Genomic DNA, 57,363 nt, shown 5'->3' with positions numbered 1-57,363 from the left:
AGGGTCAGGTCATGTATATCAACGTCAGTGACTTCAGGAATCGCGAAAGATTTCTTGCGTAGACGTTTGACAGCAGTAGAAAACGAAGAATTAGGAATTCCATTTGCTTGACAAAACTGAGAATCGGATAGCCCGCTCTTTCTGCAGTCCATAATGAGTCTGTACCATTCCTCATCTGTTCTGCGAGGTTGTGGTTTCTTTGGATTCGACATAACAGCTCCTTCCAAGTCGTAGTGAAATGTTCATCATTCGACTTTAAACATAGTAAAATGTACGTTATTCGAATCCATTATGAACCTAATTAATTGCGGTAGCGATCCACCTAATTTTTTCGCGCTTACGAATTATCCTTGTTTTCATATGGGGATTTTGCAGAGTTAAGAACTTTTGCAACAGATTTTTCAAAACAAGTTAGTACATATATAGAAAAATACGAAGTTTTTGGTGATGGCCAAACATATGTATATTATGTTATAAACGAGAATTGTTATACAGACGATCTTTATTATATTTATGACATTCCATTTTCTTCGCCAATTGATGCCTACAAAGATGAGGATGAATTTTTAATAGAAGATGCAGCATCGTGGCAGGAATTTAGTTAATATATAATTAAAAAGGATTTCATTTACGAAATTCTTCTTTGTCCCCTTACGATTTTGTGTTGTATTATAAACTATGGTACTGAATTAAGGAAATAGATATTGAGGACGATTTATGGACGTTTTTGACAGATACGCACCATTTGTTCAGGACTTTATCTATAGGAATAACTGGGAATCGCTCCGCGCAATTCAGGTAGCTGCGGGCGATGCCATTTTTAATACGCAGGATAATCTTCTTCTGTGCGCTTCTACTGCTTCGGGTAAGACGGAGGCAGCTTTTTTCCCAATACTGACTTTATTTAATGAAGATCCGCCAGCATCTGTTGGGGCGCTTTATATAGGACCCTTGAAGGCTCTGATCAATGACCAGTTTTCAAGGCTTAATGATCTGTGCGCAGAAGCTGATATTCCTGTATGGCACTGGCACGGTGATGTCAATCAGTCACACAAGAATAAACTGTTAAAAAAGCCTTCGGGTATCCTTCAGATAACTCCTGAATCTCTTGAAGCTCTTCTGCTTCATAAACACGGAGATATCGCAAGGCTTTTTGGCGACCTTAGATTTATTGTTGTTGATGAAGTCCACTCTCTTATGAGGGGGGACCGCGGAGGTCAGACTCTGTGCCTTATGGAGAGGCTGTCCCGCATGGCTGGGGTTAATCCAAGGCGTATTGGTCTATCTGCAACTATAGGAGACCTTGAAGAAACCGGAAGATTCTTATCTTCTGGAACAGGTAGAGGCTGCATAATTCCTAAGATTGAGGATAAGGGCCAGGTATGGCGCCTTTCTATGGAGCATTTCTATATTCAGGGGCCTCAGGCTGGGGAAGCTGCGACGAAGTCAAAGAGAGCTCAGCAGATGGAAGCTGAGGGCGAGATTATTGATGCAGATGTGGTAAGCGCAGTAAAGCCGCAAGAAGCTCTACCTGAAATCAAAACTCTTCCATATATTTCACCGGCTACGGATGAAGCGCCCAAGGCTGCTGATCCCGGTATGGGTTATATCTTTGAACACACAAGAGGTAAGAAGTGCCTCGTCTTCTGTAATTCAAGAGAAGAGGCTGAGGCTGTTACCACAACCTTAAGGCAGTACTGCGAAGCCAAACACGAGCCTGAAAGGTTCCTGATCCACCATGGTAATCTGTCTGTATCTTACAGGCAGACCGCGGAAGAAGCCATGAAGGATGAAGAATCCTATCTTACAACTGTTACTACTTCTACTCTTGAACTTGGAATTGATATTGGAAGACTTGAGCGTGCATTCCAGATGGATGCTCCTTTTACTGTATCATCTTTTCTCCAGAGAATGGGACGAACAGGAAGGCGTGATGATCCGCCGGAGATGTGGTTTGTAATGCGTGAGGACGAGCCTGAGGCTAGGGCCATGCTCCCTGAGACTATTCCTTGGAAGCTGCTTCAGGGTATCGCTCTGGTTCAGGTCTATATAGAGGAAAGGTGGGTCGAGCCTCCTGTCCTTGACAGGCTCCCATACTCACTACTCTACCACCAGACCATGTCTACATTGGCTTCCGGAGGTGAGATGACTCCGGGAGAACTGGCAGGAAGAGTCTTGTCACTGTCTTATTTTCACAGGGTATCTACAGATGATTACAGGGTGCTATTGCGACACCTAATCGAGATAGATCATATCCAGCAGACAGAAAGAGGGGGACTTATCGTAGGCCTAAAGGGCGAGCGGATCACGAACTCTTACAAGTTCTATGCGGTCTTCCAGGAGAATGTCGAGTATACAGTAAGGTGCGAATCCCAGGAACTTGGCACACTCTGCGCCCCGCCTCCTATTGGGCAAAAGATCGCTATCGCAGGTCGTACCTGGGTTGTAGAAGATATAGATCATAAGCGCCACACCGTTTATTGCCAGATGGTTAAGGGTCAGGTTCCGGCATATTTTGGCGAATGCCCCGGTGATATCAACACGCATATATTAGAGCGTATGAAAAAGGTACTACTTGAAGATAAGGTCTATCCATATCTTATGCAAAATGCAAAGGCGAGGCTTTCACTTGGAAGGAAAAGTGCCAGAGCTGCAGGTATAACAGATAATCCGCTGATATCACTTGGTGGTAACATGTGGGCTCTATTCCCATGGCTTGGAAGCTATTCATTCCTTGCGCTGGAAAGGTTCCTTAAAATCAAGTGTGCTCCGTATCTAGCACTTAAGGGCCTTGATTCTTCGCGCCCGTATTTTATTCAGTTTACTATGAAGGCTGACAGGAATACTTTCTTTGAAGTTGTCTGCGATATGGCTGATGAACCGCTTGATGCCATGGAGCTTCTATATCCCAAAGAAGTTCCCGTGTTTGAAAAATATGACGATATCCTTCCGGAAGAACTTGTACGAAAAGGCTTTGCATATGCAGTTTTAAATAAAGATGAGATGCTAGAGAGGGTCAGATCCTGGAGAATATTTATCCAGGAGAAAGTAGGAAGTAAGACAAATAATAAGATTACAGATAACACTCCCGGACATTAATCATCCGATAATAATTCTTTTACAGAAGGATCGATGTTCACATCATTGTCAGGCACCCTTTTGTTTGAAGTGGGGTGCCTGATTAATAATTATCTTATTTTACTACGATATTAAGGATCTTGCCCTTAACATAGATTACCTTTACAACGTTCTTGCCATCGATGAACTTGTTAACAGAATCGATCGCCTTAGCCTTTTCAAGTGCACTCTCCTGAGTGTCATCATCTGTAAGCCCTACAACGCCTCTGACCTTACCATTAACCTGAACACCGATCTCGATAACGTCTTCTTTGCAAAGAGCTTCTTCATAAGTAGGCCATGCTTCGTAAGCGATTGTTTCGTTATGTCCAAGGAGGCTCCAGAGCTCTTCACCTGCATGAGGACATACGCATGAGAACATCTTTACAAATCCTTCGGCATATTCCTTAGGACATGTTCCCTTGGTTGCTTCGTTCATGAAGATCATCATCTGAGCGATAGCTGTATTAAATCCAAGTGTCTCAAAGTCGTGTGTGATCTTACGAACAGACTGGTGATAAAGTCTTGTAAGTCTGTCTGCATCGTTTTCAGAGATGTTATCAGGATTGGAGAAATAGTTCCAAACCTTGTTAACAAATCTTCTTGCACCTTCTACACCCTGATCAGACCAAGGCTTGGAAGCTTCAAGTGCACCCATGAACATCTCGTAAAGACGAAGTGTATCAGCGCCATACTTCTCAACGATATCACTTGGGTTAACTACGAATTCTGGGAATCTCTTACCCATCTTGATACCGTTAGATCCAAGGATCATACCCTGGTGAACAAGCTTTTTGAAAGGCTCGCTAACTGGAGAAAGACCTTTCTTGTAAAGGTACTTGTTCCAGATTCTTGAATACATAAGGTGTCCTACAGCATGCTCAGGTCCGCCTACATAAAGGTCTACAGGCATCCAGTGCTTAAGAAGTTCCTGGTTTGCAAACTCGTCTTTGTTATCAGGATCGATATATCTGAAATAGTACCAGGAAGATCCTGCAGAACCTGGCATTGTTGAGGTCTCTCTTGTTCCTTTTATGCCGTTATGATCATAATTCTTCCAGTCTGTCGCATTATCAAGAGGTGCTTTACCATTTTTGCCCTTATAATCTTCTAGTTCAGGAAGCTCAAGAGGAAGTTCATCATCATCAAGTACGTGGATTGAGCCGTCCTCAAGATATACGATAGGCATTGGCTCACCCCAGTAGCGCTGACGAGCGAAGATCCATTCACGGAATCTGTAATTAACAGTTCTTCTTGCAACGCCCATCTTCACAAGCTTATCTGTGATAGCTTCCTTGGCTTCTTCTACTGTAAGGCCGTTGAACTCTTCTGAATTCATGAGCTTGCAGCCCTTGCCAAGATAGTCGCCCTTTTCGAAAGCGTGCTCTGATACGTCACCGCCGTCGATAACCTGGATTCTTGGTATGTTATGAACCTCAGAATACTCAAAGTCTCTCTGGTCGTGGCTTGGTACTGCCATTACAGCACCTGTTCCGTATCCGCCAAGTACGAAATCGCCGATGAATACAGGGACTTCTTTGCCATTAACAGGGTTTATTGCATGGATTCCCTTAAGCTCACAGCCTGACTTAGTCTTGTTGAGCTCAGTTCTGTCCATCTCTGTCTTCTTAAGTGTCTCGGCTATATAAGCTTCAACTTCTTCTTTGTTCTCAATTCTAGGCATGAGCTCCTTGACTGTCTCTCCGTCGGGAGCAAGTACCATGAACGTAATACCGTAGATTGTCTCGATACATGTAGTATAGATGGAGAATTCTCCGCCTCCTACGATCTTGAAATCAACCTCAACACCTTCAGATCTGCCGATCCAGTTCTTCTGGATCTCCTTGGTAGACTGTGGCCAGTCAATCTCATCAAGACCAGAAAGGAGCTCTTCTGCAAATGCCTGCTGGTCGATAACCCACTGCTTCATGTTCTTACGAACTACAGGATATCCGCCACGCTCTGACTTACCATCAATAACTTCGTCGTTAGAAAGAACTGTTCCGAGCTCTTCGCACCAGTTAACAGGCATGTCTACATACTTGGCATATCCGTCAAGATAGAGCTGCTTGAAGATCCACTGTGTCCAGTGATAGAAAGAAGGATCAGATGTCTTAACCATCTTGGACCAGTCATAGTCGAATCCCAGCTCTTTGAGCTGACCGGTGAAGGTCTCGATATTTTTCTCAGTAAATCCGTTTGGATGATTGCCTGTTGATACAGCGTACTGCTCAGCCGGAAGTCCGAAGGAATCGTATCCCATTGGGTGAAGGACGTTGTAGCCCTGCATTCTCTTCATACGTGATACGATATCTGTTGCTGTATATCCTTCAGGATGTCCTGCGTGAAGACCTACGCCTGACGGATACGGGAACATATCGAGTACGTAGTATTTGGGCTTAGAGAAGTCCCATACATCTGTTTTGAAAGTTTCATGCTCTTCCCAATATTTCTGCCACTTGGGTTCTATGGCTTTCGGATTGTATTCCATTGCGATCTCCATTCCGGCACCGGTGCTCTTTTTTAATAAATATAAAAGCGCCCTGCTCTATACTAATCTAATAAAAAGCCTCGGAAGATGGTGTATGTTCCAAGGCATCAAAAACTGTCGTAATTGTAGCAAATTAAAGCTTTACTGTCAAAAATAAATGAACCCTTGGGACGTAGGTAAGGGACCTTTTTTGATCTCTTAATTACGCCCCAAGGGATCTTTTTGCAAAATGGTCCCGTACCTACGTTCCAGGGATCATTGTTCGAAGCTGTATACGTTATCAGCAACGGCCATTGTTGAATCTCTGTGAGATACGATTATCACTGTCTTATCCTTGGATGCTTCCTTGAGAGACTTGAGGATTATGCCTTCATTAAGGCTATCGAGGTTACTGGTGGGCTCATCAAGGAGAATAATGTCAGCATCTGCAAGGAAGGCTCTGGCTATACCTATCCTCTGTCGCTCTCCGCCTGATAAGGTGTCTCCAAGTTCTCCTACCTGGGTTTCATACTTATCAGGGAGGCTCATGATAAAGTCATGAAGTGAGGCTTTTTGGGCAGCATCCTGTATTTCTTCCAAAGTGGCATTGATCCTGCCAATACCTATATTGGCAGCGATTGTATCGTGGAAGATATAGGTATCTTGTGTTACATAAGATTCGAGATGTCTAAGGCTCTTTGTCTGTACATCTTTAATGTCTTTAGATCTTTCCTTATCTTCAGCTTTTGGCATTAGCGAATTGATTCGCTGCAATAATGTCATGCGGTTTTGCTTTTCAACTTTTTCAGCTTCAAGAGCTGCCTTTTTTCTGGCTTCTTCTTTTTGCTTTGCAAGAGCTTTGGATTTTTCAAGGAAGGCATTTTCATGCTCTTTCTTGACCCTTATCTGCTCTTCCTTGGCAGCCTGCATAGCTTTTAGCATCTCAATCGCAGTCATTGGCTTTGGAGGCTTTGGCTCTGCGGGTGATTCATTATCTGCAGGATTTCCTTCAGTTATAGCGCCTTTGTTTGTGCTGCTTTTCTGCGATTTATCAGCTGTGTCTGATCCTTTTAAGCCGGTATTATCTGCATTTGGCAATCTATCTTTGGAATCAGTGCCTGAACCTTTATTAACATCCTTCTGATCTTCATTTCCGGCAGTAGGATCAGTTTCACTTGCTATGATCCTTACGCTTCCAGCTGAGACATCCCAGAACCTCATTAGGAGTTTTAGAAGTGTTGACTTGCCGCAGCCGGAAGGGCCGTGGATTCCCAATATCTGGCCTCTTGGGAAGCCTATGCTTAAGTCTTTTAATACAGGCTCTTTGCCATAGGTAAAAGATATATTATTGGTATATATACTCTCAACCTTGGGATATAGGTATTTGCCATCCGTATTTTCCAAAACAACAGGAGTTTCTTTTAACAGATCAAGGACTCTTGCAGCACTTGCCATAGTCTGCACCAGGTTGTTGGACAGATTGGAAAGAGCGATCACAGGTCCAAAGGAACTCATGATGGCTACTACTGCTATTATTATATGTCCCGGATTTTCAAAGGTTGCAGATCCTGCATATATAACAGCAAGGAGCATGATCCAGGAAGATATCTGGATAGTTATATCTGTTACTGCGGTTTGGTCACCCTGATATTCGGACAGTTTCTTGGATATAGTTGTAAGTTTTGTGGATTTATCTATAATTGCCTTTTGTCTTATTTCGCCGCTTCCATATTGGATCGTCTCATCAAGACCTCTAAGGCTTTCAAGGACGTAGGAATTAAGCTCTCCAAAGTTCTCTCTATATTCCCTGCCTTCATCACTTCCACGTTTTCCGTTTATAACAGGGATCACGACTCCAACAACTATATATGCTATAAGAGCGATGACTCCGGCTATGGGATATATGCTCCATTCGAAGATCACCATTATGATCGTCATGATAAGAGCGATAAATACTGGCGATATAGTATGTGCATAGAACACTTCCAAAAGCTCTATGTCAGATGTGAGTATAGCAATTATATTGCCCTTGTCTCGTCCTTCGAGCTTTGCCGGTGACAGTCTTCTAAGAGCAGAGAAGACTTTGTGCCTTATAAGCGCAAGGAGCTTGAATGCAATAAAGTGGTTACAGTACTGTTCTGCATAGTGGAGTAATCCTCTAAGAACTGCCATTATTACAAGTGATATAGCAGCTGCTCTGGAAAAAGATATGGCGGTAATATTGCCGGATACGCTATCTGCTGCAGCACTTCCTCCTGCAAGGATCATAGCTGCTCGCACCGTCAGGAATACAGCGCATAAAAATCCCAAAACTCCAAGAGTTATCGCAAGGATCATTATAGGCATAAGCGGTTTTACCAAAGAGGCAAGGTCTTTTATCGTGCGCAGATTCTTTTTATTTCTATCATTCTTGCTTTCGGAGATAGGAACCTGTGCAGCTGCGGCATTGCCGGATATCGCTGCAGCCTTGTGAACCGTCATCTTGCCTGTCTTACACTTGCCGCCGTTGTAATTTTCAAGTTTCTGCTGAGCATTAAAAAGCAGTGCATAGCTTCCGAAGTGGTTCATAAGATCCTTATGAGTTCCCTCTTCTTGTATGCATCCATCTTTGAGCATATATATCTTGTCAGCATCTACTACATTTGCAAGCCTGTGAGTTATAAGGATAACTGTATGATCCTTGGCTATATCCTTAATAGCCGTCATGATCATCTCTTCTGACTCGGCATCTATATTGGAAGTTGCTTCATCGAAGATATAGATGTCGGTATCATGCAGAAGGGCTCTTGCTATTGCAAGTCTTTGCTTCTGGCCGCCTGAGAGATTTGATGCGTTTTCAAGGATCTCCATGTCCAGAATATTCTCAGCAGCATTACTATTTAGTGTTAAGAGATTTACTTTCTTAAGCGCTTCTAGCATCAGCTCGTCGGTTATTGTATTGGCTGATTCATTATGAGCAGATTTTTTTTCTGAAGATTCATTACTTGCACATTCTTTATCTTTAGATCTGTTGCACCCTGCGATTGCCAGATTGTCTCTGATAGTACCTTTGAACAGGATTGCTCCGGATGAAACAAGCGTTATATTCTTAAAAAGCTCATTTTCTTTTATTAAAGATATCTCTTTGTCGCCTATCTTGATGGAGCCCTGATAATTCTTTTGCCTGCCCATAAGAAGAGATGCAATGGTGCTCTTGCCGCTTCCTGATACGCCGACTATAGCTGTAAAGCTTCCTTTGGGGATCTTCATGTTTACAGCTTTAAGAACAGCTCCTTTTTCCTTCTGTCTATTAATAAGACCTATATCATCAGGATTATCAGAGGGTGACAGCGCTGTATCTGTGACAGGAACTTTTCCAAAAATTGCAGCTTCTTTATTACCAGTTTCTTTATTACTTGTTTCTTTATTACTATCATCTTTATTACCAATATCTCTATCACTGATATCTTTATCATTAGTATTTTTATCATAGGAAAAAAATACCTTGTCAAAAGTTATGCAATCAGCATCCTCTGGAAAATCCTCTTCCCCTCCCGCCGGCTCTTCAAGATCCAGAAGGTTAAATATCTTGTCACTTGCAGCCATTCCGTTCATAGCTATGTGGAAATATGAACCAAGCCTCCTCATAGGAAGGAAGAATTCTGCTGCAAGTAAGATTATAGTAAGCGCTCCTGAAAGCGTGATACTGTTTTTGGAATATTCTGATAGTGATACGATGATACCTGCTGCTGCGCCGCCATATGCCATGATGTCCATGACGCTTGTGGAGTTGAGCTGCATAGTCAGAACCTTCATTGTGACATTCCTGAAGTGTTCTGATTCGGAATCCATCTTATTGGCTGCATATTGATCGCTCTGGTAGATCTTAAGAGTAGTAAGACCCTGAATGTTATCAAGGAAGCTGTCTCCAAGGCTTGCATACATGCTCCAGTATCTGTTAAGAAGCCTTTTTGCGATCTTCTGGACTACAACTATTGAGATTGGGATAAGAGGAACGAATACAAGGAGTATGACAGCTGCCCGTATACTGATAAAACAAGTAACAATAAAAAGAATGACAGGCGCTATCAGTGCATAGAAAAGCTGCGACAGATACAGTCCAAAATATGTCTCTAACTGATCCACACCCTCTGTCATAAGCTGTGTTACTTCGGCTGATGAAACCTTCTCCTTATAAGAATAACCAAGACTTAGAAGTTTATCATATATCTTCTGTCTCAGAATCTTCTTAACATCTGCACTTGCGTTAAAAGAGCTTTCTGTTTCTTTTTTGTCAAAAATAAATCTTAGAACTATACAAATAATCGCAGGAACTATATATTTAATAAATGAACCTGCACTAACGGATGCTTCTCTTCCGCTAATCAAAGTCATGCCTACAGTCACGACTTTAGAGATTATACTCGATATACAGATAACGATCACTATCTGACTTATAAGACCAAGCACCTTCCATATGATCTGTTCTTTGATATATTTAAGCGCATCTTCCAGAAGTTCCAGCAGTCTTTTCTTGATCATCCCCAACGCTCCCTATATTGATTTTATATTATCAGATTTAGGTTATATCTTATATTTTAACGATATTCCATACCATTATCAATTCGAACATTCTTACTTACTATATCTATTTCATATTTTGTATTGTATATGGTAAAAGAAGTATTCACATCAATTGCTGGATTCAGTTAAATTGTTGTTAATGGTATATAAACCCGCAAAAAGCGTCCATGCCTTCAGACACAGACGCTTTTTGCACACTATACTGTTAACACTGCTACTCAGAGCAGTAAGACTTTGACTAACTTATAATAATTATTATTCGCTACACTTGACTGGAGTTGTAATAATCTATATTCTGTCTGCATCATCTAAGGCTTTGAGAATACAACGCCTATCACGTATGTTTTATAATCTCTTGATCGCATCCATTGCAAGGCTGGATCTTTCGCATTCTTCTGCGGACAGGGTCAGCTGCCAGCAGTAAGGGCTGTCTTTCATACACTTGGCTGCATAGGATAGGCCGTTAGTTCTTTTATCAAGGAAGGGCTTATCAATCTGGTTGGGATCACCAAGAAGTATTATCTTGGTATCCTTACCTGCTCTTGTGATGATACCCTTAGCCTGATTAGGGGTCATATTCTGAGCTTCATCTATGATGAGATAGGTCTTGGCAATGGAGCGGCCTCTGATGAAGTTAAGGGCTTCTGTCTGGATGATGCCTCTATCGAAGATTTCAGCTATCTTGTCAGAAAGTTGTTCTTCGTCTTCGTACCTTTCTGCTTCATCGGAGTCAAGGATCTGTTCAAGGTTATCGATTATAGGCCTCATGAGAGGTGCTATCTTCTCCTGCTCGTCTCCCGGAAGGAAGCCTATATCATCATCAAACTGTGCGTTTGGACGACATACTATGATCCTTCTGTATTCGCCGGTTACATTGTTGAATACCTTCTCAAGGCCTACTGCAAGTGAATAGAAGGTCTTGGCGGTGCCGGCCATACCTTTTATTATTACAAGAGGTGCTTCCTGAGCACTTGCCATAAGGGCTTCCTGCATGAAGTACTGTCCTACGTTTCTTGGGGTTACTCCGTAAGGCTTACACTTTTTGTACTTTAAAGGTACGACTTTGCCATTATGTATTCGTCCAAGAAGTGACTTCCTGTCTGACTGATCCGGCTTTAGTATTACAAATTCATTTTCATGGAAAATAAGTTCGACTCTTTCTCCCTGCTCGTCTGTATCATACAGGCATTCTACAGGTATCCCGTCTTTTTTGAAATTGTCGATCTCTTCTTCAGGTACAAATACTTCATTTCGTCCTGTGTAGAGTTCGTCTTCATCTGTTATCTGCTCTGTTGTGAAGTCTTCTGCCTTGATACCTATGATATGGGCTTTGATCCTAAGCAGAAGATCTTTGGTCACCAGTACTATCTGCTGGCCTTCCTGGTTTTCATCTATAAGGCCCTTACACACCTGGAGGATTCTGTTATCTGCTTTGTCATCAGGAAGGTCTTCCGGAAGCTCTACATTTATGCAGTTCTTTTCAACCCTGACACTTCCTCCTCCTTTTAGTTCAACTCCTTTTAATAGATCCCCGTTCATCCTTAAGTTTTCAAGATAACGTACTGCAGCCCTTGCATTAGCTCCTTTCTCACCATCTGCATTCTTGAGTCTGTCAAGCTCTTCGAGTACTACCAGTGGAAGTACAAGGTTATTGTCCTCGAAGCATTCAAGCGCGTACGGAGCCTGAATCAGAACATTAGTGTCGATTACATATGTCTTCTTCATACGTGCAGATTCCTCCAATCTCCCTATTTAAGAAGAAAATCTATGTCGCGCCCCCTGAAATGCGCAAAGGACATGACACAGGAGAACCCTGTTTCATGTCCTTTTTGGAAATTGCATTCTATTTGATAGACTTGCAAATATTTTCTTCTTCACCATATTTTCATTATATACAATACATTATTCCGATACAAGCTGTTATTTGTACCAAAAAATAATTGTTATACAAGATATAGTGGTTTTGAAAGCTTTATTTTACAGTATCTATAGGTTTGTACATTATTACATTCCAATTTACACCACAAGTTACATATATTCCAAAATTCACCAGTTCTTTAATATGTTCTTATGTACGTAAGTGTTGAAGCGCTTGTTTCGTACTGGTTTCCAACCTGACAATAATAATAACTATCAGCTATCCTGGTTGTTTTTTTGGTATCTGCTCCGTAGTAGTATAAGGCTTCATCTTTGCAGTAGACAGCACCTTTTCCGGTTATGGATATGTCTTCTACCATTGTATCCAGTCGCTTTAAGGATTTATCTTCATCATCTCTAACATACAGATCGTATATACTGGAGTTTCCATCACTTTCCAGCAGATCTACGACAAAATAGTATAAATTATCATCTATATAAGGTGTTGCTTTGAAATACAGGCTTTCATCCTTTGGGACATCGCGCAGTATCAGGCGGTCCCCTTCTTGTGATGAAAGATACATATTTCTGGTCTTCTGACCTGAAACATAGAATAGATACCTTCTTGCATAGATACCGGATATGGAAGCATTGTAAGCTAGAAGTTCATAGTCTGTGATTTCTTTACCGTATTCTATATCACACATATAGACGCAGCTTATACCGTTATCATCAAGGGCCTGGATCATTAGCTTGCCTCTTTGCAGAGCTTCCTGTATCTCTATAACTTTTCCAAAAGGAGATTTGTATATTTCTGAGGATCCGGTGTTATAATACTGAGTCTTGTCTTCTTCCTCATCATCAGGTTCATAGTAGTCAAAAAAAGTTACATATTCGGAATAAATATCTACATTTTCTGTCTCTCCGATGTCTGTTACAACACCGTTATCATAGGAGTACAGATGAAAGGTATAATCGTCAGTATGTTCACCTTTGGTTGCATAAGCGATATGTGTTATGTCATCTGTGATCGTTGTTGATACCAGATCAGTGACATCTTCTGCAAGCTTTTCTGTCTTGATGCCTTCAGGTGTTATATCGCACATATACATATCTGCGCCTTCAGTCAGATAATTTTCGCCTTTTAGATATACCAATTTGTCATCTTTTCCTGTAGGGATCATAGCAACATCATCATCTATAAGTCGGAGTTTTTTGGTAGCAGTATCGTAATGGTATATCTCGTAGGTTGCACCCATATATAAACCTGTTGATAATGTTACATTTTTAAGATTCCCTCGCTGTACTGTGATAAGATGAGAGCTTTCTGTGTTATAGAAGGTGTTGATGACGAGAATATCTTTACCATCCATAAGATATTCGTTACCATTATCTGAATAGATGTATATTTCATCACTTAAGGTGTCGTACAAAATAGAGTTGTCATCACCTGATGTTGTAAAGTATCCTTTTACTTCTTTGGATATAAGTGTAGATCTTTTTTTATTTTCATCAGGATCATTAGTTATATCTTTGGTGGCTATAGAGTACAAAGATCCGCAGATTGTAGTCTTCTTCTGTTCAAGGTCTGTTATGTAATATATCCTTGTAGTATCCGGGTTAAAAATAGACAGATAATAGAATTCGCAGTCTATAACCAGCGCTTCATCCACTGTTGCCAGTTTAAGAGAAGGAGCATTATCCGTTACATCTGTATCTACATAGATAACACCTTTCTCGCAATAGGTTATACCATTTATATATTCAGGTATTGATTCATCTACTGTTTTATCCTTGGATATATAGTATCTGTAACCTATGATCCCTGCTACTAATGCTATTACTAATATCACTGATATAGCAAAGACTACTTTTGTTTTTTTATTACCGGATTCTGTATTACCGGTATCATTGATACCGGAATCTTTGATCTTGGTGACGTTAACCGGCGCCTCTTTTTCATCTACTGCTTCTGATCTACCATAGCTAAAAGGTACATTTTCAAATGTATTGGAATAAGTTGTGTTGTCTTCCTTATGTCTTATGAGTACCGGCTGACCACAGTAAGGGCAGAATTTAATGTTATCCGGTATATCTTTCTGGCAGTTAGTACATTGCATTTTAAACTTAACCTCATGTTGCGAGCAAAGAAAGAGGCTAATGTTTTTTAGGTTTGAAAATGGAACACTTTCAAACTTTATGCCTCACATTCCTTGCAGAATAAATTGTAAGCTTCTTTTATTTGCCTGTATTTGGCGTTTGAAGCACGCATAGTATAATATTTGTTTTCAGTTTCCAGTATAATATCAAGAGTTTGTTCGTTGAATCCTCTTATCATACTCTTATTAACAAGTGCATCTCGTCTGCACCTGAATAGTATTGTACTATAAATCTTTTCCAATTCAGATAGGCTTATTTTACAGGGGTAGATTCCTCTTATGGTCTTTATCCATTGCATCTTTTTACCTGCAATGTTTTCAGATTCTATACTTATTATATCTTGTCCATTAATGAATGAGATTGTATCAGCATCAGATTTGATCCTTATGCATTTCTTCTGTTCCTGTAGTTCATCCGGTTGATTACGGTCAAGATAATCTTTAATATTATAAAGAGCCTCTTCTATCTGGATGATGGTTCTTGTTTTTTCTTCATCTACATCGCCTGTTGTGATAAGCTCTTCCGGAAAAAGGCCGGGTCTGAAAAATAAGTTCTGATCAATTTTGGAATATGCACATAATAGGATCGGAAGATTTATATATTGTCTTTTTATATCTGAATAAATCTCTATATCACTTTCGTCCTGCATATGGAAGCAACAAAAATCAACCCTGTAATCTATTGATTCAAGGTTATCTTTTACGCTTCTTAGACTATCACATACTTCAAGCTTATATGTAGAATTATATCTGAATCTTATATATGGTAAAGCTATCTTTTCTAAAAAATTTATTAGCCTTTTATCACGATCGTACAGAAGAAATTTTTTACCCCTCATAACTTTCCCCCTAAAGTTACATATTCCTGTTTTACTGTTTTAATCATGATTTTGAATAATAATATGATGAATAAGGTAGGGCCAAGATGTATATATCTTTTGTCATATTGGTGTATTCAAAAACACTTAAAGAGCACAATATACGTTTTAAATACTTACTATTAGCCTTATGCTACCTGATAATTTGCGAATAAATTTAGAAAAACCAGATGATAGAAATGAAAATTATGACAGATAGAACTTTATGAATGTGTATATAAAAGTATTGCTAAATGTTCGGGAGGGGATTCGAACCCCCGACCTTCCGCTTAGGAGGCGGACGCTCTATCCAGCTGAGCTACCCAAACGTAGGAGTGCCTTCATTTGTAAAAGGCACTTTATCAATTTAACACAATAATAGAATTTTTTCAATCTATTATTTTTTTTCTGGGAAAATAATATGCCCCTGTAACCATATGTTGCCTTTAAATCTTCGACCTACAGCAGGTTCTCCCAAAAGATCTTTCCTGTTTATAGCTATGTCTATGTCGATGTCAGAACATTTTACAGACAGTATGTAAACAGGTTCTTTGGTATAGGTGTTTATAGTAAGCCTGTAATCAGTTATCTCACCCATCATTGAATACTGATCACATTCTACGCCGTAAGGCATAAAATAGTTGTCAACAAGGGTGTATACATCCTCTTTGAGGATTTTATCGGAGATAGTTGTATAGATGTTCATATCATCCAGAGTCAGCGATTCAATCGCATTCTCATCTCCATTTCTTGCCGAGCTTACAAGTTTTGTTCTTGCTTGTCTTTTCTTTTTGAGCAGTCTTTTCTGATTAGGAGTCTTGGCAATAGGGAGCATTATAGTTCCCTGTGTAGACAGTGCAGAAAGTGCTACGGATGTTCCGGTTGTTTTCTTCTGTCCGTTTTCAGATATCTTAAGATAATCCATCATATTCTGAAGATAGAATATCATAGTGATACCAACTCTTGGATCATCGCATACTCCTGCATAAGAATCTGTAGCAGCATGCTGTTCGACTGTTATGTCTTCTGACGATGAGATGCCTTCACTTTTTATATAAGGATAATAGTATTCATATATAAAGTGATTTCCACTCTTAAATTGGCCATAAACGACCACTCCCAGTCCCGGCGCGAATTCTTTGGTGAACTGTGCAAACACTTCGTCATCTTCATTTTTTATATATTCTCGCTCGTCTGCATGCTGGACGCAGTATTCCAGTAGCTTTTCGAGCGCGCCTCGGCCCTGCAAACCTGCAAGGCCGACAGCTCTCATAAATTTATGCATTATTTCTCCGGAATAAGTACTTCTTTTCCGCCCATGTATGGTCTTAAAGCTACAGGGATCTTAACTGATCCGTCAGCCTGAAGGTTGTTCTCAAGGAATGCGATAAGCATTCTAGGCGGAGCTACTACTGTGTTGTTAAGTGTATGTGCAAAATAGTTTCCATCTTTGCCCTTGATTCTGATCTTAAGACGTCTAGCCTGTGCATCTCCAAGGTTAGAGCAGCTACCAACTTCGAAGTATTTCTTCTGACGTGGTGACCATGCTTCTACATCGCAGCTCTTAACTTTAAGATCTGCAAGATCTCCTGAACAGCATTCAAGTGTTCTTACAGGAATATCAAGTGAACGGAAGAGATCTACTGTGTTCTGCCAGAGCTTGTTATACCAGGTCCATGCATCTTCAGGTTTGCAGACTACGATCATCTCCTGCTTCTCGAACTGATGGATTCTGTATACACCTCTTTCCTCAATACCATGAGCGCCTTTTTCCTTACGGAAGCAAGGTGAATAAGAAGTAAGTGTATATGGCATCTCATCTTCAGGAAGAAGTTGATCGATGAACTTACCGATCATTGAGTGCTCAGATGTTCCGATGAGGTATAAATCTTCACCCTCGATCTTGTACATCATGGCATCCATTTCAGGGAAGCTCATAACGCCTGATACAACATTGCCGTGGATCATGTATGGAGGTATTACATATGTGAATCCTCTGTCGATCATGAAGTCTCTTGCATATGCAAGAACAGCTGAGTGAAGTCTTGCGATATCACCCATGAGATAATAGAAACCATTACCTGCTACTCTTCTGGCAGCGTCGAGATCGATTCCGTTGAATCTCTCCATTATATCTGTGTGATATGGAACTTCGAAATCCGGAACAACAGGCTCACCAAATCTCTCTATCTCTACGTTACATGAATCATCTTTACCGATCGGAACTGAAGGATCGATGATGTTAGGAATCTGGTACATGATATTAAGGATTTCTTCATCTACCTGCTTCTGCTTTTCTTCAAGCTGGGAAAGTCTCTCGGCATTCTTGGTAACCTGCTCCTTAACTTTTTCAGCTTCCTCTTTTTTGCCTTCCTTCATAAGAGCACCAATCTGCTTGGAGATTGTATTTCTGCTGGCTCTAAGGTCATCAGATTCCTGCTTGATAGCGCGGCTTTCCTTATCAAGTTCAATAACTTTATCAACAAGTTCTATTTTCTGGTCCTGGAATTTCTTTTTGATGTTTTCCTTTACTACATCTGGGTTTTCTCTTAAAAATTTGATATCGATCATGACTGTCTCCGTTTCATTATAAATAATAAAATTACAAATCCGTTTAAAAATATGTTATCTGCTCATAACAGCGTTTTCAAGGGCTTTTCTTTCTTCTATACCAAGTTCTATGTCACTTCTTCCATTCTTTATGACCTTGGTATATGAATAACAGCCTTCGTTGCCATGCACTGAGTTTATTATATATCCATTATCTTCTTCGTCAAGAAGTGCAAGCGCATAAGACAGCTGCCCACCCATCTGATTGAGGGCGTCATATTTGACGATGCCTACTTTCTGGAAGCAGTGTCTCATTCTCTTGTTAAGATCGATTATGTCATTTTTGTTCTTGTCAGATGCTGCTTTCATATACTGATTGTCTTCAAATAGCTCTACAATCTGATCTTCTAAGCTTTCTGCATCTCTTCCTGACATGAACTTTGAGATCCTTCTCTTTAAGACTGATACTTCACGACCTTGTCTAATAGTGCATATAAGTAAGATCAGTACTAATAAAAGAAGAACTGCTATAGCTATTACATATATTCCGGGATCTATATTTGAAAGTCCCATATAATTTAATATATTACTGTTCATTTGCTTTTCCTTCTTTTGGTATTATAGGTCATACAATGTTTTATATAAGAAGCATACGTGTTATCTTTTCAAGATCGTCGTTGTTATAAAACTCAATCTCTATCTTACCACCGCCATTATTTCCCTTTGGTGTTATTGCAACCTTGGTTCCGGTCTTTTCTTTGCACCTCTTTTCAAGATCTCTGTAGATATTCTCAAGGTTCTTGTCTATAACTACAGGTTGTTTTGGCGCCGGTTTTTCTTTGCCAAGATCTTTGACAAGTTTTTCGGCCTGACGTACACTGAGCTTTTCGTCAAATATCTTCTCTGCAAGCTCGAGCTGGAGCTTTTTGTCTTCTACTGATATAAGAGCTCTTGCATGTCCGCTGGTGAGTTTACCATCTATTATCATCTGCTGGACTTCATCTGAAAGTTTTAGAAGTCTCATAGAGTTTGTGATCGCAACTCTGGATTTGGAGACTCTTTCTGCTACTTCATCCTGCTTGAGATTGAATTCTGTGATGAGTCTGTGGAATGCCTTAGCTTCTTCAATTGGATTAAGGTTTTCTCTCTGGATATTCTCAATCAGCTGTATCTCTACAATCTGCTGATCTGTAAGGTCATTCCTGATTACTACAGGAACTTCCTTGATACCTGCTGCTCTGGCTGCACGCCAACGTCTTTCACCTGCAATTATCTCAAAATGATCATCCCTATTTCTTACAAGCAATGGTTCAAGGATTCCGACCTGTTTTATTGATTCTGCAAGTTCCTGAAGAGCATCCTCATCGAACTGTTTTCTTGGCTGGTCGTGATTGGGCTCAACTTTTGTGATCTTGATCAGTTTTTTTGATTCATCGCTTTCTAATGCTTTTTCTTCTTTGACAAGTACAGTAGCTTTCTTTACTTCTTTTTTGGATTCTCCTGCCGGTATCAGACTGTCCAGACCTCTTCCAAGTCCTCGCTTTGTTTTAACTGCCATGTTTTCCTCCGTTCCTATCCTTTACCCTTGTTTAGCCTTCATTAGCAATTACTTCTTCTGCTAGTAATTTATAAGCTTCTGCTCCTGCAGATTTTGGTTCATATAAATTAATTGGAAGTCCGTAGCTTGGAGCTTCTGCAAGTCTTATATTTCTTGGTATTATTGTCTTGAATACATTTTCATCAATGTGATCCTTGACATTTTCTACTACCTGTAATGAAAGGTTTGTTCTGGCATCGAACATAGTGAATACAACGCCTTCCATTTCAAGCCTTGGATTAAGTCTTTCTTTTACAAGGTTGACTGTATGTACTAGCTGGCTCAGTCCTTCGAGTGCATAATATTCACACTGTATAGGCACCAGAACTTTATCAGCTGTTGTCATCGCATTAACAGTCAGCATGCTAAGTGATGGTGGACAGTCGATGATTATGAAGTCATAATTATCTTTGACCTTGTCTATCTCGTTTTTGAGGATATATTCCTTCTTATCTATGTCTATAAGCTCAATCTCTGCTGCTGACAGATTGATGTTAGAAGGTATTATGTCGATTCCCGGAAGATCCTCTACTATATCGTGTCTGATACATTCTGTTACAGAACATTCTCCTATCATAAGATGATAGATAGTTCTGTCTATTTCATTTTTGTCTAAACCGAATCCGCTTGTTGTATTGCCCTGGGGGTCTGCATCGATTACGAGAATTTTCTTGTTTTCTTCAGCAAGAGCTGCTGATAGATTGATAGAAGTTGTTGTTTTACCAACTCCTCCCTTTTGGTTCGCTACCGCTATGATTCTTCCCATATATCTCCCATTTCTGCGCCGATATTATGATTATGATTCCAAAATTCACGTATTATTTTGAGAATATTCCAATTTAAAACATGTTCCTGAATGAATCGAGAGTATTACTTACAATATTAGATTCCTGTTTTATTTTGGATTCCACTCTCACACTTGAATCAGCGGCGGATACGTCACTGATTCATTGAAAAACGTCATTTAACGTCAAAAAACAATCGCAAACGGCGCCTGCGATCATTTTGTTTGGATATGGTTTATGTCCTCTTTAAAACAAACATTACCAGTATCTTTGGTATTTACACTTTGTCTGAGTATAAAAGGTTGATCATTTAATGAATCAGTGGTCTTTTCATATACTCAGATTTTTTATGGGTGTTATTTGGAATTTTTAGATTCCAATTTTTTCTTAATGACTTTGTTGTCATTTTTTGAGTTTTACACCCATTTTCTGCTGCTTTTACCTTGTTTCACGTTGTAATTAAACGTTATTTAACTATGTTTCACGGAAGATTATACTAAATATTGATTATTTTGTTTCACGTGAAACAAAGTTTTGTGCTTTTTTGGAATAACACAACTGTATTTTGGAATGTTTCACGTGAAACAAAGGTATAAATTTTTGCTTCACGTGTTTAACACTTATTTATTATAGTGGTTGTTTTGAAGGTAGTCCAGCTTTTCGGGGGTATAATTTTGGAGTTGTTTTTGATTTGTTAATTATTACAATAGATCTTTCTATATCAGAACTAGGTAAGAATGTATTATTGACAGAGCTTATAGTACCGCCAAGAGTTTTTATGGCTTTTTTAGACAACTCTATTTCTTCATTAATTTTGTTACTTTTATATGCAACAAAATGACCACCTACTTTTACATAAGGAAGTATATATTCAGAAAGAGTTGACATATTAGCAACTGCTCTTGCTGTTCCGATATCAAATTTTTCACGTAGAACACCGTTTTTGGAATTAGAATAATCTTCTGCTCTTCCATGAACTGTTTCTATAGATCCGCCATCTTCATTAAGTCCAAGTTCATTAATAACTTCATTGAGGAAGTTAAGTCTCTTATTGAGTGAGTCAAGAAGGGTAACTTTAAGATGAGGGAATGCTATCTTAAGAGGTATACCTGGGAATCCGGCACCTGTTCCAACATCTATTAAAGACAGTTCTTTCTTATTAAAATCAAAATATGGTACTGCCATAAGTGAATCAACAAAATGAAGTTGACATACATCATTGAATTCAGTAATAGCAGTCAGGTTCATTACTTCATTCCACTTAACAAGCAGATTATAATACTTGTCAAATTGTTCTATCTGATGATCAGATAATTCAATATTTATAGATTTAAGATCACTGATCATCTTACTATAATCGTTCATAGTTAACCTCATATTTTAAAAATGCCTTGCATTTACTTCTTATATACAGAATCAATATATACAAGTAGAACTGATACATCGGCTGGATTAACTCCGCTTATCCTACTGGCCTGTCCTATATTGATCGGCTTGAACTTCTTGAGTTTCTGTCTTGCTTCTATTCTAAGACTTGATACCTTATCATAATCAATATCAGCAGGAATGAGTTTTTTTTCAAGTTTCTTAAAGGCAGCAATCTGCGATTCCTGTCTTGTGATATATCCTTCATATCTTATATTGATCTCAACCTGCTCTGTAACATCTTTGGTAAGCTGAGGTCTTTCAGGATCAATTTCACATAAAACATCATATGAAAGTTCTGGTCTGCAGATAAGTTCTGCAAGAGTACATGCTGTCTTTAGTGTTGATGAACCATGCTCTGTCATAAACTTCTGTATATTGGCAGAGGCTCCTACTCTTGTATTTTTAAGTCTTTGTATTTCACTTTCTATCTGCTTTTCCTTAAGAAGGAGATAATCATACTGCTCCTTGGTTATAAGACCTGCTTCATAACCCTTTTTTCTAAGACGAAGATCTGCATTGTCCTGTCTTAGGAACAGTCTGTACTCGGCACGTGATGTCATCATCCTGTAGGGTTCAAGATTGTCCTTGGTAACAAGATCATCCACAAGTACTCCTATATATCCTTCGCTTCTATCGATAGTTATATATGGCTTACCTGTTAGCTGTCTAGCTACATTGATACCTGCATAAAGGCCCTGGGCAGCGGCTTCTTCATAACCGGAGCTTCCATTGAACTGACCGGCGCTAAAACATCCTCTAATAGTTCTGATCTCAAGTACAGGAGAAAGCTGACCGGATGCAAGGCAGTCATATTCTATTGCATATGCATTCTTTACAATCTTACAATTCTCAAGACCAGGAACAGATCTGTACATCTGAAGCTGTACATCTTCAGGCATAGAAGAAGACATACCATCAACATATACTTCATTAGTGAAGGTTCCTTCCGGCTCTATAAATACCTGATGTCTGTCATGATCAGGGAACTTTACGACTTTATCTTCGATAGAAGGACAATATCTGGGTCCTATTCCTTCTATAACACCTGAATACATAGGAGATCTTCCAATATTCTCACGGATGATCCTGTGTGTTTCTTCATTAGTATATGTAAGCCAGCATGAAACCTGAGGCTTCTGCACATCTTTAGGATCTGTTGAGAAGGAAAAAGGAACTACAGGATCATCACCAAACTGTTCTGTCATTTTGGAATAGTCAATGGAATTACCGTCCATTCTGGCAGGTGTTCCGGTTTTAAATCTTCTAAGTTCAATTCCGGCATTTATTAATGAAGCAGACAGATTGTTGGATGGTTGCATTCCATTTGGTCCTGTATAAGTAATGCTCTCACCACACAAGCATCTTGCTTTTAGATATGTTCCGGTACAAAGAATAACAGCTTTACAGTTATATATACCACCTGTTGCAATCTTAACACCTGTGATCCTATATTTATATCCTTCATGAGAAAGATTGGTTCCAAATTCATCCGTAGTATCTGAAGTGACTTCTTCAGTAATAAGTTCTACTACTTCAGTCTGTTTGATAGTAAGATGCTCCTGAGCCTCAAGCTTTTTCTTCATAAGAAGAGAATACTGAAGTTTGTCAGCCTGAGCACGTAGAGAATGTACGGCTGGTCCTTTGGATACATTGAGCATCTTGGACTGAAGGAAGGTTTTATCTATATTTTTGCCCATCTCACCGCCGAGTGCATCTATCTCTCTAACAAGATGTCCCTTGGATGATCCACCTATGTGTGGATTACAGGGCATAAAAGCAATATTGTCGGCACTAACAGTAAATACAACTGTTTCAAGCCCAAGACGTGCACAGGCAAGAGCTGCCTCACATCCGGCATGTCCGGCACCTATTACACATACATCAACATTATCAAAGTTAGAATTAATCATGTTCATACCTATAATATATTAAAATTCAAACTTCCCAACTTTTTTGAAAAGTTTATATAATATTAGTTAAATTATTTTAATTATATTGATTATATATAAATAATCATATGAGGCAGGTTTTTAAAATCCCGATGCCTCTTAAGTCATTATATGAAGTAGATGTCAAAAGCCCCTTTGTTCTTACAACATTATATGTAGTAAGTGTTAAAAGATTATTTACCCTTAAGTTATCATATGAAATGAGTGCCAAAAGTTCATTTGCCACTTATGTCTTCATAAATACATTATTTACCCATACAGAATTTGGAGAATATCTCTTCTACAAGGTCATCTCCTACTTCTTCACCTATTATGAGTCCAAGGCTTTCATATGCATCATGAAGATCTATGGTGTAGAAATCTTCACTAAGTCCCTGCTCTACAGAGTTTTTTACAAGGCATAGAGATCTGTAGGCTTTTTCAAGGAGATTCTTGTGACGAAGGTTCGTTACATAGATCTCATCTTCAGGGACAAGCTTACCATTGAAGAAAAGGTCACTTATCGCATTTTTAAGTTCATCAATTCCATTTCCAAGTATCATTGATGTGGTGATGACAGGGACATCAGATGATACACCTACAGTTTCTAAAAGCTTAGAGATATTATCTTTGGTTATTATGATCTCATCCTCTTTATCAGTCTTATTAAGAAGGACTATTATCTTTTTATCTTTGACAGAAGTAAGGATCTCTATATCTTCATCATTGATCTGTGAAGTAGAATCGATCATATATAAGATAAGCTCAGCTTCCCTTGCATATTTTCTTGCTTTTTCAACACCGATTGCTTCGATCTTATCAGCAGAATCTCTGATGCCGGCTGTGTCAATTACATGAAGGAGTATATTGCCAAGCTTAACATCATGCTCTATTACATCTCTTGTGGTTCCGGCGATATCAGTAACTATTGCAGTCTCCTCTCCTGTCAGGACATTAAGAAGAGATGATTTGCCGCTATTGGGCTTACCGATTATAACTGTGCTAAGCCCGGTAGCTCTAACTCGGCCTTCATCGGCGCTTTTTATAAGCTTATCGCAATTTCGTATAATTTTGTCGCATATTGGCATGATCCGATCTTTATATCCTGTAAGATCATAATTCTCCGGATCATCCAGGGCAGATTCTATATAAGCCATCTCGTATATTATCTTGGAACGCATATCTTCGATAATATTACGCATGTCTCCTCTAAGCTGCTTCTCAGAATTGTTAAGAGCAAATTCTGACTTGGCTTCTATTATATCCATTACAGCTTCTGCTCTTGTAAGGTCTATACGTCCATTTAGAAAAGCTCTTTTTGTAAACTCTCCGGGTTCTGCAAGTCTGCATATGTTCTCATCAGATATAAGTTCATGGAGGATCTTCTGCATTACCATAGTTCCGCCATGAGTATTAACTTCAACCACATCTTCTTTGGTATAAGAATGTGGTGCTCTCATAACTGATACCATAACTTCATCTATAAGATCACCCTTAGTATCACAAAAATATCCAAAACGTATAGTACCGCTTTGGTGCGACTGTAAGTCAAATTCATGTTTTGCATTTTGATAAAAATGTGATACAGCTTCTATAGCTTTAATACCACTAACTCTTATTATGCCAATTCCGGCATCACTGGCAGCGGTGGCTATAGCAGCAATGGTATCGTCATTTGAATGAATCATATGTACCTCTAAATCAATATCTACTGATTCTTGAATAAAAAACAAAAATGTATCAAATAGACTAATTAAAAACCACAAAATACACCCCACTTATAAAAGCGGGGTGTATCAAAAAGTCTGAGTTATCTTCTATTTCATATCTATAGAAGAAACGCAACAATCCGGTCGTCATAAGGTATTAAAAGAAACCTTAATCCTGCCTTTATTATTTCTTAAGTGTAACAACAACCCTGCGATATGGCTCCTCGCCTTCTGAATGTGTTGTAACATAACGGTCATTCTGAAGAGCGGAGTGTATGATTCTTCTTTCGTAAGGGTTCATAGGCTCAAGAGATACGTTTCTTCTGGTCTTTCTAACCTTATAAGCGATATTCTTGGCAAGGTTTTCAAGTGTAGCCTTGCGACGCTGACGATAATTCTCAGTGTCAACCTTTACATGAATGTACTCTTCCTGATCACGATTTATAACAAGTGATACAAGGTACTGAAGAGAATCAAGTGTCTGACCTCTCTTGCCGATAAGTACGCCCATGTCAGCACCCTTAAGGTCAATATTAAGAACTGTATTTACTTTGTCAAAAGAAATACCAAGTTCAACAGGCATATCCATTGCCTTGAATACGTCTTCAAGAAATACTTTTGCAGAATTTACAATAGCATCCTCGTCAAAAAAGACTACTTTTTTGGCTGTATCTTTAGCTTCATCTGCAACATCAACAGAATCTGAAGCATTGGCTACTGGAGCATCAGAGCTTTTTTCTTCCTTGACATCAATATCATCAAAAGAGATTTCGGCTTTAATCTCCTGTTCCTTAATACGAGCTTTGATAATAGCAGGCTTTATTCCCATTCCGAGGAAACCTGTAGATCCTTCGCTGACAACCTGATAATCGAGTCTGTCAGATGTAACTGATAACTGCGCACAAGCTTCTGTTATAGCTTCGGAAACTGTCTTGGCAGCATATTCTTTATATTCACTCATCTTTAGTCTCCTAGTTTACAATTCTCAATTAGTGAGTTCTGTCGTATTCTTTGACCATATTGGCAGCATGTAAGAGCGAATCTTTACGTGCCTTACCAGAATCGTATAAAGCGGTAACCTGATCAAGTCTTTCAGAACGCTCAGTTTCAGAAACAGAACTTGTAGTAGCCTCCTGGGCAAGTGTAGAAAGGTTTCTGTTAGAGAAATTAGCATAGTTTGAAAGGCCTGGTGTAAGATCTTTTCTCTTCTCAAGTTTCTTCTGATACTTGGCCTGATTCTCTTCGATCATAGCATCGATATCGATCTTGTCGATACGGTGGTTGACGATGATAGCAAGGATCGTACGGATAACAGCAGCTGCAATCCAGTAGATACCCATACCTGCAGGAAGTGTAAAACAGATCCATGCAGAGAATATAGGCATTACTACGTTCATAGTCTTCATGGAATTCTGCATCTGGGCTGCAGGATCGTTAGGATCAAGCTTCTGACCTGTCTGAGTCATAGATGTTGTAAGCTTAACTGACAGATACTGTGTAAGGAAAGCAAGCACAGGAACTATGACAGCAAGGATGATCGCTACAATAACACCTGCAGAAAATCCTGCAGAATGGAACTTCTCAATAGCCTCAGAGAACATGTACTGTGGTGAGTTGGAAATTGTAAGTCCAAGGAAGCTGTTCATTGTCTCTACATTAGAAGAAGTTGTGTTTATTGTATTAACAAGATCTGTGTTGCCTGTAGAAGAAGCCCAATTTGAAAGATCTTGCCAGTTTGCTGTTGAGAACTTGTTAAGGAGCTGAGCATAATAATCGCTGGATGCTCCATTTTCAGCCATCTCTTTTACAATGGCTGCAGCACTTGTTGAACCTGATACAAGGCTTGTAACCTGCTCAGAAGCAGAATCGCCAAGCTCTACAAGAGCACTTCCAAGTTTTGAAAATACGTCATTAACAGCAGGAACATATTTCGGAATATTGTAAATAACACGATACAGAGGAAGAAGGATAACCATCTGAAGAATCATCTGTACACAGCTACCTGACATTGATACGCCGTACTTGCCGTATACAGCCTGAATCTCCTGATTCATAGCCATCTGTGAATCTGTATCTTTCTTATTTTTGTACTTGTCCTGAATAGCTTTGATCTCAGGCTGCATCTTGGCCTGAAGCTTACTGAACTTCTGCTGTCTGTAAGTAAGAGGCAGCATAGCTACATAAATAATAAGTGTAAAAAGAATAATGGCAATACCGATATTGCCGACAGCAACGCTACCGTCGCTATTAGTAAATAACCCTGCAATTCCGGCCAGAACGATATAAATAACGTTCATGATATAACCGAGAATTACCGCAATCCATTCGAACATTTAAGCAGTCCTCCGCTTACCTTCCCCCTCAGGGAACCGGGTCATATCCGCCGCTTGAAAAAGGATTGCACCTTAATATCCTCCAAAGTGCAAGTAATCCACCTTTAAAAGCGCCGTATTTGGTAACCGCTTCAAGAGCATATTCTGAACATGTCGGTATATAAGGACATTTAGTGCTCTTAAAAGGCGATATGTATTTCCGGTAAAACCTGATAAGAAAAATAAATAGTTTTTTCATGTGCACCTCCCATAAGTCAAGGAATGTCACATATTTTCATAGTTACATGCAGTAAATACTACAATAAGTAGCATAATCCGAAAAGTAATATCTTCATATAAGAAGTAAACATAACATAATAACCACAATTATAGAAATAATGATAAATAAACAATAATCATATATCTGTGTGGTGAACGGTATTACGTTCAGAAGTTTAAAACTTCTCCATGTTCGCTTCTTTATATAAAAACACCTGCAACTACTTTCAGATCTGCTCATTATTTTGCATTAAATGAGCTTTTGCCATGAGCTTAAGGAATGAATCCTCCAGTGTGTGATAATCAGCATCTTTACTTGCTGATCTGGCAACGACTACGATGTTTAAACCACTATTAAACATCTGTTCATGTAGCCTCACGATCTCACGGATAAGTCTTGCAAAATGATGTCTTACAACACTATTTCCGATCTTTTTAGAGCAGGAGATACCAAGATAGCTATCTTCTGTCTGATTCTTCCACACATATACGACCAGATACCTATCTGCAATGGATCTTCCATTGTTATATACATTTTTGAATTCGTATGATTTTCTAAGTGATTTCATGTAATTAAAAAATAAGGCTACATTTATATTAAATGCAGCCTTTAAGTCAAGTATCCTTAAGCGGATAATCTCTTTCTACCTTTAAGTCTTCTGGCAGCCAGCACTTTTCTTCCACCTGGAGTACTCATTCTAGCTCTGAAACCATGTACTCTCTTGCGCTGAAGCTTATGCGGCTGAAATGTCATCTTTGCCATGTCTTATAACACCTCCTTTACCAAAATAATACACGTCCAAGATCCGATAATGATAAGGTCTTGGATCTGGAAATAAAATCTGTTTCCCTGACAGGAAAACAGATTCGATAGGTCTGTAATAATTCCTGTGTGGAAAAAATCGTTCTAATTATATATAAAATCATCTTTTTAGTCAAGTATGATTATACGCAAAAATGTCCGTATATTACGGATTTAAAAAATTTGAAAAAAGTTATCCACAAAATAATTATCAATATCTTGTATATAAATTAATTATCCACAGCTAAATATGGATTATGTGGATAACTTGTGTTTTATTTGTTTTTTATCATAAAAATCCACAAATTGTGGAAAAAATGTGGATAAAGTACTTTTTTCAGATGGTAAAAAGTGGTGATGAGTGATTTTATCCACCTTTTTATAGTTGATTTTGTTCTTAACACGGTCAGTGTATAACTTTATAATAAATTTTTTTTATCAAAATTTAAAAAAGTTATCCACAATCGTGCAAAATTGATGTTTAGGTTTTTTTACGATAAAATTAATTTATTCTACTATTATTAATGGGGGAATCTATGTTATCCGACGAAATCACATCTATCTTAAATGACAGCTGGGATCATATCAAAGATGCCGTTAGAGAAGAATCAGGCATAACAGACATATCTTATCATACCTGGATCGAGCCTTTATCTTTCTATGAATATAACGGCGGCGTTGTTTTTATTCTGATACCTTCTGATAATTCAATCGCCCACAATTACATAACTACGCATTATCAGAACTTCTTTAAGGTGGCTATCTCTGAGCTTATAGGAGAAGCTGTTGATGTTTCATTCGTCCTTCAAAAGGATGTAAATATTAATAATGAAAAGACATCAACTCCTTCTGCGGAAAAAGAGTCTGTATCCGAGAGCCAGAGCTATGAGAATTCAAATCTTAATCCCAAATACAGATTTGATACTTTTGTAGTCGGATCTAATAACAAGTTCGCTCATTCAGCATCTCTTGCAGTTGCTGAATCTCCGGGAGAAAGCTACAATCCTCTTTTCCTATACGGAGGTCCCGGACTTGGTAAGACTCACCTTATGCATTCCATAGGTCATTTTATCATGGAGCATAATTCATCTGCCAAGGTTCTATATGTAACATCAGAGGCTTTTACCAACGAGGTTATCGAATCAATCCGTTCTGGTAAGCAGGAATCAATGTCCAAGCTTCGTGAGAAATACCGCACGGTTGATGTACTTATGGTAGATGATGTTCAGTTTATCATAGGTAAAGAGTCTACGCAGGAGGAGTTCTTCCATACTTTTAATGAGCTCCATCAGGCCGGCAAACAGATAATCCTGTCATCTGACCGTCCTCCTAAGGAGATGGAGACTCTGGAAGAAAGGTTCAGATCCCGTTTTGAGATGGGCCTTATCGCTGATATCCAGGCACCTGACTACGAGACCAGAATGGCTATCCTTCGCAAGAATGCTGAGAATTTTGGCAATCATATAGATGATGAGATCCTTGAATATATAGCAACCAACATTAAAAGCAATATCAGAGAGCTTGAAGGTGCTTTTAATAAGATAATCGCATATTCGCGTCTTAATAATGTGGAGATCAATATTGATAATGTCAAAGAAGCTCTCAGAGATATCATATCTCCTGAAGAGAACAAGATCATAACTCCGCAGCTTATCGTCAATACTGTATGCGAGCAGTACGGCATAAGGATAGATGATGTGGTATCAAGAAAGCGTAACTCTGAGATAGTCCTTCCAAGACAGATTATTATGTATCTGTGCAGGGAGATGACTGATATCTCTTTGGAAGAGATCGGAAGGATCCTTGGCAAAAAAGACCATACTACAGTCATGTCAGGTATAAGCCGTATAAAAGGAAAGCTATCCACAGATGAGGATCTTGTTAAAAATGTGGATATAATCAAAAAGAAACTTGGACCCACATCATAAGATTAAAAAAATTATAGATTAATTGTGAAAAATATACGCTAAATTCACATTGATAAGTCTTATTATCAACAGTCTTTTCGTTGTAAAAAAGCAAGTAAAATTGTATAATAATAAAGGTTTTGCACTTATCAACATTCTATAATAATTAGAATATTATTTTATTCTTTTTCTTTTTTATCTGCACCGGAATTCATTCCAAAAGATTTTTTAGGTGGATAAAATTAATACCTACACATATAAACTTTTTATAGACAGAAAGGAAGTATCGGAGCTATGAAATTTGTATGCTCGAAATCAAATCTTGTTAGTGGACTTCAGATTGTTTCCAAGGCAGTGCCTGCAAAGACAACAATGTCTATTCTACAGTGTATATTAATTGACACTACAGAAGGAGTTATAAAGTTCATAGCTAATGATATGGAGCTTGGAATAGAGACTATAGTAGATGGCAATATCCTCGACAGAGGTTATATCGCTATTGATGCCAAGATCTTTTTTGACATCATAAGAAAGCTCCCTGACAATGATGTAACTATTGAATCACAGAACACAGAAGGCAATATTAAAGTTACTATAAGCTGTGAGAAGGCCAAGTTCACTATCCTTGGAAGAAGTGGTGATGACTTCTCATATCTTCCTGCAATTGAGAGAATAGACGGAATCCAGATCTCCCAGTACACACTTCGTAATATCATCCTTCAGACTATCTTCTCAATATCTGACAATGATACCAACAAGGTAATGGGCGGTGAGCTCTTTGAAGTAGACGGCAATATGCTCAAGATGGTATCTCTTGACGGACACAGAATCTCTATCAGAAGAGTTGAACTGGCAAGCAGCTATGGTTTTAAGAAAGTTATCGTACCTGGAAAAGCTCTTTCTGAAGTATCCAAGATCCTTACAGATTCTACAGAATCCATCGTAAGTATCTTCTTCACAGATAAGCATGTTCTGTTCGAGTTTGATAAGACTGTAGTTGTATCAAGACTTCTTGAGGGTGAATATTTCAATATCGATCAGATGCTCTCCTCTGATTATGAGACTAAGCTGACGATCAACAGAAGGGAATTCCTTGATTGTATAGATCGTGCTACTCTCCTTGTTAAGGAAGGTGATAAGAGACCTGTTATCATCTCAATTGAGGACGGATTCCTTGAGATGAAGATCAACTCTGCAGTAGGATCCATGGATGAAAAGGTTGATATCGAGAAGCAGGGTAAAGACCTTAAGATCGGTTTCAATCCAAAGTTCCTTATCGATGCTCTTCGTGCAATCGATGATGATAATGTGGATATATATCTGGTTAATCCTAAGGCTCCATGCTTTATCAAGGATGCAGATGCAAGCTACACATATCTGATCCTTCCGGTTAACTTTACAACGGTGGACTAAGGTACATAGAAATGCATCCATGCATTTCTATACATGTACTGACTACATCCTGTAGTCGGTACAAGGACATATACAGACTACATCCTATAGTCGGTACATAGAAATAAAAATAGAGGTTAGTAATGGATATAGTTAAGTTAAGAGAAACAGATGATTATATAAAGCTCGGACAGGCCCTTAAGAAGGCCGGTTATGAAGAATCAGGAGCTGATGCCAAGGAGGATATCCAGGCAGGTCTTGTAAAGGTCAACGGAGAAGTTGATACAAGACGCGGCAAGAAACTGGTTCCGGGAGATGTTGTTGAATACAGAGGCAGGAGTTTTAAGGTCGAAAGATGATTATTAAAAGGCTGGAGCTTTCAAACTTCAGAAACTACGAAGAACTTCATCTAGACTTTGATAAGGGTACCAATATCCTGTACGGCGACAACGCTCAGGGCAAGACCAATATACTCGAAGCAATATTCATGTCTGCTACGACCAAATCTCACAAAGGATCTAAAGACAGGGAAGTAATCAATTTCCAAAAAGATGAAGCTCATATCAGATCCATAATTGAAAGAGATCATGCAGAATACAGGCTTGATATGCATCTTAGAAAGAGTAAGTCCAAAGGCCTTGCAATAGATGGTCAGAAGCTTAAAAAGGCAGCTGATTATGTTGGAAAGCTGAATGCAGTTTTTTTCTCACCGGAGGATCTTGCAATAGTCAAGAACGGCCCTTCGGAGAGGCGCAGGTTTATAGATCTGGAGCTGTGTCAGCTTGATGAGACATATCTGTACAATCTTACGAGATTCAATAAGCTTCTGGTTCAGCGTAACAAGATGCTCAAAGATATGTATGATCATCCGGAATACAGACCACTTCTGGATGTGCAGGATGATCAGATGATCATGTACGGAACTCAGATAATAAAGGCAAGGCAGCAGTTCATAGAAGATCTGTGCAGCATAATAGAGCCTATACATGACAAGCTTACGGGAGGCCGTGAAGATCTAAAGATCTTCTATGAGCCCAATGTAGCTGCAGACGATTATGAAAGTAAGCTAAAGAAAGTCAAAGACAGAGATCTGTTCCTGAAGCAGACCAGTGTAGGACCGCAGAAGGACGATTTCTCTTTTATTGTTAAGGGAGCATCACAAAACGAAGCTATAGATATCAGGAAATTCGGGTCTCAAGGCCAGCAAAGGACCGCTTCTCTCTCACTAAAATTGTCAGAGATTGAGATCGTCAAAAAGGCTAAAAAGGAAAATCCTGTACTGCTCCTTGATGATGTGCTATCCGAACTCGATTCTAACAGGCAGAATTATCTGCTGGATACAATAGGTGATATACAGACCATAATCACCTGCACAGGTTATGACGAGTTCGTTAATCATAGATTTGAAATAAATAAGCTGTTTAAAGTAGTAAACGGAACTGTTACATCAGAGAACTGATTCCAAAATACAGCAGATAAAAAAAGAGGTTCATAAATGTCTAATAACGAAGAAGTACAGTACGGTGCGGATCAAATCCAGATTCTTGAAGGACTAGAAGCAGTTCGTAAAAGACCTGGTATGTACATTGGAACAACAGCCGCAAGAGGTCTTCATCATCTTGTATATGAGATTGTTGATAACTCAGTTGATGAGGCTCTGGCAGGTGCCTGCGACCATATTGAAGTTACAATAACACCCGGAAATACTATTATCGTAAAAGATAATGGACGTGGTATCCCTACAGGTATCAACCACAAGTCAGGACTTACAGGTGTTGAGGTAGTATTCACTATCCTGCATGCAGGTGGAAAGTTCGGTGGTGGAGGATACAAGGTATCAGGTGGTCTCCACGGCGTAGGCGCGTCAGTAGTAAATGCCCTTTCTGAATGGCTTGAAGTTAAAGTCAAACAGGGCGGCAAAATCTACATGCAGCGTTATGAAAGAGGTCATGTATGCTATCCACTTAAGGAGATTGGTACATGCGAACCTGAAGATACAGGAACATGTGTAGAGTTCAAGCCTGATGCAGAGATATTCAGAGAGACAACAGTATTTGATTACAATGTCCTAAGGCAGAGACTTCGTGAGATGGCTTTCCTTACAAGAGGACTTAAGATATCTCTTACAGATGAGAGAATCCCTGAAGATGCTGAGATCAAGGAGCCAAGAGTTGAGCACTTTCACTACGAAGGTGGTATAAGCGAGTTCGTAGCTTATCTTAATAAGTCTAAGACTCCACTGTATGATCAGATCATGTATTTTGAAGGCGACAAGAACGAAGTACATGTAGAAGTATCTGTTCAGCACAATGATGCCTATAACGAAAGTATCTATACTTTTGTAAACAATATCAATACACCTGAAGGCGGTACACATCTTGAAGGCTTCAAGATAGCTACTACCAAGATATTCAATGATTATGCCAAGGCGCAGAAACTTGTCAAGGAGACAGACGAGAACCTTACAGGTGAGGATATCCGTGAAGGTATGACAGCTATCATCTCTGTTAAAATAGGTGATCCTCAGTTCGAAGGTCAGACCAAGCAAAAGCTCGGTAATTCTGAAGCAAGAGGAGCTGTAGCTAGTATCGTATCAGAGCAGCTTACATACTTCCTGGAGCAGAATCCTCAGATAGCTAAGACTATCATAGAAAAGGCTGTTCTGGCACAGCGTGCAAGAGATGCTGCCAGAAAGGCAAGAGATCTTACAAGACGTAAGACAGCACTTGACGGACTTGGACTTCCCGGCAAACTTGCAGACTGTTCTGACAAGAATCCTGAGAACTGCGAGATCTTCATCGTTGAGGGTAACTCCGCCGGCGGTTCTGCCAAGAATGCAAGAAGCCGTGCAACTCAGGCTATCCTTCCTCTTAGAGGAAAGATCCTTAACGTAGAAAAAGCAAGTGTTGACCGTATCTATGGTAATGCCGAGATCAAGACCATGATCACAGCATTCGGAACAGGTATTCATGAAGATTTTGATATATCCAAGCTTCGTTATGGCAAGATCATCATCATGACTGATGCCGATGTAGACGGTGCTCATATCGCTACACTGATGCTGACATTCCTTTACAGATTCATGCCTGAACTTATCAAGCAGGGCCATGTATATCTGGCTCAGCCGCCGCTTTATAAGCTTGAGAAGAACAAGAAGACCTGGTATGCCTACTCAGATGAAGAGCTTAACAATATCATAGCTCAGGTAGGACGTGACCAGAACAATAAGATCCAGCGTTATAAGGGACTTGGTGAGATGGATGCTGAGCAGCTCTGGGAGACAACTATGAATCCCGAGACCAGAACTCTCCTTCGTGTCAATATGGACGATGATGCAGAGTCAGAACTTGATGTAACATTTACTACTCTTATGGGTGATAAGGTTGAGCCTAGAAGAGAGTTCATAGAAGCAAACGCTAAGTTCGTACAGAACCTGGATATATAAGATATCTGTGAAAATGCATTTGAACCTATGAATCAGAAATCTTGAAGATAATATATAAATTCATGGAATAGAATTATTTTTTCATGAAAAAAGAAAAGGAAAAAAAGAATGGCTGACAATGAAAATCAGAACGGAATAAACGCCGGAAATGATCTTCCAGATGATGTCTTTGATCAGACAGAAGCGACCAATACGACAGATATAACGGAAGTAGATTTAAAGAAGACAATGGAGACATCCTATATAGATTATGCGATGTCTGTTATAGCATCAAGAGCACTTCCTGACGTAAGAGACGGACTTAAGCCTGTTCAAAGGCGTGTGCTATACTCCATGGTCGAACTCAATAACGGACCTGACAAGCCGCACCGTAAGTGTGCCCGTATCGTCGGTGATACAATGGGTAAATTCCACCCTCACGGCGATTCATCCATATACGGAGCGCTGGTATATCTGGCCCAGCCCTGGAATATGAGATACTGTCTCGTAGACGGACACGGTAACTTCGGTTCAGTCGATGGCGACGGACCGGCTGCCATGCGATACACAGAGGCAAGACTTACCAAGATCTCCATGGAGATGGTAGCTGATATCAATAAAGATACAGTAGACTTCGTTCCTAACTTTGATGAAACAGAGAAAGAGCCTGCTGTACTTCCCAGCAGAATACCTAACCTTCTTGTAAACGGAACAACAGGTATCGCTGTAGGTATGGCTACTAATATCCCGCCTCATAACCTTAGAGAGGTTGTAAGAGCTATAAATCTTATGATCGATAATAAGGTCAATGAAGACAGAGAGACAGAGATAGATGAGCTGCTTCCTATCATCAAGGCACCTGACTATCCTACAGGTGGTATAATCCTCGGAACAAGAGGCGCTGAGGAAGCTTACAGAACAGGACGAGGCAAGGTTATCTGCAGAGCTGTTACAGATATAGAGCCTATGAACGGCGGCAAGAACAGGATCGTCGTAACAGAGCTTCCATACCTTGTAAATAAAGCAAAGCTTATCGAAAGAATAGCTGACCTGGTTAAGAACAAGAAGATCGATGGTATAACAGCTCTTCGTGATGAGTCCGATAAAGAAGGTATGCGCGTTGTGATAGAGCTTCGCCATGATGTTAATGCACAGGTTATGCTCAATAAGCTCTATAAACATACAGATCTTCAGACATCTTTTGGTGTTATCATGCTGGCTCTTGTTAATAATGAGCCCAAAATCTTATCACTTGATAAGATGCTCAGATATTATATCCTCCATCAGGAAGATGTAGTAACAAGAAGAACCAAATATGATCTTGGTAAGGCAGAAGAAAGAGATCATATCTTACAGGGTCTGCTTATAGCACTTGATAATATCGATGAAGTAATAAGGATCATCAGAGGAAGTGAAACAGTTCAGATCGCCAAAGAGCAGTTAATGGCTCGTTTCGGACTCTCAGAAGCACAGTCTCAGGCTATCGTAGATATGAGACTTCGTACTCTCACAGGTTTGGAAAGAGACAAGCTTCAGGCTGAGCACGAAGAACTCCTTAAGAAGATCGCTGAACTTAAGGCTATCCTTGCTGATCACAATCTCCTTCTTGGTGTTATCAAAAAAGAGATCACAGAGATTGCTGATAAATACGGCGATGACAGAAAGACACAGATCGGACATGATGAGGCTGAATTCGAAGATGAAGACCTCATCCCGAATGTAAATACAGTAATCGCTCTTACATCTCTTGGTTATATCAAGAGAATGGCTATTGATAACTTCAAAGCTCAGAACAGAGGCGGTCACGGAATCAAGGGTATCAGTACTATTGACGGAGATTATGTAACAGATCTTCTCATGACTACAACACACAACAATGTGATGTTCTTCACATCAACAGGTCGTGTGTATACTATGAAGACCTATAAGATTCCGGAAGCATCCAGAACATCCAGAGGAACAGCTATTGTCAATCTCCTGCAGTTGGGACCTGATGAGAAGATAACAGCTATCATCCCTGTTGGAAGCTTCGAAGAAGAAGACAAGCACCTGTTCATGGTTACTAAGAAAGGAACAGTCAAGAAGACTCCTATCAAGGATTTTGCTAATATCCGTAAGAACGGACTTAGATGCATAAACCTTGAAGAGGATGATGAGCTTATTGAAGTTAAGACTACCAGAAACAGCTCAGATATCTTCCTTGTAACAAAGAACGGAATGTGCATACGCTTTAAAGAGACAGATGTTCGTGCCATGGGCCGTGATGCGATGGGTGTACGTGGTATGATGCTGGACGATGATGATGAGATCATCGGAATGCAGATAGATACTCAGGGTTCTTCTCTTCTTGTAGTATCAGAGAAAGGATACGGTAAGCGTACTAAGCTTGAAGAGTTCAAGACTCAGTACAGAGGCGGTAAAGGACTTAAGTGCTACAGGATCATAGAAAAGACAGGTCGTCTTGTAGGTGTCAAGGCTGTTAACGATGAGCATGAAGTCATGATGATCACTGATCAGGGTACTATCATCCAGCTTAGAATGAGCGATGTATCTATATACAGCCGTATCACATCTGGTGTAAGGCTTATAAAGCTTGATGATGGTGCAAGTGTTGTAAGTATCGCCAAGGTTCGTGAGAAAGTATCAGATGGAAACGTTGAGTATGAAAATATGGACGATGCCATGGAAGATACAGGCGAAGAAGATGTAGTATCATCTGAGGATGACTTTGATGAAGAAGATATGATCGAAGATGAGGATAATATCGAAGAGAAATCAGATGAGGAGTACAGCGACGAATCTGAAGAAGATTCAGACGATAACTTCTAAATAGATCATAATACTAAAACAGAGAGATAACTGATAAGTTTATCTCTCTGTTTTTTAAATTCGGAAAGTTTATATGTGATTACATCATGTTCTTCATATTCTTAAGGTTTATATCAGTCTCTTTGAGCATGTCTTCAAATCGTATAGAGCTGCTATACTCGAACTGATTGATAACGAACATAAGATGGATACTGTAAGGCTTATCTTGCTCTGCCATGAGCCTTGCATTTTGCTGTTGCATAGAAGCTCTTAAGTACTCGAGCTTATCTTTTCTATTAGTTATAAGAAGTACAGCAAATTCATTGCCCCTAAGTCTTCCAACAAGGGCTTGTTCACCAAATACGTTATGAAGGACAACAGCTGTTCTTTTTATTGCAAGATTGCCTTCCTGCCTGCCGTAGAGTTCATTGATACTTCTTAGAGTATCAAGATCAACATAAGAGATGATTGCATAGGTTCCCTCTACATAATCCCTTCTCATATAATCGTATGCATGAGTGAAGAAACCACGTCTGTTGTACTCTCCTGTCATATAGTCTTTTTCGCCAAGGCGGTCGAGAATAGAATCGCCCCTTTCGACTTCTACCTGAAGGGATACTATCTCTTCTGCCATATTCTGGAAGATGATATCTCTAAAGGCGCTGTTAATGGCAGAGTGAATGATCTCGAACATAATGTTCTCGAAATTAGGAACCATGAAATTACTATTGATCTTAATAGCCATAACACCATTTTGATTCTCATGGAAATACAGTGTTCTGGCAATCCATCCGCCCGGGTTCACGGCTTCTTCTGTGGACTCGTCAAGAAGGTTCATGGTATCGACAATAGTTCCACTTGGCAGATCGACATTCTTACCATCATGAAGAAGTCCTTTGACTAGGATCTTCTCTGGCATGATCCAAGGCTCTTTAATAGTATTGGGTATACCATCTCCATACACAAGAATAAATGCATCTTTGATACCTCCAAGCGAAAGGAGTTCCATAATATTAGAATAAACAGGAGTACTGTCCGGAAGTCTGCGAAGAAGCTTTTCAGCTATGATAGACAGCTGTTTCATAGACTCTGCTTCCGAGATCTCTATAGCAGGAACATTGTGATCATTTGAAGAAACAGGAAGTTCACCTGCCGTGACATAATTCTCTATATCAAGGATGGCCTGATATCCTTGATTTCTATCGTGTTTCATCCAGGGATTGTTGATGGTCTTATTGCCGTTAAATTCTGATAAAAGAAGAAATGGGATCTTCTGGGATATGAAGTTTCCAAGAAATACGTCCTTGGCATAGTCAGTGATATTTGCGCCAATACTATCTAAATCTATGAGTAGTCCGTCAAAGTTATCTTCGCTGACATAGTCAAAGATAACTGTCTGCTGATAATCATAATTGTCATTTTTTTCTTTTTGCTCATCTGACAGAAAACTTCCGCCAGGCATGATGGTGAGGAGGATTTCTTCTTTTTCTGCGGCGCGGATGGCACCTACGCAGAAGTCACAGATATCTTCTTTTTTTAAATCAGCTATTAATAGACCTATTCTAAGCATGATCTACTCCTTTTTTTAAGAGCATTATGAATAGATGTTTGTACGTATATATATCGGTAAAAAAATAAAATAAATAATGGATACTCATACTTTGTGTGATTGAACGAAGTATGAGTATCCAAAGCAATCTTGCAAACTCATTTTTATAAAAATACAAGCAGTTTAATTAAAGTTAGACTTTAACAATAAATACATTATAAAATTAATAAAACGTGAAGTGAAATTAATGAATTTGAATAAAATTGTATAATTGATTGACTTTTATTATTATTGCACTTATACTTTAATTCATTAAAGCAAAACAAATTCAAAACATGACGTAAGAGTCGAAAGGCGCTTTTTGACATCTTACTCATAACATGAGCAAAACCGTTGAACAGGACGAGTACGTATGGCTGTTATTATCAGAGAGCTGCCGGCTGGTGTGAGGCAGTAGTAACGAAATACCGAATGGACCTGTGAGGGCAGCCTGAAAGGGATACCGAGTAGGAGCTGACGGGAACCTGAACCGTTATCAGCCAGGCAGATATGTTGGTCTAGTTGCGATCATAGTGCGATTTAGTGATATGCAACGAGGATACAAAGTATTTGAAAGAGTGGGTGCGCGGCCGGAAGGTCACGGATCAAAATGGGTGGTACCGCAGAAGCTGTGAATGTAAATTCAAAGCCTTTGTCCCAGTTAAAGTAACTGAGGCAGAGGCTTTTTTTAATAGATAAAAAGAGACGTTTGGGCATGATATAAGGATATTTATATAGATATCATGAAAAGATACATCTCATGCAGCTACTAAAGAAAACCGATGCTTCAAGGATTTTAGTCTAAAATGGAGGATCTAATATGATCAAAGAAGCAATCGCACAGGTAGTAGCAGGTAAGGATCTTGACGCACAGACAGCTAAAGAGGCAATGAGCGAGATGTTCGATGGAACAGCAACTCAGGCTCAGATTGCAGCTTTCATCACAGGGCTTCGTATGAAGGGTGAGACTGTAACTGAGATAACAGCATGTGCCAATGTTATGAGAGAAAAGGGTATCAGAGTTCAGCCAAGTACAGATGTAATGGAGATCGTAGGTACAGGCGGAGATCTTGTTGGAACTTTTAATATATCTACAACTTCTGCTTTCGTGATCGCGGCAGCAGGCGTACCTGTAGCTAAGCACGGTAACAGATCTGTGTCTTCCAAGTCAGGTGCTGCCGATGTACTGGAGCAGCTGGGAGCTACGATAACACTTGAGCCTGATCAGATGATGAAGGTTTTAGATGAAGCCGGAATATGCTTCCTCTTCGCTCAGAAGTACCACTCTTCTATGAAATATGCAGCGCCTGTTCGTAAGGAGCTTGGAATAAGGACTATCTTCAATATCCTGGGACCTCTTACCAATCCGGCAGCAGCCAAGATGCAGGTTATGGGCGTATACGATCAAAAGCTCGTAGAGCCTCTTGCGCAGGTTCTGTCTAACCTTGGAGTTACAAGGGGCGTCGTAGTGTGTGGAAGCGACGGCATCGATGAAGTTACTCTTACAGGTCCTACAACAGTATGTGAGATAAGAGAAGGTAATCTTCACACATATGAGCTCTCACCTGAAGTCTTCGGATTAAAGCTCTGCAAGCTTGAAGACCTGATAGGAGGAACACCGCAGGAGAATGCCCAAATCACAAGAGATATCCTCTCAGGCAAGGAACAGGGACCTAAGAGAAATGACGTAATCTTAAATGCAGCTCTTGCTATCTACCTCGGAATAGACGGAATCTCAATGGCAGAAGCAGTTGTTAAGGCAAAAGAGACTATAGATTCCGGCAAGGCAATTGAGACTCTTGACAGATTCGTAGCTGCAACCAACAAATATGCAGAACTTAGCGCCTGATACAGATTGAAAAATACTCGTAACCTTCCTACTTGGATGGTGCAGTATCACCAAAGGTATTGCACTGTTTAAGTAGGAAGGTCGAGTAATAATGTAATAAACTCAGGAAGAAATATAGTAATTACAGAAGTAAATCTGTGATTAATAAATCAGGGAAAAGAGATATATATGATACTTGATGATCTCGTGGTAGCTACTAAAAAGCGCCTTATTACAGAAAAAAACGATATACCTTTCGATAAGATGAAAGAGATGGCTCTTAATATAAGGAACATGGAACTAAATGAATCAAGAGCTGATAAAACAAGAGCTGATAAAACAAACGAAACGGAATTAAAAGAATCAGAAGCACCAGAAGTAAAAGCATCAAAATCTGTAGCATCAGATTATAGATTCACTAAAGCTCTTGAAGGCCCTGGAATACACTTTATCTGCGAAGTCAAGAAAGCATCTCCTTCAAAGGGGATAATCGCAGACAACTTCCCTTATATAGATATTGCAAGGGAGTATGAGAATATAGGTGCAGACTGCATCTCAGTACTAACAGAACCTGACTATTTCAAAGGTAATATAAATTATCTAAAAGATATACAGAATGCAGGGGTTACTACTCCCCTACTTCGAAAAGATTTCACCATAGATGAGTACATGATATATCAGGCCAAGGTATACGGGGCATCAGCGATACTCCTTATATGTGCAATCCTTGATGATAAGAGGCTTAAGGAGTATCACGAGCTTGCAACATCACTTGGACTGTCAGTACTAGTTGAAGCGCACGACAAAGAGGAAGTTAGAAGGGCTCTTAACATAGATGCAAGGATCATCGGTGTCAATAACAGGAACCTGAAAGACTTCTCTGTAGATCTTAATAACAGCATAAGACTTAGAGAGATGGTCCCTGCTGACAAGATATTCGTAGCAGAAAGCGGCATCAAGACAGAGGCTGATATGTTCAAGCTAAGAGATGCAGGAGTAAATGCTGTACTTATAGGCGAGACTATGATGAGAGCTGATGATAAAAGAGGCATGATAAAAAGGCTTAAGGGTATCTAATATCCAGATAAGAGAATCTTAAAAAGATGATCATAATATAAAAATACGAGTAAGAAAATTTGATTAAGATAGTTTGATTAAGAAATTACTTAAACAACAAAGATAATAGAACCAATAATACCTACATCATATTTTTGATACAAATAAAATGGTTTTTATTGGATAAGAACAGCAAATAATTATAAAGAGGAAATGGAAATGGTAAAGTTAAAGATCTGCGGTCTTATGACTAAGGAAGACTGCGTAATAATGAACGGATTCAAACCGGATTACTGCGGACTTGTTTTTGCAAACACAAGGCATCATCTTACGGATCAGATGGCAGGGGATATAAGGAATACTCTTGATATCTCAATTCCAACAGTTGGAGTATTCGTAGATGATGATATAGATCATATCGTAGAACTTTATAACAGCGCCATAATCCAGATAATCCAGCTCCACGGGCATGAAGATGCTACATATATCCAAGAACTTAGAGACAGGATCGACAAGTCCAAGCCTGATAAGAAAAGGCACTATGATGAGTTTGGACCTGGAGCTCCTATCATGAAAGCGATAAGAGTTAAGGACGGATCTGAATTCAAGGATGCTGACAGTCTTCCTGTAGATATGCTGTTACTTGATAACTTCCAGGAGAACCTCCCGGGAGGAACAGGTAAAAGCTTCGAACTATCCATGATCCCCAAACTTAATAAGCCTTACTTCCTTGCAGGCGGACTATCAGCTGATAACATAACATCAGCTCTTGCACAGTCAAGGCCATATGCCGTTGATGTATCCTCTTCCATCGAAACAGACGGGCACAAAGACTGGAAAAAGGTAGAGAAGCTGGTAAGAATACTAGAGCCATACAGGCCACAATCACAACTCGTGTGAGTAAAAGGATAAGAAAATAAGAATATTAATACTAATTCAAACTTTCCACTTGGATGGTGCAGTATCTACAAAGGTTTTACAGGGGCGGTCAGTATATAGATCATTGCCATGCTTTTTAATCGTTTTATTAAATTCATGAGCGTGATAGATGGAGATTTCCATTCTGCCCGGGGTCTGCATGTCTGAGCGAAGCGAGTTTCAGACCCCAGAATGGGAATCGCCAGATATCATGCCATGAATTATAAAACGATTAACAGCATGGCAATGATCTATATACTGACCGCCCCTGTAAGACCTTTGTAGATACTGCATCGTCCAAGTGGGAAGTTTGAATCACCAATTAAGTACAATAAATGAAAGGAACAAACATACATGGAAACTAAAGGCAGGTTTGGACAATTTGGCGGCCAGTACATTCCGGAGACTCTCATGAATGCAGTCAAGGAACTGGAAGATGCCTATAACAGATATAAAGACGACCCGGATTTTAACAAGGAGCTGACTGATCTTCTTAATAATTACGCAGGTCGCCCATCACTACTGTATGAAGCCAAGAAGATGACACAGGACCTTGGAGGAGCCAAGATATACCTTAAGCGAGAAGACCTGAACCACACAGGCGCCCACAAGATCAATAACGTACTGGGACAGTGCCTTCTTGCAAAGCGCATGGGCAAGACTAGAGTCATAGCAGAGACAGGCGCAGGTCAGCACGGCGTAGCAACAGCTACTGTTGCTGCTCTCATGGGTCTTGAATGTGAGATCTTCATGGGCAAGCTGGATACAGAGAGGCAGGCTCTTAACGTATACAGGATGAAGCTACTTGGAGCTAAGGTCAATGCTGTAGAGTCAGGAACAGGCACACTCAAGGACGCTGTCAATGCAGCTATGAAGGAATGGAGTACCAGAGTATCAGATACTCACTACGTACTTGGATCAGTAATGGGACCGTATCCGTTCCCTACTATCGTTCGTGATTTTCAGGCAGTTATCTCCAAAGAGATCAAAGCTCAGATGCTGGAAAAAGAGGGAAGACTCCCCGATGCAGTTCTTGCCTGCGTAGGAGGAGGATCCAATGCTATAGGAGCTTTCTATGACTTTATAGACGATACTGAAGTTGAACTTATAGGATGCGAGGCAGCAGGTGAGGGAGCTGATACGCCAAGGACTGCTGCGACAATGGCTACCGGCAAGCTTGGAATCTTCCATGGTATGAAGTCACTCTTTTGCCAGAATGAGGATGGACAGATCGCACCGGTATATTCTATATCAGCGGGTCTCGACTATCCGGGCGTAGGACCTGAGCATGCATATCTTGCAGATATTGGAAGGGCTAAGTATGTACCTGTAACAGATGAGGAGGCTGTTAATGCCTTCGAATATCTCTCAAAGACAGAGGGTATAATCCCTGCAATAGAGAGTTCACACGCAGTTGCATATGCGATGAAGCTGGCTCCCAAGATGCGCAAGGATCAGATCATGGTCATTAACTTATCAGGGCGCGGAGACAAAGACGTTGCAGCAATAGCCCGCTACCGCGGCGAGAATCTTCAGGATTAAGGGAGGACTTAATAGATATGTCAGATATTAAGATTGCAGATGCCTTCAAAAACGGCAAGGCATTTATACCATTTATAACAGGCGGTGACCCCGACCTTGATACTACCAAAAAACTCATAATAGCTATGCAGGAAGCAGGAAGTGACCTTATCGAGATAGGTATACCATTTTCAGACCCCATAGCAGAAGGTCCCGTGATCCAGGAAGCTGACGAGAGGGCTCTTAGCGCAGGCGTTACAACAGACAAGCTCTTTGATATGTTAAAAGAGTTGTATGAAGAAGGCGGGATCAAGGTTCCTATGGTATTTCTTACATACGCCAATGCTATTTTTGCCTATGGTAAAGAGAAGTTCATGAAAAGGTGTAAGGAAAGCGGAATGCTGGGCGTGATCGTACCGGATATCCCTTATGAGGAAAAAGAAGAATTCGAAGATGTCGCTGATGAGTATGGAATATCTATGATCTCAATGATCGCACCTACTTCCAAAGAGCGCATCAAGATGATCGCAGGTGATGCCAAGGGCTTCCTCTATGTTGTATCATCTATGGGAGTTACAGGTATCAGAGAAGAGTTTTCATCCGACATAGAAGATATGATAAGCGCAGTAAGGGAAGTATCTGATATCCCGGCAGCAGTAGGCTTTGGAATATCTAATCCTGAGAAGGCCAGAGAGATGGCAGAAAAGTCAGACGGCGCTATAGTAGGATCAGCTATTGTCAAGATAGTAGGCCAGTACGGCAAGGACTGTGTACCTTATGTAAGCAAATTTGTCAAAGAACTTAAAGACGGAGTAAGGAAAGCGAACTGATTTTTTAATCTGGCAGATAGCAAATTAAAGGAAACTACTATTTTTTAATTTGATGTCATTCACGAATTAAAAATGTTAATTCGTCAAAAAAAGCACACAAGTAATTTTTCAATATGCTATAATTTCTGTAGCTAAGTCGTAAAGCTTTAACAAAAACATTGAAAGTATTATTTCAGGAGGAAGAACAACAATGGCAAATTTCTTTGAAAAACTTGGGGACAGCATTTCTAAGGGAGCAGCAACAGTTAACCAGAAGGCCAATGACCTTATGGAGACCAATAAACTCAATCAGGATATCAAGGCTGCACAGGCTCAGAAGGACGCTGATATCGTGAAGCTCGGTCAGCTGTTATACAACTTCAAGAAGAACCCTGACTCTGCAGAACCTGATTATGATGCAGTAATCGCTGATATGGACAGCATCGATGAGAAGATTGCTTCTCTTAAGAAGCAGCTTCAGGATCTTCGTAACGAGCAGATCTGCCCTAACTGTGGCAATGCAGTAGCTAAGGGAACAGCTTTCTGCCCTCACTGCGGCAACAAGATGCCTGTACCTGAAGTTAAGCCTGTAAATCCATGCCCAAGCTGTGGCAAGGAGAACACACCTGGAGATAAGTTCTGCCAGTTCTGCGGAACACCTCTTAACCAGGAAGCACCTGCAGCAGCACCTGCAGCAGAAGCACCAGCAGCAGAGGCACCTGTTCACATGTGCCCTCAGTGCGGAACACCTTATAACGAAGGCGACAAGTTCTGCCAGAACTGTGGACAGACACTGTAATCATTTTGAATATAAAGTGATAGCACAGGACGTACAGATATAGTATGACGTAAGGCATACCTGCCTTATGAGATATTTGTAGATGAATATAGCCATGATGATCAGATTCATCATGGCTATTATTTTTGGGCTTTGTTTAGATTGAAATATAGAAGTGGTCCATGAACTTCTACATATTGATTTACGAACTTCTATTCACTCCAAAGATAAATCCCTATCTTTTTAGAATGCTGTGTCATACACTAATATATCTAAAAATCTCTTTTTATTTAGAATGCTACATCATACACGAACATATCGTTGTCTTCGTAGTACTTGACGTACTCATTTTCTATTTTATCAACATAATCATGCATGGACTTGAAGATCTCATCCACGTTATCTTTAGTAACTCTGTCCTCTCCTGCCGCCATCTGCTGCTCCATATAGTGGTTGATATCAGATGTGAAGTGGAGGGTATCCATATAATTATCAAGATTGGTAGTTATCTCTTCGTTGTTCTTGAAGTAATAAATCTCTACATTGTCATATTCTAAGAGAGCTTCTATGGCAGTTTTCTCATTATAGAGGTATGCATCAGAGTCGCCTCCTCTATAAGCACTATCCCAAAACAACATAGAGTATGCAGGGAAAAAGAACTTAAAGTTTGTATCAGGGTGGTTTTCTACCTGATCAGTCAGAAGCTTTATATTGGCTGCAAGATTATCTGCATACTCATCTTCTTTTTTCATAGGAGTGATGGTTGATGGTCTTGCATAGTGGCTTAGCATGGCAGCTTCTGAGAAGACCTTGCCCTCTTCCCAGTTATAGGAGAGGTTGTCGTCATAGTCTGCAAAAACAGACTGAACTATCATATAAGGAACCTTTTTGAAAAGGACATCCTTGTTCCAAAGGTATGTATAGTCATTGAATGGATTCTTGTCATAAAGGTATAGAGGCGAACCTGTAGTTGCGTAGGTAGGCTCTGGGGATGCCGAGAGAGATGTCGTATCTATTGAATAGAAGACATACTCAGGGCTATGCTCTTCGAAGGCAACGTCCAGAAGATAGCACAGATCTGCGGTTGCGCCGTAAGATCTTATAGCCTTAAGCACAGTATCGCAGCCAAAATCCTGTTCGTACCAGCTGTTGTTATTGTTCTCAGCAACGGAAGAACCCACTATAAGACCCTGATATTCGAAGTTCCTAAGAGTCCCTACGCACTGGTACTCCTTCTCAGTAAGAACGGGAGTCATGCCGGGCAAGGGGCCGTGGTAGTGATAGAAAGGGTCGAATATGACTACGACAAGGGCGCATATAACAAGGAGCGCCAGTATGCTTGCGAGTATTTTGATAATAAACTGTTTAGGTGTATTCATAAAAGGTTTTCTTATTTCAATCTTTATTCTGTAACAGGTTAGAACGTAAAGTATACAAAGGTCTGCACGTTGGACAGCGATAGTATGGACAGGCAGGCAAGTACCGAAAGCGCTACTATCTGCCATGTCTTAAAGGTAGTCTTTGCTGCTATCTCTCTGGCGTTTGGCCTTGTCATGAGAAATAGGGAAAATGCGATGACTATCATCATCAGTATGAAGTAGTAGATATTAAGCATATTCGGGGCAAAAAGCTGCACAGCTTCTTCAAGCACGTAGGTCTCAGAGAGAGTTAAGTTGGCAGCAGTCCTGTACAAAAATCCCGGATAAGTGAAAAATGAAAGCTTCCCTATCATAACTCCTGCTGTAGTAAGGTCACTTGCCTGGAAGATGATAACGCTGAATGAGAAGAAAAGGAAAGTCAGCACTTGTCTTATCTTAACCGGCAGCAGCTTGCGTTTATGGAAGTGGTCGAATATTACAAGGATGCCGTTGACAAGTCCCCATACAACGTAGGTCCAGCCTGCGCCGTGCCATAATCCTGATATGAAGAAGATGATCAGGATATTGATAATAGTACGAGCCGCGCCCTTCCTGCTACCACCAAGAGGGAAGTATATGTATTTGGTCAGGAACCTGCTAAGAGTCATGTGCCAGCGCTGCCACAGCTCCTGAACAGTAGATGCTTTAAATGGTGAGTTGAAGTTCTGAGGAAGGGTTATTCCCAGCATCTGAGATACACCATCAGCCATGTCGCAGTAGCCCGAGAAGTCGAAATAGATATTGAGCGCAGTAGCAATGCCTGCCACGATGACGCACAGAGTATCAAGATAATAAGCCTGACTATAAGTATAAGTTACGATAAGAGCGATGGTATCAGCCAGCAGCACCTTCTTGGCAAGACCTATGATAAAAAGGATGATGCCACGTCCGAACCTGTCAGCATCAAAGCGAAGAGATTCTATATCCCTTGTCTGATCGATGATCTCTTTAGGGAATGCGATAGGACCCTGCATGATCTTGGGAAAATAGAGGATATAGAAAGCATAGCTTAAAAAGTCATAATGCGGTATCTCGCCTCTGTATCTGTCTATAACAAAAGCAATCTGGGAGAAGGTATAGAAGCTTATACCAACAGGCAAAAGGAATGCCGTAAAGGTATAATCTGTTTTGAATATCGAATTGATATTATCTACCAAAAAGCCTGTGTACTTGAAGTATCCAAGGACTGCCACGTGGAACATAACGGCGACGGCAGGGATAAGTGGCGATACTTTTTTCTTAATACTAATAGAATTTGAAGAGCCGCCGGATTCTTTCTCTATACTAATAGATTTAGAAGAGCCGCCGGACTTTTTCTCTATACTAATAGATTTAGAAGAGTCGCCGGATTTTTTTTCTATGATATAGGAAAAAAGGTATGTGACTGCCATGGAGATACCGATTATCACGAGGTACTTGTAGTTGAACATACCGTATAAAACGGCGCTCATTGCGGTAATAAAGAGTATGGCAAGTCGCCTGTAGCCAAAATGCAGCAACAGGTTATATCCTGCAAGTAGCAGGGGCATAAATATGAAAATAAACCCAAATGAATTAAAAACCATGAATATATACTATCACAAACATAAACGGTTTAAAAATGATTATTTTTGAGATAAATAAGGCAAAAAATGACTATATTTATAAGCTAAAGTATTTTAGAATAATCTCAACGTCGCAATAATGCAGAAATTATCATGTTAAAACTGCGTATGATAAAAACCGATATTGTGTTTTCCCATAATAAGGGATACTTACAATACGTATGCAGACGTAATACCAGCAAACAAAATGACATTGAACTTAATAATATTAAACGGGAGGTTTAAATGAGCAAAGAAGTTAAAAAGGCGACACTCTATGTGGATAGAAACATAGAAGTTGGCGAAGTTGACAAGAGAATCTATGGTTCTTTTATCGAGCACCTGGGACGTGCAGTATATGAGGGAATCTATCAGCCGGGCAACAAGTTCGCAGACAAGGACGGACTTCGCGAAGATACTATAAAGCTTATCAAAGAGATCGGCGTTCCGATCGTAAGATATCCGGGCGGTAACTTCGTATCAGATTTCCACTGGGAAGACAGCGTAGGACCTGTAGATAAGCGTCCTCACCGCATCGAGCCTGCATGGGGCGTTATCGAGACCAATGAGTTCGGCCTTCACGAATTCATGAACTGGACCAAGAAGGCACAGACAGAGTGTATGTATGCCATAAACCTTGGTACACGCGGAATCGAAGATGCCAAGAACGTAATCGAGTACTGCAATATCGAGAAGAATACTCTCTATTCTGATATGCGTCGTGCAAATGGTGCTAAGGATCCATTCAACATCAAGTTATGGTGCCTTGGTAACGAGATGGATGGTCCATGGCAGATGGGTCACAAGACAGCTTATGAGTATGGACGTATTGCTAATGAAGCAGGTAAGCTCATGAAGTGGATCGATCCTTCTATCGAACTGGTTGCTTGCGGAAGCTCTAACATGGGCATGCCTACATTTGGTAAGTGGGAAGCTACAGTTCTTGAAGAGAGCTATGATACAATCGACTATCTCTCACTTCATACATATTATGGCAACCATGAGAACAACACACCTGACTTTTTAGCATCATCAGTTGATATGGACAAGTTCATCAGCGCAGTTGTATCTGTATGTGATTATGTGAAGGCTGTTAAGAAGTCTAATAAGAAGATCAATCTCTCTTTTGACGAGTGGAATGTATGGTATCACTCCAACGAGCAGGACAAGAAGCTTGAGAAGTGGATCGAGCATCCTCATCAGCTTGAAGATATCTACAACTTCGAAGATGCTCTCCTTGTAGGCAGCATGCTCATCACTCTCCTGCGCCACGCTGATAGAGTTAAGATCGCATGTCTGGCTCAGCTGGTTAATGTTATCGCACCTATCATGACATCTGACACAGGCGCTTGGAAGCAGACAATCTTCTATCCATATATGCATGCAAGCCAGTTCGGCAGAGGCACAGTTCTTACATCAGTTGTTAAGACTCCTACATATGAGTCCAAGCACGGCGATGCACCATATATCGACAGCGTAGTTGTTAAGGATGAAGAGAACGAGACTGTTACTATATTTGCAGTTAATAAGGATCTTGAGAATGATTTCGAGCTGTCTGCAGACCTCCGTCAGTTCGCTGATTATAAGGTTGTAGAGCACATCATGCTCACTCATGATGATCTTAAGGCTGTTAATACAGAAGAGAATCCTGACAACGTAGCTCCTGTTAATTACAACGGTACTAAGTTCGACAACGGAGCTCTTACAAGCCTCCTTCCTGCAAGAAGCTGGAATGTAATAAGACTTGCTAAGTAAGGATATGAAGAGGTCATAAGAGTCGCATGACTATAACATGTCATGGATTCTTAGGACCATAGAAATCTCCTTTTTAGTATTTGGTTATAGATATGAGATAAAGTACAGATGAAACATCCCCTGTAGCGACTATCAAGAAGCTACAGGGGATTTTAATATGTCTATCTGCCGTTTATCTTAAAGGGGCAACCGGGATAATAATAATCAATAGGAGCTTTTTTCTTTACACGGTTTTTCTGATTGGTATAGACGATACCACTATTAGACAGAGTATTGATATTACCTGAAAAGTCTCCCAGATTATTGGATCTGTCCAGCAGATAAGAAGTGATATATATTGATAGGCATAGTCCTGTAACAATACTAAGTATGATACTTATAATAAGCATGTGAATTTCAACCTCCGTTTTGCCTCTTACTAACATAGCGTGTAAGAGCTTTTTCTGACGTAAGTCTTATGGAACTAAGCACTTTTTTGAGCTTCTTAATTCCGGTTACTGATATTGCAATGATCGTAAATACCATTGAAATGATCATCTTATCTATACTACTACTTGAGCTTCTCACAGATTCATAATCCAGAATTGATCCTATTATAGGCAGCGCTATAAGGCTTATGATCACAGCCAGTATTGCAAATACAGCCCAGAAGCGCTTTTGATCCCATGGAATACCACCGATAACCTTGCCTGTCTGGCCGTTAACAAGTATTGTATAGGGCTTGTCATTGTATCTAAAGGTCAGAAACCAGGCAGGAAGCATGACCTTCATAGGTTCATCCTTGACAAGGTACTCAGGATTATGATTGATGATCTTCTTGTCAGATCCTCTAACGGATCCCAATAATGCATCAGTAAACAGATGTTCTGAGCGGTCAATAGCAGTTCGGCACGCTTCCTTGGGCGCAACATCAGATATATCAGAATAAAAACCTGTTAGATAATTGATATTAAAATCTCTAAGAACAGTCAGGTTGTAGGGTTCAAGCTTGACACTTAAACTATCACTTAGTCTTGTAGAAGCGTCTGTAGTCATATGATCGAATATGCAGTAACCACTTCTTAGAGAATAGGTTTTATGTCTGGTTTTGCCGGATCCAACTTCGGATTCTACAACAGCAGAGTCTCTGTAAGCTACGTTGGTAACATAGTAAGGAATATATATACCTCTGATCATCTCTGTATGGAAATTCTTGATCTCATTAGGAATAAAAAATCCGGAATTTATCTTCTTACGGATAAGATGCTCTGCGTGCTGCTTGGTAAGATAAAAGGGGAGGATCTTCTGCGGCTTTTTGAGTCTTGCAACTCTTGAGAATATGACATTAGGGCTTCCGCAATATACGCAGAAGGTAGACGCCTCTACCCCGTTAACAGAAATCTCCGCACCGCAGGCGCTGCATCTGTATATCATGCATTCCATATTGTCGGAATTGATATCTCCGCCGTAGATCTTACTTTCATGTACGGGAGCCTCTTCCTTATAGTCATCCTTGATATTGTATTCACTTATGTCAAAAGAGCTATCGCAATATTCACACTGCAAGCGACCTGTTCCCGGATTATAAACTATTCTGGCACCGCAGTTCTTACAAGATAGAATCATGATAAGCCTCATCTTTCGTAGTATAAAGTAATATTGACATCCATTGTTATGGTGAGTATCCGAAATCAATGATTCCGGGATCAGGAAGTGTGTAGCCACAGCTAGTGCACTACACTAGATATCATGATATATCGATTGGCGCAGAAAGTAATAATATCTTGATAGATAGCCGATTTTGGGGGATGAAATGCATATTTGAGAGCATTGGAAGTTGAGGCAAGAAAAGACCGTCAATTGAGGCGGTCTTTTCTTTATTTAGGGCGTATGGATGCTACTTCTCTTTAGAACTGCTTTTTTTGCTAGAACGAATCCTAGTAATAATATAAAACTGTTCCATGATAGTTGTTATTAATAAAGCGATACTTATGAAATAACGCCCACCACTCCAACAAACATACGCCAAAAAGAGAATCATTATGATTCGCAAAATGCTCATAAAAACAAATAGAATTATCTTTTTCTTTTTCATTTTTAGCTTGTTACCTCACTAAATCAATTCTCCACCCATATATTTCTGCAGCTTCTCAAATTGATTTATACTCAAAACAAATGTATCCGCTCCATCCTCTCCGTTACTAACATAATACGAACCATCCTCGTTCTTCTTAAACTTGAGCTGATGAGAATCATCCATAACGAGCAAGACCTGAGTTAACCCGTTATTAACGCACATGTATTCTCTATCCGAAGATACCGTAAGGTTAAATGATGATATAATCACAAAGCTTATTAGTACGAATAGATTAATTATTAATTCAATACGCCAAACAACAGTTCCAATATCAATTATGCCTATGCCTTTTAAAAACAAATGTATTACAAGAACAATTACAGAAAGCATTTGAATTATCTTTAGTATTTGCTTTATCAAATCAAACCTAAAAATATATATTTTTTTTTCATTATCACTCATAAAACCTAGATAGGAAAAGCATTCCAAAAAAAGAATTCCTAAACTACATATAATAAAAATCCTTTTGCTTTGATAACGCTCTAGTATACATGACAAGAAAAGAAATGCATATTTATATACTCCATATCTTATGGATATATATAATATTGGAATGCTTATAAGTTTAGCAATAAAATTGCTTTCCCTTTCTACATCCAATTTTTTTCCTATAATATACTGTGTAATACAATACAGATTCACTGCCAAACTAAAATATAAAATCATAAAATGAATGATAATATATATAGCTGCCTCAAACTCCTGGTTCATAAGTACATCCCCTTTAATTATTGTCACTAGGACACGCATTGTTGTTTGTTAGTGGGATTGAAGGTGGTGTTGTGCGAATAATATATAAAACTTTTATTCTAACAGGCACGCATATTCTTTTGGTTACTTTACAATGACTCTAAAATAATGGATAAGTCTTACAAATTCATCATAAGAATAGTTAGTTTCATCTTCTCCTTGCATTATATAAAAGCTCTACATCCTCAAATGAGTCTTCACTGAAATATACATTTATTCCGGTTTCAGTCTTTTCAAAAACATAGTACCAATAATCCGCAGTTCCGTCTTCACGAGCAGAATGAGCATATTCAACATATGCCATATTATCTTCTACTTTGACGCATTCGCTTGTGTTGAACATATAGCGATAGTTTGATGTATTACCGCCTAAATAATCTGCAATAACCAATCTATCATCTATATTCTTGATCTCAACGACGCCTTCTTTTCCGTCCTGGCTTCCGTTGTCATAAGTGTAAGTTCCGATAAGATCTTCGAAAAACTCTTTTGCTACCGCCTCTGTTTGATCTGCAGATTCTACTTCGTCTTCAGAAGCGCTTTCAGCATCGGTATCATTAAGGTCAAGTTCTATTGGATCACCTTCTGCTCCATATCCTGATCTGTAATGAGTAAGTCCTTTGCCTTTAGTCCACTCAAATGATTCGTAAAATCCGCTTTCAGTCTGGCTATTGTACATAGAGCATGTGCATACATCTCCATCGTTTTCAATTGATACTACTTCGCCATTCTTATCTATTTCAGAATCCAGCGCAGAGCAGATTTCTATTCCTGAATCTTCGAATTCTTCCTTGGATGGTACTGATTCACTATCTTTGATCATGTAGATCCTATCAGCTGTAACATAGATTGTTCCGAGATAAAATCTGTCTGTGGTCTCATAATAGTATCTTCCTGGGCAGTCGTTATAATCGATATTCAGAGAATATACATTACCACCATCATAGCTTTCCAAAAGTTCAACTTTTACAGAAACTTCTGTAATATCTTCATATAAGAACTCATCTACAACATATACATATTCATCCTGTACATCCGCATAGAAATACTCATTTGAATCTTCTGTTGATGAATCCTCTTTGGAATCATCATCGTCTGATTTTTCTTCTGATGATTCTTCACTCTCGTTTGCAGACTCCTCGTCGCTCTTATTTTCAGAATCAGCAAAATCGGATTCTTCTACTGCAACTTCGTCTTCTGAATCAAGTTCAAGCTGTGCGCTATTACAGCCGGAAATAAGTGTTGTTGCTGCCATAGCTGCTGCTAATAATTTACAAAAATCCCTTTTCAATTTTCCTCTTCCTTTCAATAAAAAATATTATTATCCTCTCTCCTTAGCAGATAAACTCTGAGATAAATCCAAAGCTGCGTAATTGATTGCTTTAAGCATTTTGGATTTTACCTAAAAGCTTCATCATTGTACGTCTTTTATCAATTTAAGGGTTATTTATCTGACCAAATGCATGATTTATGCGATGAAATTTGTTGCACTTTGCCATTAAAAAATGTATTATTATGATGTAATTTGACCTTAAAAAATGTATATATGACATACATTTAGCTCTTAAAAAATGTATGTAAGTTCCAAAATCAGGTCTTAAAAAATGTAATATTCACCTCGGAGGTCGCATAAATGCAACGTTTTGCAATGAAAAAGCTAGAAGCGTGGAAAAACGATGATAATCGTAAACCTTTAGTAATAATGGGAGCTCGTCAGGTAGGAAAAACCTGGCTCATGAAAGAATTCGGAAGGTTATATTATAAAAAAGTTGCCTATATCTCTTTTTATAACAATGAGGCAATGAAGCGTGTGTTCGAACAGGATTATGATATAAATCGAATCGTTTCAGCTATTAATATTGAAGTTGGCTTTACTATTTCATCAGATGATACTTTAATCATATTTGATGAAATCCAAAATGCCCCTAAAGCATTTGAATCTCTCAAATACTTTTACGAGGATGCGCCTGAATACCACATTATGGTTGCCGGATCTTTATTAGGTGTAGCGCTACATGAAGGAATCTCATATCCTGTAGGCAAAGTAACGACTCTCAACCTATATCCTCTCAATTTCCGCGAATTCTTATATGCTGTAGGTGAAAAGGGACTGGCTGATGCATTAGAAACAAAAGACTATGACTTAATAGATAGCTTTTCAGAAAAATACATCTATCATCTAAAAGATTATTTTTATGTAGGTGGAATGCCTGAAGTTGTTAGTAAATTCATAAATAATAATGATTATATAGCTGCTCGAGAACTACAAAAAGAAATTGTTCTTCAATATAAAGGAGATTTTGGCAAGCATATCTCTCCCAACGAACTTCCAAGAATAAATATGGTATGGGATTCTATCCCTATGCAGTTAGCAAAAGAAAATAAGAAATTCTTTTTTGGACAAATCAAAAAAGGCGCCCGTAGTGCAGAATTTGAAAAAGCAATTCAATGGTTAGTTGATAGCGGCTTAGTATATCGCGTTCATAAAGTTAACGAACCACACATTCCACTCTCAGCCTACAAAGAATTATCCTTCTTCAAGCTATTCTTCGTTGACATAGGATTGCTTGGTGCAATGAGCGAATTGGATTTACATTCTGTAATTGAAGGAAACAGGTTATTTGTGGAGTTTAAAGGTGCTCTTACAGAACAATATGTTCTCCAGCAGATCATGAGTGATACCACCTATACTCCATATTACTACGGAACAGCATCTGCAACTTTTGAGCAGGATTTCCTCATTCAAAAAGGAATGGATGCCGTACCAATAGAAGTGAAAGCCGAAACCAACATTCATTCTAAGAGTCTGAAGGCTTTTTATGATAAGTTCCATCCGAGTATTTCCATCCGCTTATCTCTTCTAAACTACAAGGAACAAGATTGGCTGGTTAACATTCCTTTATACGCTGTTAGCAATATGTGACCAAAAATGTTTAAGGCTCAAGGTTCTACGAAGCTTGAGTCTTTTCTTTGTTTGCGCGCCATGGGTGCGCTCTAACGGGTGAAAGTCCCGAACACGCCCAGATAGTGGGAAGTGTATAGCTGAACAGCAAGGGTGTCCATCGTGAGGTGGAATCTGAAGGAAGCTGTGAGCAAATCTCTGGTCCGACGGACAGAAATCACATATAAGGCTAGGCTACGAGAGATAAGTTGGCAAAGAACAACGAGGTCTAATAACTATCACATTTGTAGTAGCAGAGTAAATGTGGCGGATATATGGAGAGAAAGAGCGTGCGCCTTAAGCGTGGAGGTCTCACAGTGGTTTCATTAGCCTAGTAACAACGAACTGTGAGAAGTCA

At 39.6% G+C, this 57,363-nt stretch carries 42 protein-coding genes, 1 tRNA gene, 1 pseudogene and 1 other annotated feature; of the genes and pseudogenes, 16 read left to right on the top strand and 28 right to left on the bottom strand.

What is annotated here, in order from left to right; all coding sequences use genetic code 11:
* A partial coding sequence (tnpA, locus tag BMX21_RS19565; RefSeq protein ID WP_242952944.1) for an IS66 family insertion sequence element accessory protein TnpA occupies positions 1 to 212 on the bottom strand: 212 nt, incomplete at its 3' end.
* A gap of 138 nt (positions 213 to 350) precedes the next feature.
* Between tnpA and BMX21_RS19135 the strand changes: the two genes are divergently transcribed.
* Complete coding sequence (locus BMX21_RS19135; protein ID WP_143057274.1) at positions 351 to 605, top strand: hypothetical protein; 255 nt, start codon at positions 351 to 353, stop codon at positions 603 to 605.
* 112 nt (positions 606 to 717) lie between these two features.
* Positions 718 to 3,099: a DEAD/DEAH box helicase gene (locus BMX21_RS16290; RefSeq protein WP_092045956.1), complete on the top strand. Its 2,382-nt coding sequence runs from the start codon at positions 718 to 720 to the stop codon at positions 3,097 to 3,099.
* 94 nt (positions 3,100 to 3,193) lie between these two features.
* Here the strand turns inward: BMX21_RS16290 and leuS are convergent, their stop codons facing one another.
* The 20 genes and pseudogenes from leuS to rpmH all read right to left on the bottom strand — a co-directional run bounded on the left by leuS (position 3,194) and on the right by rpmH (position 28,374).
* On the bottom strand, positions 3,194 to 5,608 hold the full coding sequence (gene leuS / locus BMX21_RS16285) for a leucine--tRNA ligase (protein ID WP_092045954.1): 2,415 nt from the start codon (positions 5,606 to 5,608) through the stop codon (positions 3,194 to 3,196).
* A 255-nt stretch (positions 5,609 to 5,863) separates the two neighbouring features.
* The gene (locus tag BMX21_RS20090) at positions 5,864 to 6,517 is read right to left on the bottom strand and encodes an ATP-binding cassette domain-containing protein (RefSeq protein ID WP_278305258.1); all 654 of its coding nucleotides are present in this window, start codon (positions 6,515 to 6,517) and stop codon (positions 5,864 to 5,866) included.
* A 219-nt stretch (positions 6,518 to 6,736) separates the two neighbouring features.
* Positions 6,737 to 10,108: pseudogene (locus BMX21_RS16280) on the bottom strand (ABC transporter transmembrane domain-containing protein); the annotation flags it as partial.
* Between the two features lie 387 nt (positions 10,109 to 10,495).
* Complete coding sequence (locus tag BMX21_RS16275) at positions 10,496 to 11,875, bottom strand: PhoH family protein (protein WP_022753314.1); 1,380 nt, start codon at positions 11,873 to 11,875, stop codon at positions 10,496 to 10,498.
* Between the two features lie 332 nt (positions 11,876 to 12,207).
* The gene (locus BMX21_RS16270; RefSeq protein WP_092045950.1) at positions 12,208 to 14,127 is read right to left on the bottom strand and encodes a zinc-ribbon domain-containing protein; all 1,920 of its coding nucleotides are present in this window, start codon (positions 14,125 to 14,127) and stop codon (positions 12,208 to 12,210) included.
* A gap of 77 nt (positions 14,128 to 14,204) precedes the next feature.
* Complete coding sequence (locus tag BMX21_RS16265; RefSeq protein WP_092045947.1) at positions 14,205 to 15,005, bottom strand: LytTR family DNA-binding domain-containing protein; 801 nt, start codon at positions 15,003 to 15,005, stop codon at positions 14,205 to 14,207.
* Between the two features lie 273 nt (positions 15,006 to 15,278).
* A tRNA-Arg gene (locus tag BMX21_RS16260) sits at positions 15,279 to 15,352 on the bottom strand.
* Between the two features lie 68 nt (positions 15,353 to 15,420).
* Positions 15,421 to 16,308 carry a DUF3881 family protein gene (locus tag BMX21_RS16255; RefSeq protein WP_027204701.1) on the bottom strand — a complete coding sequence of 296 codons (888 nt, stop codon included), beginning with the start codon at positions 16,306 to 16,308 and terminating at the stop codon, positions 15,421 to 15,423.
* Positions 16,308 to 17,594, bottom strand: a complete 1,287-nt coding sequence (gene serS / locus BMX21_RS16250; protein WP_092045945.1) for a serine--tRNA ligase — start codon at positions 17,592 to 17,594, stop codon at positions 16,308 to 16,310. Before serS ends, BMX21_RS16255 begins: the two co-directional genes overlap by 1 nt.
* Positions 17,595 to 17,648: 54 nt before the next feature.
* A complete protein-coding gene (locus BMX21_RS16245; RefSeq protein ID WP_092045943.1) occupies positions 17,649 to 18,170 on the bottom strand; it encodes a DUF4446 family protein in 522 nt (173 codons plus the stop codon).
* 40 nt (positions 18,171 to 18,210) lie between these two features.
* Positions 18,211 to 19,131 (bottom strand): ParB/RepB/Spo0J family partition protein, encoded by a 921-nt coding sequence (locus BMX21_RS16240; RefSeq protein ID WP_092045941.1) that lies wholly within the window; start codon positions 19,129 to 19,131, stop codon positions 18,211 to 18,213.
* 31 nt (positions 19,132 to 19,162) lie between these two features.
* Positions 19,163 to 19,936 (bottom strand): ParA family protein, encoded by a 774-nt coding sequence (locus BMX21_RS16235; protein WP_022753307.1) that lies wholly within the window; start codon positions 19,934 to 19,936, stop codon positions 19,163 to 19,165.
* Positions 19,937 to 20,582: 646 nt separating this feature from the next.
* On the bottom strand, positions 20,583 to 21,320 hold the full coding sequence (gene rsmG / locus BMX21_RS16230; RefSeq protein ID WP_092045939.1) for a 16S rRNA (guanine(527)-N(7))-methyltransferase RsmG: 738 nt from the start codon (positions 21,318 to 21,320) through the stop codon (positions 20,583 to 20,585).
* A 32-nt stretch (positions 21,321 to 21,352) separates the two neighbouring features.
* Entirely contained in the window at positions 21,353 to 23,293 is a 1,941-nt protein-coding gene (mnmG, locus tag BMX21_RS16225) for a tRNA uridine-5-carboxymethylaminomethyl(34) synthesis enzyme MnmG (protein WP_330390257.1), read from the bottom strand.
* A 284-nt stretch (positions 23,294 to 23,577) separates the two neighbouring features.
* Positions 23,578 to 24,999: a tRNA uridine-5-carboxymethylaminomethyl(34) synthesis GTPase MnmE gene (gene mnmE, locus BMX21_RS16220; RefSeq protein WP_092045935.1), complete on the bottom strand. Its 1,422-nt coding sequence runs from the start codon at positions 24,997 to 24,999 to the stop codon at positions 23,578 to 23,580.
* Positions 25,000 to 25,204: 205 nt separating this feature from the next.
* Positions 25,205 to 25,981 carry an RNA-binding cell elongation regulator Jag/EloR gene (gene jag, locus BMX21_RS16215; RefSeq protein ID WP_092045932.1) on the bottom strand — a complete coding sequence of 259 codons (777 nt, stop codon included), beginning with the start codon at positions 25,979 to 25,981 and terminating at the stop codon, positions 25,205 to 25,207.
* 28 nt (positions 25,982 to 26,009) lie between these two features.
* Complete coding sequence (locus BMX21_RS16210) at positions 26,010 to 27,353, bottom strand: YidC/Oxa1 family membrane protein insertase (protein ID WP_092045930.1); 1,344 nt, start codon at positions 27,351 to 27,353, stop codon at positions 26,010 to 26,012.
* Positions 27,354 to 27,381: 28 nt separating this feature from the next.
* Positions 27,382 to 27,591 carry a membrane protein insertion efficiency factor YidD gene (yidD, locus tag BMX21_RS16205; protein ID WP_022753301.1) on the bottom strand — a complete coding sequence of 70 codons (210 nt, stop codon included), beginning with the start codon at positions 27,589 to 27,591 and terminating at the stop codon, positions 27,382 to 27,384.
* Between the two features lie 247 nt (positions 27,592 to 27,838).
* Positions 27,839 to 28,180 carry a ribonuclease P protein component gene (gene rnpA, locus BMX21_RS16200; RefSeq protein ID WP_022753300.1) on the bottom strand — a complete coding sequence of 114 codons (342 nt, stop codon included), beginning with the start codon at positions 28,178 to 28,180 and terminating at the stop codon, positions 27,839 to 27,841.
* A 56-nt stretch (positions 28,181 to 28,236) separates the two neighbouring features.
* A complete protein-coding gene (gene rpmH / locus BMX21_RS16195) occupies positions 28,237 to 28,374 on the bottom strand; it encodes a 50S ribosomal protein L34 (RefSeq protein ID WP_022753299.1) in 138 nt (45 codons plus the stop codon).
* A 575-nt stretch (positions 28,375 to 28,949) separates the two neighbouring features.
* On the opposite strand from rpmH, the gene dnaA reads away from it, so the two are divergent.
* The 6 genes from dnaA (at position 28,950) to gyrA (ending at position 37,965) form a co-directional block, all read left to right on the top strand.
* On the top strand, positions 28,950 to 30,341 hold the full coding sequence (gene dnaA / locus BMX21_RS16190) for a chromosomal replication initiator protein DnaA (RefSeq protein WP_022756915.1): 1,392 nt from the start codon (positions 28,950 to 28,952) through the stop codon (positions 30,339 to 30,341).
* Positions 30,342 to 30,614: 273 nt separating this feature from the next.
* Entirely contained in the window at positions 30,615 to 31,733 is a 1,119-nt protein-coding gene (dnaN, locus tag BMX21_RS16185) for a DNA polymerase III subunit beta (RefSeq protein ID WP_022753297.1), read from the top strand.
* A 122-nt stretch (positions 31,734 to 31,855) separates the two neighbouring features.
* On the top strand, positions 31,856 to 32,071 hold the full coding sequence (locus BMX21_RS16180; RefSeq protein ID WP_022753296.1) for an RNA-binding S4 domain-containing protein: 216 nt from the start codon (positions 31,856 to 31,858) through the stop codon (positions 32,069 to 32,071).
* Positions 32,068 to 33,171 (top strand): DNA replication/repair protein RecF, encoded by a 1,104-nt coding sequence (gene recF, locus BMX21_RS16175; protein WP_092045928.1) that lies wholly within the window; start codon positions 32,068 to 32,070, stop codon positions 33,169 to 33,171. The genes BMX21_RS16180 and recF overlap by 4 nt, the downstream gene beginning before the upstream one ends.
* Before the next feature lie 36 nt (positions 33,172 to 33,207).
* Positions 33,208 to 35,157 carry a DNA topoisomerase (ATP-hydrolyzing) subunit B gene (gyrB, locus tag BMX21_RS16170; protein WP_092045926.1) on the top strand — a complete coding sequence of 650 codons (1,950 nt, stop codon included), beginning with the start codon at positions 33,208 to 33,210 and terminating at the stop codon, positions 35,155 to 35,157.
* Between the two features lie 108 nt (positions 35,158 to 35,265).
* Positions 35,266 to 37,965 carry a DNA gyrase subunit A gene (gyrA, locus tag BMX21_RS16165; RefSeq protein WP_092045924.1) on the top strand — a complete coding sequence of 900 codons (2,700 nt, stop codon included), beginning with the start codon at positions 35,266 to 35,268 and terminating at the stop codon, positions 37,963 to 37,965.
* 79 nt (positions 37,966 to 38,044) lie between these two features.
* Here the strand turns inward: gyrA and BMX21_RS16160 are convergent, their stop codons facing one another.
* A complete protein-coding gene (locus BMX21_RS16160) occupies positions 38,045 to 39,514 on the bottom strand; it encodes a GGDEF domain-containing protein (protein ID WP_092045922.1) in 1,470 nt (489 codons plus the stop codon).
* Between the two features lie 363 nt (positions 39,515 to 39,877).
* Positions 39,878 to 40,195: a binding site (T-box leader), on the top strand.
* A 157-nt stretch (positions 40,196 to 40,352) separates the two neighbouring features.
* Here BMX21_RS16160 and trpD point away from each other — a divergent pair.
* From trpD to BMX21_RS16130, 6 genes are all read left to right on the top strand, one after another.
* On the top strand, positions 40,353 to 41,381 hold the full coding sequence (gene trpD, locus BMX21_RS16155) for an anthranilate phosphoribosyltransferase (protein WP_092045920.1): 1,029 nt from the start codon (positions 40,353 to 40,355) through the stop codon (positions 41,379 to 41,381).
* Positions 41,382 to 41,549: 168 nt separating this feature from the next.
* A complete protein-coding gene (gene trpC, locus BMX21_RS16150; RefSeq protein ID WP_092045918.1) occupies positions 41,550 to 42,437 on the top strand; it encodes an indole-3-glycerol phosphate synthase TrpC in 888 nt (295 codons plus the stop codon).
* Positions 42,438 to 42,635: 198 nt separating this feature from the next.
* Positions 42,636 to 43,316 (top strand): phosphoribosylanthranilate isomerase, encoded by a 681-nt coding sequence (locus tag BMX21_RS16145; RefSeq protein ID WP_177174079.1) that lies wholly within the window; start codon positions 42,636 to 42,638, stop codon positions 43,314 to 43,316.
* 372 nt (positions 43,317 to 43,688) lie between these two features.
* Positions 43,689 to 44,876 carry a tryptophan synthase subunit beta gene (gene trpB, locus BMX21_RS16140; protein WP_092045914.1) on the top strand — a complete coding sequence of 396 codons (1,188 nt, stop codon included), beginning with the start codon at positions 43,689 to 43,691 and terminating at the stop codon, positions 44,874 to 44,876.
* Between the two features lie 17 nt (positions 44,877 to 44,893).
* Positions 44,894 to 45,685 (top strand): tryptophan synthase subunit alpha, encoded by a 792-nt coding sequence (trpA, locus tag BMX21_RS16135; protein WP_022756906.1) that lies wholly within the window; start codon positions 44,894 to 44,896, stop codon positions 45,683 to 45,685.
* A 190-nt stretch (positions 45,686 to 45,875) separates the two neighbouring features.
* Positions 45,876 to 46,463, top strand: a complete 588-nt coding sequence (locus tag BMX21_RS16130; RefSeq protein ID WP_092045912.1) for a zinc ribbon domain-containing protein — start codon at positions 45,876 to 45,878, stop codon at positions 46,461 to 46,463.
* A gap of 269 nt (positions 46,464 to 46,732) precedes the next feature.
* On the opposite strand, the gene BMX21_RS16125 is transcribed toward BMX21_RS16130, so the two are convergent.
* Complete coding sequence (locus tag BMX21_RS16125) at positions 46,733 to 47,821, bottom strand: hypothetical protein (RefSeq protein WP_092045910.1); 1,089 nt, start codon at positions 47,819 to 47,821, stop codon at positions 46,733 to 46,735.
* Between the two features lie 38 nt (positions 47,822 to 47,859).
* On the bottom strand, positions 47,860 to 49,359 hold the full coding sequence (locus BMX21_RS16120) for an MBOAT family O-acyltransferase (protein ID WP_177174078.1): 1,500 nt from the start codon (positions 49,357 to 49,359) through the stop codon (positions 47,860 to 47,862).
* A 330-nt stretch (positions 49,360 to 49,689) separates the two neighbouring features.
* On the opposite strand from BMX21_RS16120, the gene arfA reads away from it, so the two are divergent.
* Positions 49,690 to 51,198, top strand: a complete 1,509-nt coding sequence (arfA, locus tag BMX21_RS16115; RefSeq protein WP_092045905.1) for an arabinosylfuranosidase ArfA — start codon at positions 49,690 to 49,692, stop codon at positions 51,196 to 51,198.
* A 161-nt stretch (positions 51,199 to 51,359) separates the two neighbouring features.
* Here the strand turns inward: arfA and BMX21_RS16110 are convergent, their stop codons facing one another.
* From BMX21_RS16110 to BMX21_RS16090, 4 genes are all read right to left on the bottom strand, one after another.
* Positions 51,360 to 51,587: a hypothetical protein gene (locus tag BMX21_RS16110; RefSeq protein WP_022753281.1), complete on the bottom strand. Its 228-nt coding sequence runs from the start codon at positions 51,585 to 51,587 to the stop codon at positions 51,360 to 51,362.
* 7 nt (positions 51,588 to 51,594) lie between these two features.
* Positions 51,595 to 52,803 (bottom strand): TFIIB-type zinc ribbon-containing protein, encoded by a 1,209-nt coding sequence (locus BMX21_RS16105; RefSeq protein ID WP_092045903.1) that lies wholly within the window; start codon positions 52,801 to 52,803, stop codon positions 51,595 to 51,597.
* A 487-nt stretch (positions 52,804 to 53,290) separates the two neighbouring features.
* A complete protein-coding gene (locus tag BMX21_RS19130; RefSeq protein WP_143057273.1) occupies positions 53,291 to 53,716 on the bottom strand; it encodes a hypothetical protein in 426 nt (141 codons plus the stop codon).
* 496 nt (positions 53,717 to 54,212) lie between these two features.
* Complete coding sequence (locus BMX21_RS16090) at positions 54,213 to 55,355, bottom strand: hypothetical protein (protein WP_092045897.1); 1,143 nt, start codon at positions 55,353 to 55,355, stop codon at positions 54,213 to 54,215.
* A 342-nt stretch (positions 55,356 to 55,697) separates the two neighbouring features.
* Between BMX21_RS16090 and BMX21_RS16085 the strand changes: the two genes are divergently transcribed.
* A complete protein-coding gene (locus BMX21_RS16085) occupies positions 55,698 to 56,987 on the top strand; it encodes an ATP-binding protein (RefSeq protein ID WP_092045894.1) in 1,290 nt (429 codons plus the stop codon).
* Positions 56,988 to 57,363 lie beyond the last annotated feature (376 nt).

Origin of the sequence: Butyrivibrio sp. TB (assembly GCF_900110805.1) — a bacterium.
Classification (GTDB): domain Bacteria; phylum Bacillota; class Clostridia; order Lachnospirales; family Lachnospiraceae; genus Butyrivibrio; species Butyrivibrio fibrisolvens_C.
Note: the sequence above shows the minus strand (reverse complement) of the source record. Positions and strands in the feature narration are given on the sequence as shown.

What these genes read in the sequence shown, in the direction of transcription:
- BMX21_RS16290 (WP_092045956.1), top strand. Translation starts at nt 718, where the DNA reads ATGGACGTTTTTGACAGATACGCACCATTTGTTCAGGACTTTATCTAT.
- leuS (WP_092045954.1), bottom strand. Translation starts at nt 5,608, where the DNA reads ATGGAATACAATCCGAAAGCCATAGAACCCAAGTGGCAGAAATATTGG.
- BMX21_RS20090 (WP_278305258.1), bottom strand. Translation starts at nt 6,517, where the DNA reads ATGCAGGCTGCCAAGGAAGAGCAGATAAGGGTCAAGAAAGAGCATGAA.
- BMX21_RS16275 (WP_022753314.1), bottom strand. Translation starts at nt 11,875, where the DNA reads ATGAAGAAGACATATGTAATCGACACTAATGTTCTGATTCAGGCTCCG.
- BMX21_RS16270 (WP_092045950.1), bottom strand. Translation starts at nt 14,127, where the DNA reads ATGCAATGTACTAACTGCCAGAAAGATATACCGGATAACATTAAATTC.
- BMX21_RS16265 (WP_092045947.1), bottom strand. Translation starts at nt 15,005, where the DNA reads ATGAGGGGTAAAAAATTTCTTCTGTACGATCGTGATAAAAGGCTAATA.
- BMX21_RS16255 (WP_027204701.1), bottom strand. Translation starts at nt 16,308, where the DNA reads ATGCATAAATTTATGAGAGCTGTCGGCCTTGCAGGTTTGCAGGGCCGA.
- serS (WP_092045945.1), bottom strand. Translation starts at nt 17,594, where the DNA reads ATGATCGATATCAAATTTTTAAGAGAAAACCCAGATGTAGTAAAGGAA.
- BMX21_RS16245 (WP_092045943.1), bottom strand. Translation starts at nt 18,170, where the DNA reads ATGAACAGTAATATATTAAATTATATGGGACTTTCAAATATAGATCCC.
- BMX21_RS16240 (WP_092045941.1), bottom strand. Translation starts at nt 19,131, where the DNA reads ATGGCAGTTAAAACAAAGCGAGGACTTGGAAGAGGTCTGGACAGTCTG.
- BMX21_RS16235 (WP_022753307.1), bottom strand. Translation starts at nt 19,936, where the DNA reads ATGGGAAGAATCATAGCGGTAGCGAACCAAAAGGGAGGAGTTGGTAAA.
- rsmG (WP_092045939.1), bottom strand. Translation starts at nt 21,320, where the DNA reads ATGAACGATTATAGTAAGATGATCAGTGATCTTAAATCTATAAATATT.
- mnmG (WP_330390257.1), bottom strand. Translation starts at nt 23,293, where the DNA reads ATGATTAATTCTAACTTTGATAATGTTGATGTATGTGTAATAGGTGCC.
- mnmE (WP_092045935.1), bottom strand. Translation starts at nt 24,999, where the DNA reads ATGATTCATTCAAATGACGATACCATTGCTGCTATAGCCACCGCTGCC.
- jag (WP_092045932.1), bottom strand. Translation starts at nt 25,981, where the DNA reads ATGAGTGAATATAAAGAATATGCTGCCAAGACAGTTTCCGAAGCTATA.
- BMX21_RS16210 (WP_092045930.1), bottom strand. Translation starts at nt 27,353, where the DNA reads ATGTTCGAATGGATTGCGGTAATTCTCGGTTATATCATGAACGTTATT.
- yidD (WP_022753301.1), bottom strand. Translation starts at nt 27,591, where the DNA reads ATGAAAAAACTATTTATTTTTCTTATCAGGTTTTACCGGAAATACATA.
- rnpA (WP_022753300.1), bottom strand. Translation starts at nt 28,180, where the DNA reads ATGAAATCACTTAGAAAATCATACGAATTCAAAAATGTATATAACAAT.
- rpmH (WP_022753299.1), bottom strand. Translation starts at nt 28,374, where the DNA reads ATGGCAAAGATGACATTTCAGCCGCATAAGCTTCAGCGCAAGAGAGTA.
- dnaA (WP_022756915.1), top strand. Translation starts at nt 28,950, where the DNA reads ATGTTATCCGACGAAATCACATCTATCTTAAATGACAGCTGGGATCAT.
- dnaN (WP_022753297.1), top strand. Translation starts at nt 30,615, where the DNA reads ATGAAATTTGTATGCTCGAAATCAAATCTTGTTAGTGGACTTCAGATT.
- BMX21_RS16180 (WP_022753296.1), top strand. Translation starts at nt 31,856, where the DNA reads ATGGATATAGTTAAGTTAAGAGAAACAGATGATTATATAAAGCTCGGA.
- recF (WP_092045928.1), top strand. Translation starts at nt 32,068, where the DNA reads ATGATTATTAAAAGGCTGGAGCTTTCAAACTTCAGAAACTACGAAGAA.
- gyrB (WP_092045926.1), top strand. Translation starts at nt 33,208, where the DNA reads ATGTCTAATAACGAAGAAGTACAGTACGGTGCGGATCAAATCCAGATT.
- gyrA (WP_092045924.1), top strand. Translation starts at nt 35,266, where the DNA reads ATGGCTGACAATGAAAATCAGAACGGAATAAACGCCGGAAATGATCTT.
- BMX21_RS16160 (WP_092045922.1), bottom strand. Translation starts at nt 39,514, where the DNA reads ATGCTTAGAATAGGTCTATTAATAGCTGATTTAAAAAAAGAAGATATC.
- trpD (WP_092045920.1), top strand. Translation starts at nt 40,353, where the DNA reads ATGATCAAAGAAGCAATCGCACAGGTAGTAGCAGGTAAGGATCTTGAC.
- trpC (WP_092045918.1), top strand. Translation starts at nt 41,550, where the DNA reads ATGATACTTGATGATCTCGTGGTAGCTACTAAAAAGCGCCTTATTACA.
- BMX21_RS16145 (WP_177174079.1), top strand. Translation starts at nt 42,636, where the DNA reads ATGGTAAAGTTAAAGATCTGCGGTCTTATGACTAAGGAAGACTGCGTA.
- trpB (WP_092045914.1), top strand. Translation starts at nt 43,689, where the DNA reads ATGGAAACTAAAGGCAGGTTTGGACAATTTGGCGGCCAGTACATTCCG.
- trpA (WP_022756906.1), top strand. Translation starts at nt 44,894, where the DNA reads ATGTCAGATATTAAGATTGCAGATGCCTTCAAAAACGGCAAGGCATTT.
- BMX21_RS16130 (WP_092045912.1), top strand. Translation starts at nt 45,876, where the DNA reads ATGGCAAATTTCTTTGAAAAACTTGGGGACAGCATTTCTAAGGGAGCA.
- BMX21_RS16125 (WP_092045910.1), bottom strand. Translation starts at nt 47,821, where the DNA reads ATGAATACACCTAAACAGTTTATTATCAAAATACTCGCAAGCATACTG.
- arfA (WP_092045905.1), top strand. Translation starts at nt 49,690, where the DNA reads ATGAGCAAAGAAGTTAAAAAGGCGACACTCTATGTGGATAGAAACATA.
- BMX21_RS16110 (WP_022753281.1), bottom strand. Translation starts at nt 51,587, where the DNA reads ATGCTTATTATAAGTATCATACTTAGTATTGTTACAGGACTATGCCTA.
- BMX21_RS16105 (WP_092045903.1), bottom strand. Translation starts at nt 52,803, where the DNA reads ATGATTCTATCTTGTAAGAACTGCGGTGCCAGAATAGTTTATAATCCG.
- BMX21_RS19130 (WP_143057273.1), bottom strand. Translation starts at nt 53,716, where the DNA reads ATGAGTGATAATGAAAAAAAAATATATATTTTTAGGTTTGATTTGATA.
- BMX21_RS16085 (WP_092045894.1), top strand. Translation starts at nt 55,698, where the DNA reads ATGCAACGTTTTGCAATGAAAAAGCTAGAAGCGTGGAAAAACGATGAT.